The sequence below is a fragment of the Flavobacterium sp. genome (assembly GCF_043780635.1).
GTDB lineage: Bacteria > Bacteroidota > Bacteroidia > Flavobacteriales > Flavobacteriaceae > Flavobacterium.
Map to the genome: position 1 here is coordinate 1 of NZ_JAYWCK010000138.1, position 41,244 is coordinate 41,244.

The window sequence follows — 41,244 nt, forward strand, 5'->3', positions numbered from 1 at the left end:
AAATATTGAGTATTTAGAGCGAGAATGGGCATTAAATGACGTTTATAATTTTATGGATAAAGTAGATGATTTGTTAGTTTTGTTAACTAAGGAGAATCTAGTTTTTAAATCAACAAATTACAAATTTGTTTTTAAAGTTCCCGTTACCAAGCATATTAGCCTATTTTATAAAGTAGCTACAAATAAAGATATTGAATTATTACGCTTTTGGAATACCTACCAAAATCCTGAAAAAATTTCATTGTAACTTAATCGAAACATTTTTAACTGATTATCCTTTTATCTTTCTTGCTAAATGCCACTATTAGTCTCCATTATCGTTCCCTGTTACAACCAAGCCCAATACCTAGACGAATCCTTACAATCTCTATTGGATCAGACGTATACAGATTGGGAATGTTTTATCGTTAATGACGGTAGTCCAGACAATACAAAGGAAGTGGCGCAACAATGGGTAGCTAAAGACCCCCGTTTTATTTATTTATACAAGGAAAATGGAGGAGTGAGCAGTGCCAGAAATCTGGGGATTAAAAACTCAAAAGCTACATTCATTCTCACCTTAGATGCCGATGATAAATATGAAGCTACTTTTCTTGAAAAGGCTATGGCGGTGTTGGTTACTAATCCGGATATTGGAATAGTAAGCAGTTGGGGACGGTTTTTTAATACCGATAAACAATTGCATATATTTAAATCTACCGCCACATCGGTAACTGATTTTTTGTTTCATAATGGGGTAAATAATGGTTCATCCTTATTCAGGAAAGTATGTTGGGAGCAAGTGAATGGTTACGATGAAAATCCAGAAAATGGTTATGAAGATTGGGAATTTTATTTAAGGGTATGCAACTTAGGATGGAAAGTGCATATCATTGAGGAAGTATTGTTTTTTTACAGGCAAAATATAGGTTCCAGAAGTGCAGGAATGAACCAAAAACATAATACCACCCAAAAATACATTTACCTCAAAAATAAGGACATTTATTGTACGCATTATGAAGCTTTGATTGACCGATTTTTAACAGCTTCTGATTTAGAGAAAGCGGCCATTAATAAATTCAGAAATACCATTGATTATAAATTAGGCGCTGCACTATTGAAACCATTGCGAAGCATAAAGTGGTTTTTCTTGAAACTTTTAAAATAATGAGAATTTTAAACCAATTTCAAAAAACTTTAATGTCCTTAATTGCTTTATATTTTTTAAAAAAAGTTTACCAAACAAGACATATAAGTTTCATATAAGAAAAAAAATAAAATAACTTTGTGGCTTAGCCCCCTACCCCCTAAAGGGGGAAAAAGAAAGTTAATTGTTTAATCGATTAACCACATAACCGACAACAGATTGCCACGCTTCACTGCGTTGCGCTCGCAATGACAACATGAACAAAGACATCATCCTTAAAGCCGAAAACATCTCAATCGCCATGCCTGTCCATAAAACATAGATTTGATTACCTTTGTAACAATGAATAAAAATCTTTATATAATCGCAGGATGCAATGGAGCAGGTAAGACAACTGCCTCTTTCACTATATTGCCGGAAATATTAAATTGTAAAGAGTTTGTAAATGCTGATGAGATTGCAAAAGGATTATCCCCTTTTCAACCCGAAAGAGTTTCCTTTGAAGCCGGACGAATAATGATTAAGAGGATAAATGAACTTTTGGAAATCAACGAGAATTTTGCTTTTGAAACTACTTTAGCTACAAAAAGTTATAAATCAAAAGTAATTATTGCCCAAAAGAAAAAGTATACTGTAACACTGCTATTTTTTTGGTTACAAAATGTAGATTTAGCTATCGAAAGGGTTAAAACAAGAGTGATGGAAGGAGGGCATAATATTGAAACAGAAGTTATCAAAAGAAGATATGTAAACGGGATAAAAAACCTCTTTGACATTTATCTTTCGGTGGTTGATGAAGTGCTGATTTATGACAATTCCGGAGGAAAACCAGAATTAATCGCAGAAAAAACATTAGAGTCTGAAATTACTATTTTGAACGAACTAAAGTTCAATAAATTAAAAAATCAATACTATGAAAACCTATAAAAGAACTCCCAATCAAACTAAAATAATTGAAGGAATGGACAAAGTTTATGAAAAGCTGATTGAATTCAAAAAGAAAATGAATAGCGAATTAGTAATTCTTAAAGAAGACAAAATCGTCCGGGTCAAACCTTGAAGAAAAGTTTAAAATGGTTTAATCGGTTAACTGGTTAATCGTTTAATTGAGAAAAAAATAAATAAAAATAACAATTTCAATGGCAATATCAATTTCATAACCCAATAATCTACAACAGATTGCCACGCTTCACTGCGTTGCGCTCGCAATGACAATTATGAACAAAGACATTATTCTCAAAGCCGAAAACATCTCTAAGCAATACCGCCTTGGGCAGGTAGGAACCGGCACGCTGAGTCACGACCTGAATCGATGGTGGCATCAGGTGCGGGGCAAGGAAAACCCCTATCTCAAAATAGGCGATACCAACGACCGAAGCACCAAAGGAGAAAGCGATTATGTTTGGGCACTGCAAGACATTAATTTTGAAGTAGAGCGGGGCGAAGTTCTAGGTATTATAGGCAAAAACGGAGCGGGAAAATCTACGCTATTAAAAATATTATCCAAGGTTACCGCACCTACCACTGGCAGTATTAAATGTCGTGGGCGCATTGCTTCCTTATTAGAAGTAGGTACAGGATTTAATGGTGAAATGACGGGACGTGAAAACATTTTTTTGAATGGTGCCATTCTGGGAATGACCAAAAAAGAAATCGCCTCTAAGATTGACGAAATCATTGAGTTCTCGGGTTGTGAGCGCTACATTGACACGCCCGTAAAACGCTACTCCAGCGGAATGACGGTACGACTGGCTTTTGCCGTGGCAGCATTTCTCGAACCGGAGATTTTGGTGATTGATGAGGTACTGGCTGTGGGCGATGCCGAGTTCCAGAAAAAAGCTATTGGCAAGATGCAGGATATTTCGCGAAAAGGTGGTAGAACGGTTTTGTTTGTGAGCCATGATTTAAGTGCGATAAGTACTCTTGCAACAAGAACTATTGTTTTAGGGAATGGTAGTATTTTAGCAATTGAGGAAACAAATAAAGCAATTTCTATATATTCATCTATGCAAAATAGAGAAAGTGCTTTTGTTCAAAAGGAAGCCGTAGATAAGCCATCTATAACAAAAGTAGAAATTTTGACCTCTGAAGGTGGCACATTACAAGCTAATGGGAAATCACTTAAAGTCAATTTTGAGATTATTATGCCGTTTGATAATTATGAGAATTTATCATTTTCGTTTCAAGTATTTGATTATTTAAATAAAGCAGTTTTGTACGCCTATATTTTTGATAAGGATAGTCCTATTTGTCGAAAAAAAGGAATAAATAAGTTTTGTTTTGAGTTTGATGCATTACGTCTTTATAAGGGGAATTATTATTTGAGAATTCATGTTGCCAATTCTAAAACCAGAGAGAAATTTCAAGAGATTGATTGTTGCAATTTTGAAGTTGAGATGATTGGTCAAAAAGAACCAGAGTGGGGGTGGCAAAATAATGTTTGTCAGTATATAGATGAAGGTAATTGGTATATTTCTTAATAAAAAAATATAAATGACGCCAAAAGATTATAATGATGATTTTCACAAAGTCCATTTTCAGAATTCTATTAATTCTGCCAATGAGTTAATACCCTTATTTTTAAATTATTTCAAGCCAAAAAGTGTTTTAGATGTTGGCTGTGGACTTGGAACTTGGTTGAGTGTTTTTGAACAAAACCAATGCGAAGTTTTAGGAATTGATGGTGATTATGTTGAAATTAAGGATTTAGTTATTGATAAAAATAAATTTGTCTCTCACGATTTAAACACTTCATTCGATTTAGAAAGGAAATTTGATTTGGTAATTTCGTTAGAAGTTGCAGAGCATATTTTACCAGAAAATGCTGGAGTATTCATAGATTCGATGTGTTGTCATGGCGATGTTATATTGTTTTCGGCAGCAATACCTGGTCAGGAAGGGACTTTGCATTATAATGAACAATATAATAAATATTGGATTGATCTTTTTTCTCAAAATGGTTATCAATGCATAGATTTTTTAAGACACAAAATTTGGAAGGATCACAAAATCAGTTGGTGGTATAGACAAAATATTTTGATATTTATAAAAAAAACGGAAATAGAAAATTCTAAATTTGATTTAATAACTAGTGAGAAAGTAAATAATTTGAATTCATATGTTCACCCTGAGTTATTTGAATATAAGTGTCAAAAAGCAATTCAATCAGAGAAAAGAGTTAATGAATTAGAAAAGTTGGTAAATGATCCTTTTTCATTATTAAAATACTATTTAAGGAAAGTAAAAACGAAATTTATATGAGTAGAGAAGCTAATCTTTCTCGTTTGGAGAATGTAGAAAAAATAGACATTTCACATAGAGAATATTTAGTGTATCTTTCTTTTCATAAAGATTTATATACAGCTATTCAACAATATGCCAAAGGAAAATTATTAGACATAGGTTGTGGTAATAAACCTTATGAGATTTGGTCTGGAGGAAAAGTTTCAGAATATGTTGGCTGTGATATTGTACAATCTAGTTTGAATAAAGTTGATGTTTTGTGTGAAGCAAATAATATACCTCTTGAAAGTATGAGTTTTGATACGGTTTTATCAACTCAAGTTATAGAACATGTTGAAGATCATCAAGGCTTAGTTAATGAAGCATTCCGATTATTAAAACCAAATGGATATTTTATTTTATCAGGACCAATGTATTGGAACTTACATGAAGAACCCTATGATTTTTTTAGATTTACTAAACACGGGTTTAAATACATATTAGAAAAAGCAGGCTTTGAAGTTAGTGAAATAGTTTCTAATGGTGGAGCTTGGGCCACACTTGGACAAGTTATAAATCACACATTTGAATTTAGAAATACCAATGCTAATAAGGTTGCAAAAGGATTAAAATATTTATTTCGCAAATTGAGAATATATATATTAGTAAATAGAATTTTTGCTTATTTGGATAAAAAAGATTTTAATCCAATAAACACTATGAATTATGTAGTTGTTGCTAGAAAAAATTAATACATGAACCCAATTTTATCCATAATAATACCTTGTTATAATTCGGAATCTACCATAGAATCTACATTGGAATCCGTGATTAGTCAAGATTTTCAAGATTGGGAAGCCATAATAATCAATGATGGTTCAACTGATACAACAGAAGATATAGCTTTGAGATGGATTGAAAAAGACAGTAGATTTAAATATTTTGCCAAGCCTAATGAAGGTTTGGGTAAAACTAGAAATTATGGTATTGCCAAATCGAATGGTATATACATTTTGCCTTTGGATTCAGATAATCAATTGATAAAAGATTTTACTCTAGACGCAATTGCTGTTTTTGAAAAGAATCAAGATGTTGGAGTTATATATGGAGATGCTGAATATTTTGGCGAAAGAACTGGACTTTGGGAAGTTGCTGAATATGATTTTAATAAGATATTAGTAGATAATTATATTGATGCCTGTGCAATTTACAGGAAAAAGTTGTGGGCTGAAGTGGGAGGTTATGATGAAAATATGCCGCATCAAGGAAATGAGGACTGGGAATTTTGGGTAGCTTTAGGTATTTTGAATGTTAGATTTCAACATCTTAAAAAAATTGTTTTTAAATACTATGTTTCAAAGGATTCTATGATAAGATCGTTTAATGATGAAATGCATGAGTTGAATAATGATTATATTTTTAAAAAATATAGTAAACAATATCAAAAACATTATAGAGAGCTTTATTTGAAAAATCAGAATATAGAAGAAGAGCATTTGAAAATTCTTAAAAGCGAAAAATTTGTAATCGATTTATTTTGTACTACTTTTTTTGGTTTTTCAGTATTTGGATTGTATAAAATAAAATAAAAATGCTAGCGATAATAATTCCTTATTACAAACTTGCTTTTTTTGAAGAAACTTTGCAGTCGTTAGAAAATCAAACAGACCAGCGATTTAAAGTCTATATTGGAGATGATGCGAGTCCAGAAAATCCTGGAGAAGTATTAGAAAGGTATAAAGGAAAATTTGATTTTTTGTACCATAGATTTGATACAAATATAGGCGGTATTTCTTTAGTAAAACAATGGATGCGCTGTATTAATATGACAGGAGGTGAAGATTGGATCATGATTCTTGGCGATGATGATTATTTTGAAGAAACTGTTATTGAAAATTGGTATAAAAATTACGGTATTTTTAATGGGAAATCAAACCTGGTTCGATTTGCAAGTAAAGTTATAGACGAAAAATCTGGGACCATTTCAGAATCATTTCAGCACCCAGAATTTGAAAATGCCATGGATTCTTTGTTTAGGAAATTTATGGGAAAAACAAGAAGTTCGTTGTCCGAGCATGTGTTTTCAAGAGAATCTTATATCAAGCATGGTTTTGTCGATTTTCCATTGGCTTGGTATAGCGATGATATGGCTTGGTTAGATTTTTCAGACAATAAACCGATATATACCATAAATGAAAGTACTATTTTTGTTAGGATTTCAGAAGAAAGTATTTCTGGAATGAATGATAATTTAGTGCTTAAATATAAAGCTAAAGAGTTATTTTACAGAAATTTGGTCTTTGATAAACTGTCACGTTTTAATTCAATTCAAAAACGTTCATTACTACTGGAGTATGAAATTCTAGCAAAAGAACAAAATCGACTTAATCTTAAAAGCAGTATTTATATTGGTTTGCAATTAGCAAGAATAGGATCAGTCTATACTATGGCAAAATTTGTACGTCGGGTTTTTAAAGCAAAATTTTAATAATAGCAAAAAATGGTTTTTTCAGTCTCAGTTGTCATTCCAGTATATAACTGTCAACTTTATATAGCAAAAGCAATCGATTCGGTTTTACAACAACCGGAAGTTGCTGAAATAGTGGTTGTCAATGACGGAAGTACCGATGGGACTCAAGCCATTCTACAAGAACTACAATCACAAAATTCAAAACTAAAGGTTTATTATCATAAAAATAATTTGAATAAAGGGCGTTCTGCCAGTAGAAATTTGGGGATACAAAAAGCCACCGGGAATTACATTGCTTTTTTGGATGCCGATGATTATTTTTTGCCCAATCGGTTTGCAAACGATAAAGTTCTATTTCAAGAGAATGACAAGATTGATGGGGTTTATAATGCCATTGGAGCCCATTTTTATAGAGAGGCTACACTATTAGAGAAAGAAAGTCTTGAATTATATACGGTTAATCAAAAAATAAAAGCTGAGGAACTATTCGAAACATTATTTTCTGGTAAAAAGGGTCATTTTTCGATTGATGGATTAACAGTAAAGAAATCAGTATTTGATGCTATAGGGTTTTTTAACGAATCTTTGATGGTAGCAGAAGACACCGATATCATATGGAAAATGGCCTTAAAATGCCAATTGGAAACTGGTACAATAGATAGAGCAGTGGCGATACGGGGAGTTCATGAGGAAAATGTTTTTTATAGAGAAGAGTTGTATAGAAAAGATATAATAAAAAGATATCAATCGCTTGTTTTCTGGGGTTGTGAAAATCAAATTTCATTTAGTAAAATCGATGTTTTGTTAAAAGCTATTTGGATTATAAAGTATAAAGAAAAAAACAAATTGCATCAGGATATTGGGTATTGGGCAAAATCGTTTTTTCCGTATCCAAAACTTTTATTTTCAATTCTAAGCATAAAATATTTTCCAATCATTAGGCTTAGAAAAGTATTCTTTTCATTTTTGTATAGAACAAAAAATAAATAAAAGTAAAATGGATTTTTTAATATCTGTAATTATTCCTGCCTATAATGTAGAGCGATTTATACAATCTGCTGTTGTATCAGCATTAAAACAGCCCGAGGTAAATGAAGTTGTTGTAGTTGACGATGGCAGTACAGATACTACCTTGCGGATTATCAAAGACATGCAATTAACCAATGCTAAAATTAAAATTTACCATCATAAAAATTATGTAAACAAAGGTCGTTCTGCCACTAGAAATTTAGGTATAAAAAAAGCAAGTGGAAGATATTTAGCATTTCTGGATGCAGATGATTTTTACTTACCCAATCGGTTTTCTAATGATAAAAAAGTATTTCAAGAGGATGTAAAATGTGAGGGTGTTTACAATGCCGTTGGATTTCATTTTTATAGAGCAATTAATTCTTTTGAAGAAGCCAAATTTAAAATTAGTACAGTTTCACAAAAAATAAAATCCGAAGAACTTTTTGATTCAGTAATTTGCAGTAAATATGGTTATTTGCATTTAAATGGATTAACGGTCAAGAAATCAGTATTTGATGCTACAGGATTATTTAACGAATCTTTGATGGTTGCCGAAGATTCAGATATTATTTTTAAAATGGCTTTAAAATGTTGTTTAGAGACCGGTATAATAAATGAACCTTTAGCTCTAAGAGGAGTACATGAAGCTAATGTTTTTACAAGGGAAGACTTGTATAAAAAATATAATAGCAAGTTATACGAGTCAGTTATAACTTGGGCTTTAGAAAACCAAATTCCTATAAAAAAAATTGATGTTACTTTAAAATGGTTGTGGGTTGTCAGATTTAGAGAAAATAATAGTTTGTTTGAGGATACAGTATATTGGGCATCCCTATTTTTTAAGACCCCAAAACTTTTGTTTTCTTATCTTAGCATAAAATATTTTCCTGTTATCAGGCGAAGAAAATTACTGTTTCCGTTTTTATACAGAAAAAAATAAAAAAAATAAAAAATTAATTTAAAATTTTACACGCAGTAAAATAAATATATTATGAAAAAAAAATTAAAAATGTTTATTCGTTTTTTTGGCTATGAATTAAAAAATTTAAAAACGCCTAGAGACTCTAAAATATTGAATAATAGGCCGGTGGGGAGAATGGATACTTTTCTTGAAGATTTAAAAATACGAGGGTTAGAGTGTAAGACGATTCTAGATGTTGGTGCTAATTCTTCATCTTGGAGCAGAATAGCAAAAAAAATATTTCCTGAAGCCTATTTTTATTTGATTGAACCACAAGTTGAAATGGAAGAAAAATTAAAAGCATTTACTAATGAGTTCAGTAATTCAGCTTATTTACTACAGGGAGCAGGTGCCAAAAAGGAGATTTTGACATTGACAATTTGGGAGGATTTGGCTGGTTCTTCTTTACTACCAAGAGAAGAAGAAAAATTATTATCAAATGGTAAACAAAGAAAAATTGAAATAGTTGCAATTAATGATTTAATTGAGGGTGATAAAATCAGGATGCCTGAACTAATTAAGCTTGATATACAGGGTTTTGAATTAGAAGCCTTAAAAGGAGCTACTAAAACATTTGGACATACAGAAGTATATATTTTAGAAGTTTCACTTTTTCCTTTTTCGGATGGACTAGATATGCCAGTGATGTCGGATGTTATAAACTTTATGTTAGGTTATGATTATGTTGTTTATGATTTTGCTGGATTTTTGAGAAGACCTTTAGATGGTGCCTTGGGACAATGTGATATTTGTTTTGTGAAGAAAAATAGTTTTTTAAGAAAGTCCAATGAATGGCAATAATTTTTCTTAAAATATGCATAATATATTTAATCTTTAGTGTTTGTATTTAATTTTATAAAATTCATAAAAATTAGATAATTATATTATGTTTTTTATACTCAATAGGGCTTAAAAGTCTATATAGAACCATAGTTATAAATAGAATTCAAATTAATAAAGTCAACATTGAACCCAAAACTATCCATAATCACTGTCAACTTCAACAATTTCATAGGGTTGCAAAAAACCGTTGAGAGTGTTGCCAGTCAAACCTGGAAAGGGTTTGAGCATATCGTCATCGATGGTGGCTCAACAGATGGCAGTGTGGGGTATATTGAAAGTAAAAACGAATTATTTGAGTATTGGGTCACTGAACCTGACAGAGGTGTTTATCATGCCATGAACAAGGGTATAGCCAAAGCTTCAGGGGAGTATTTGCTTTTTTTGAACAGTGGGGATCATTTTTATAATAAGAAAGTATTAGAAAAAAATCAACATGTCATATTAGATTATGATCTAATTTATTTTAATATGTATGTGATTGGCGAGAATAAAAAATTTATTAAAGAGTATCCAGGTACATTATCATTTGCTTATTTTTTGAAAGATAATTTACCCCATCAAGCAATATTTATAAAGAAAAAATTATTCCAAACTGTCGGATTATTTAAAGATGATTTTAAAATTGTAGCGGATTGGAAGTTCTTTATTGATAGTGTTTGTAGGTATAGTGCCTCATATCTTCATGTCAACAATACAATGACAACATTTTATTTAGATGGAATAAGTTCATTGCCTGAAAATAGGGTAGTTATTAATGATGAAAAACAACATATCTTACAATCTGATTATTCGGCATATATGCAAGATTTAGAGGATGTGTTAAAATATATGACTATCGTTCATAGTCTAAGACGGTCAAGAATTATTAAGTGGCTAATTAGATTTGGGCTATTAAATAAAATTTAAAATGAATACTCTCGTATCAATCATTGTTCCCTGCTACAAACAAGCTCATTTTTTGAATGAATCCTTACAGTCCGTTATAGGTCAGACATATACACGTTGGGAATGTGTCATTGTAAATGATGGAAGTCCAGATAATGCCGAAAGTATCGCTCAACAATGGTGTGAAAAAGATAGTCGATTTAGCTATTTGTATAAAGAGAATGGGGGCTTGCCAAGTGCTCGTAATGCCGGGATTAAAAAATGCAAAGGAGAGTTTATAGTTGCATTAGATTCAGATGATATTTTGCATCGTGATTTTTTGATTCAACTGGTTCCACAATTACAATCAGATGATAATTTGGGTATTGTTTCCTGCTACCGTTATTTTTTTAGTAAAAACAAGGAAAATATTATAAACAAATATAAGGCTACAGGTTCAACATATCAAGATTTAATGTTTGAAAACAAATTAATGCCATCGTCGATATACAGGAAAAAATGTTGGGAAGAAGTTGGCGGTTATGATGAATCGATGGTAAAAGGTTTTGAAGATTGGGAGTTTTGGCTGAATATAACCAAAAGAGGTTGGAAGTTTAAATTTGTTGAAGCATTTTTGTTTTATTATAGAAAAGCAAAGAAATCGATGCTTGTAGATACATTAAATAATCATGCAGAATCAAATATGGAATATATGTTCAAAAAACATAAAGAACTTTACACCGCCTATTTTGATAATACTGCCGAAGTTCTTTTTTATTATATAAAAACACACAGGGTAGGCAAAATGGAAATAAAAAACTCTCGGGAGTATAAAATAGGAAAGTTAATTACAAAGCCTTTTAAAATTATTTCAAAATTGTTTTCTATCCAAAAATAAAAGTTCAATGATTTCAGTTGTTATCCGAAATAAAAATCAAGCGAAAGCATTATCTTTTTTGTTGAAAAATTTGACGGAAAGATATCACAATGATATTGCCGAGATTATTGTAGTCGATAATCTATCAATTGATAACAGCGAGGAAATCACGGAGAAATTTGGAGCTCGTTTTGTCACCATCAACAATTTTAGTTTTGGCGGTAGTGCTAATCTGTGTGCCAAGGAAGCCAAAAATCCTATAATTGTTATTTTTAGTGCCCATTCGTATCCCGTGAGTCATGATTTTTTTAAGATGATACAAACAAAGTTTGAAGCCAATCCTAATTTAGCTGGATTAAGGTGTGTGCATGGCCCCAATGATTATAAAAATTTCATCAATAAAATCCCGGCAACCATAGATCCCAACAAATCGGGATTGATTTTTTCAGGTTCAGCCTTTTCTAAAAAAGTATGGGAAAAACATCCGTTCAGGGAAGATGTAGCCACTTTTGAAGACAAAGAATGGACAACGAGGGTTCTGAAAGCAGGTCATGAAATAGATTTTGTTGAATCCATATTTTGTTATGAGGTGAAGCGAACCAGAAAACAACTGTTTTTCAGGTTCAAGAATGATATCGTTGGAAATTATCAATTGTGGCATCAAGACATTAGTTTATGGAGCGTTATAAAAGGATTTCTATTTTCGGTTTTCAATTTGATGAAATATTTTGCAATAGATTTGTGGTATGCAGTTTTGCAGTTTTTGTATCTAATTAAATTTATGGGCAACAAACCCAATAAATTTTAGGAAATAATAATAGTAATAATAAAATATTTGATTTATAAATAGAGACTAAATATTATTATGGTTTTTAACCTAATTAACAGCTTACATGAAACAAGCAATTTTGATTACTGCGTATAAAAATTATCATCATTTAGAAGATATTATTGCTTTTTTTGATGATGATTTCGAAATTTATATTCATATAGATAGAAAGAGCTCTATATCAAAAGAGGAGTTATTAAGATTAAAGAAATATGATATTGTAAAATTAATTTCTCAAAAATACAAAGTAAATTGGGGAGGGTTTAATCATTTAAGAAGTATTCTTTATTTGTCCGAAAAGGCACTTAAAAATCCTCAAAATTATTATTTTCATTTGATAAGTGGTAATGATTTTCCAATAAAGAAAGTATCCGATTTTAAATTTTTCTTTAAAAATACAGAAGATGTATATATAGATTGTTTTGATGTCCCTTTTTTAGGTTGGGATTTTAATGGAGGATTAGATAGGATTGAATATTATAATTTATATGATTTGTTTAATTGGAGAAATGACTTTCAAAAAAGAATAATAAAAAAAATTATTCATTGGCAAAAAAAAATAGGTTTCAAAAGAAAATTATCTTGTAAAATTCCAAAGATATATGGAGGTTCAACTTGGTGGAGCCTGTCACGAGAATGTTTGAACTTTGTTGTTGTGAATTCAAAAGAAAATAAAAATGTTTTTAAAAGATTTAAATATACATTTTGTTCTGAAGAATTTTATTTTCAGACAATTTTAATGAATTCCAGTTTTAAAGATAAAATGAATAAATTTAATTTAAGATATATTGATTGGACAAATAGAAATGGTAATAATCCAGTTATTTTAGACGAAAAAGATTATGAAAAAATATTAGAATCTGATTCTTTTTTTGCTCGTAAATTTGAATACCCAGTTTCAGAAATAATTATAAATAAAATTAAATTTATTTTGCATGAATGAGATGATTTTAATAATGAAAATATCATTTGGATTTTAATATTTAGTTGTGGGAAATGAATAAAAATAATTTTGATTTTCTAAGGTTTTTGTTTGCTCTTTTAGTTGTTATATCCCATTCCTATCCTTTATCTGGAGGGAATGAAAGCTCTCAATGGATTTATCAAATTACAAATGGGCAAATCGTTTTAGCTCAAATAGGATTAAGTGGTTTTTTTATTATTAGTGGTTACTTTATTTTTCAAAGTTTGGAGCGGAGCAAAAATATTTTTGATTATTTTAAAAAACGTTTTTTAAGACTTTTTCCGGCCTTATTTGTTGTTTTATTGCTTACAATTGTGTTAGCACCTTTGGTATATAAAAGCGCGATTCCTTTTTTTAAAAACAATGCAGTCTATACTTACGTACCCAATAATCTTAGTTTGTATTATTTTCAATCCAGCATAAAGGGAATATTCGATACCAATGCATACCATGCCATAAATGGCTCGTTATGGACTATACGGTATGAATTTAGCCTGTATGTCGCATTATCGCTACTCTTCTTATTTAGAAAACAAAAACAATTAGTCCTGCTATTACTTTCTGTCGTTTTTATTATTTTTTACTTCCTTTATAATTTTTATCTCGGCAGGTTTGAGGGTTCCTCCATACTAAAATTACAAGGACTACATATACTCAACTTAGGAACATTTTTTATTGTAGGCAGTTTATTGGCTTCCATACAGTTTGAGAAATTGAAATATAAGGGCGTGATTTTAGGTTTATCAGTTTTGATTATGGTGTTGTCGCTTTATTTTAATCATTATGATTTGGTTAAGCATATTATTTTTCCCATAGTTGTTGTACTAATAGGTTTTATACCTTTGCCTTTTTTGCATACTTTTGGTAAATATGGTGATATGTCATACGGGATTTATATATATAGTTTCCCCATACAGCAAACCTTGGTGTATTTTTTTAAGATGAATACCTATAATTTGATGCTAGCCTCAGTTCTACTTTCAATATTTTTTGGTTATTTATCATGGCATTTAATAGAAAAAAGAGCGTTGAAATATAAAAAGCGAAAATTATTTTAGAGATAATATGGAAAAAAAATGGACAGGCGAAAGATTAGAAACTTTTATAAACTCTAGAGAAACTATAGAGCATTTGCATCGTTATGCTTTAGCTTCTGAATATATTAAAGATAAAGTAGTCCTAGATATTGCCTGTGTGGAAGGATATGGTAGTAATTTGATGATTAAGAAGGCCTCTTATATTTATTCTGTTGATATAGATGAAGAAACTATGCAAGTAGCTAAACATAAATATAAAAAAAGTAATTTAGAGTTTTTGACTGGAAGTACAAGTTCAATTCCTTTAGCCAACAATAGCATTGATGTTGTTGTGAGTTTTGAAACTATCGAGCATCACGATGAACATGATGAAATGGTGAAGGAAATAAAGAGGGTTTTGAAGCCAAATGGGCTATTAATTATTTCGACTCCAGATAAATTATATGCTTCAGACAGTAATGAGCACCATAACGAGTTTCACATAAAAGAGTTGTACAAACATGAATTTAAAGATTTAATTTCTAAAAATTTTGATAATGTACAATTGATTTCTCAGACTTATTTTAGTGGGAGTTCTCTAATAGATAATGAGAGTGATAAAGACCAATTACAAATCTATTCTGGAAATTTTTTTGAAATAGAAAGTCACACAATTAATCCTTTGTACTTAATTGCAATAGCCTCGGATGATAATTTTTTGCTTCAAAATAAATCAATATTTGAGGGAAGCAAAATATTAAATATTCATATTGAAAATCAAATTAAGAGCATATATAATAGTAATTCATACAGATTGGGAAATTATATTTTACTTCCATTAAAATTTATAAAAAAATTAATGGGTTTATTTTTATATAATCGATTTTTAAGTAAAGATTTTATTAATTAACGAAAACATCTAATTAAAATGTTCAAGTGAGTGATATTACAGTAAGTATATTTATATTAACCTACAATCAGGAGCAATTTATTGCTCAAACTATTGAAGGGGTTCTGATGCAAAAAACCAACTTTAAGTATCAATTGGTAATTGGAGAAGATTGCAGTATAGATAAAACTAGAGTAATTTGCGAAAGCTATGCTAAAGAATATGGCGTAAAAATAAAACTATTGCCAAATCTACCAAACAATATAGGGTTAATATCCAATTATATGCGAACTATCAAGGAGTGCGATGGTAAATATATAGCGATTTGTGACGGAGATGATTATTGGATAGATGAAAATAAACTGCAAAAGCAAGTTGATTTTTTGGAGAATAACCCAGAATATTCAATTGTTTATACTGCAATAAAGTTACTTTATAGTGATGGAAATTTGAAGAATTGGAATCCTAATCCTAGAAATGCAGGTACTCAATTTGAACATTTAATTTTTGATAATCACATACCTTCTGTTTCGGTACTTTTTAAGAATATTCAAAATTCTGAAAATGAGCTACCAACTTGGGTTGCAAATTTTCCTTTTGGAGATTGGCCTACTTATTTATGGACAATTAGAAATGGTGGCAAGATTCATTTTTTAAAGGATATTACTGCGGTATACAGAATGGATACAGGGATTTCGACACAAATACGAAAAGTTAATAGTAATATTCTAAAAATAAATTTAGAAATTCTAAATTATATTTTTTCGGATATTAATTTTATTCACAAGAAAGATATTGTATACAAAGCTATACTTGAAAAAAAATTAAATTTGATGTCAAGTTATAATCGAGAAGGCAAATATTTTAAAGCATTTAGACAATATATAATTAATTTAAAACAAAGAGGTGTAAATTATAATGATGCAAAAATGTATTTATATTCAATTTATAAAAGTCTAGTATGATAACACTTGTCCTTACTAATCGTAATCGTGACTTAAGAATCGTAAAAAATTGCCTCAATTCTTTGACAGAGCAATCGTTAAAAGAATTCCAAGTAATTTTAGTAGATTACGGAAGTGATGTAGTTTATGTCAATGGTTTGCAAACTTTAGTTCAAGATTATTCTTTTATACAATTGATTACTTGTCCGGTTCAAGGACAATTATGGAACAAATCACGAGCCATAAATATTGCTTTACAACAAACGTCAACTCCTTATTTTTTGGTAGGAGATATCGATTTGATTTTTCATCCTGATTTTATAAAAATTGCTTTGCAATCTATTTCCATAAACAAAATAGTTTATTTTCAATATGGGTTTTTATCAAAAGAGGAATCTTTATTGTGCAAAAAATTCGAAGAATTTAAAGTAGCCTTTTTGGGGAATAATGAAATTACAGGAACGACACTTTTCCCCACGGATAAATTAAAAGAAGTAAATGGTTTTGATGAGTTTTATCACGGTTGGGGTGCCGAGGACACAGATATTCATATTCGATTAAGGAATATTGGCTTGGGAATAGTTTTTTATTCTGGGGAACTTTTAATAAAACACCAATGGCACCCAAAAGCCTATAGAAGCAAAGAAAGCAGTACTCCTTTTCATTCCAAATTAGAGCAAACAAACCATTCTTATATTCAATTTACCGCTAGTTCAAATCGAACAAAAGTAAATTTACAAACACAATGGGGCAAAATGCCATTAGAGTTGGACTATCGAAAGCTTGCAAACAACCCTAATCACAGTTTTCAATTGCTGCCTGAAGAGGTAAAATTATCAGCACTATTAGCACAATTTAAAAATTTCGAAAAAGAGTTGGTTAGCATTGTCATCAAGGAGGTTTCATCAATAGAAAAAGCAAAACAGTTTCTGAAGAAAGTAGTAGGCAAGAAATACAATTGTTATTTAGAAATGGAAGAAATGAACAACAGCATACTCGAGGAAATCATCATTAATTATAGAAACTTACCTTATTCATATAGCTTTGACAGGCAAAAGAAAGAGATTCAACTTTTAATTCAATTTTGAGATGAAAATTGTAATGGTTTCCATACCCAATCATCATTTTTTTCAGTGGGTCAACCAATTGAAGCGGTCGGGTCATGAAGTGTTTTGGTTCGATATTTCGGATAGTGGTAACAAATCGGAAAGGATACAATGGGTGCATCAAATACAGGGATGGAAACTAAAATACGATTATCCTTTAAGGCATTTTCTTAAAAATAATTTCCCTAGAATTTATAATTTTTTTCAAAAATACAACGAACGAAAGGTAGCAACAGTTTTTCGAAAATTGCTTGATGAAATACAACCAGATGTGGTCCATAGCTTTGCAATGCAACTTTCGTGCTTGCCCATTCTGGAAGTGATGCAGCAACACAATGCAACAAAATGGATTTACTCCTCTTGGGGAAGTGATATTTTTTTTCATACAGAATTAGGGATTCAATCAGTTCAATTCACCCAAATTTTGCAAAGAGTCAATTATTTAATTACTGACTGCCATAGAGATGCTATAATTGCTGAACAAAATGGTTTTAAAAATACTTTTTTAGGCGTTTATATGGGAAACGGAGGACTTGATATAGAAAAATCCTTTATCGAAAATCCTGACGACCGAAATGTAATAATTATTAAAGGATATGAAGATGGAATTGGCAAAGCTTTGAAAGTGATTGAAGCAATAGAACTATTGCCAATTTCATTGTTTGATGAATTCGAAATAATTATTTATAGTGCTGATTTAGAGGTTGTAAAAAGAGTTAAGAAATCGCCACATTTTTCTTTGCTAAAAGTGAAAATTTACAAAAGAGGGCAATTTATTGCTAATGCTGATTTATTGCAATTAATGGGTAAAAGCGTGGTGCATATTGCGAATAGTCTTTCAGATGGTTTGCCCACAAGTGCTGTAGAAGCCATGGCAATGGGTGCTTTTCCCATACAATCTAACCCTGGAAAAGTTTCCGAGGAAGTTATAACTCATGGACTGAATGGCTTTTTAATAGAAAATCCATTAGATAGTATTGAAATTGCGAAATGGATTGAAAGCGCAATAGTAAATCCCAAATTGAGAGCAAATGCGCAAAAATACAATGTTAATTTTGTAGATAAAAATTACAATAGGGAGCAACTTGAAAAAAAAATAGTAAAACTATATGAAAGCATTTCTTAAAAAAATATTCAATGTCTTGAATCAGAATAAGTCTTCTGATACAAAAATACTGAGGCGACAAACCGAAAATTTAATTTTAAGAGAAGGAAAAAAATCGGACACAAAGCGGTGGAAAAACAATGAAGAACTTTTGCAGAATTGGGATGAAAGGACTATTATTTTGGGTTCATTTATTATTCCATATTCAAATATAATTGAATTCGGAGCAGGTAATATGGTTTTAAAAGACACGTTGACAAATTATAAAAGTTATACACCATCTGATATTGTACCCAGATTCAAAGAAACCATTGTTTGTGATTTAAACCAAGCCATATCCTTTGATCTCACCAATTATGACGCAGCTGTTTTTAGTGGCGTTTTAGAATATGTGTATGATATTGAAAAGGTTATTGAGCAAATGAGAGCGGCTTCGGTAAATCAAATAGTTTTGTCTTATTCTTGTGCCGATATTGTAAAATTGTCTAGAGACAAAAACGGATGGTTGAGTGATTATACTAAAGAAGATTTGGCGAAAATTTTCAAAAAACGTGGATATGCAATTGATAATTATCAAGAATGGAGAAATCAATCACTTTATAATCTAATAAAAAAATAGAGCATGTCATCAATAGCTTCGAAAGGTCCTGAATTATCCAAAGGGTTTTGGAGGGTAATTGAAGTAATCAAACCACAGCAAAGATTTGTAATTATTCCGACGCAAATTTTGTGTGAAATTGCGCCAAATATACCTATTTATGGATTGTAAGAGTTTTTTATATTGAATTTTAATTATTTAAAAGGCAATCCTATTTCAATATAAAAAACTATTTTTGAAATAAATACCAAATATCATTAAATGAAAGCTATAGCTATTATTCCACTTCGTAAGGATTCCAAAGGTATTCCTGGAAAAAACAAAAAGAAAATGTTAGGCCGTCCTTTGTTTTCATGGGTACTCACCGAAGCCATTTTTTCCGATCTTGATACAGTATATGTTTTTACCGACGACATCGAAATTATTGATTATGTCAACAAAAATTATGCATGGACGGCAAAGGTGAAAACACTGCTGAGAAGTGACGAAAATGCTAGTGACACTGCATCTACAGAAAGCACAATGTTGGAATTTTCTGAGAAAATAAAACATGACTATGACCTATTGTGCCTGCTTCAGGCTACTTCTCCTTTAACCATGGCCGCCGATATCAATAAAGTATTGGAAAAAATCACTCAGGAATGCTGCGATGCTGCCTTAAGCGTGGTAAAAACGCATCGCTTCACCTGGAATAGTAATGGTACTCCCCAAAATTATGATGTGTTCAATAGACCCAGACGACAGGATTTTAATGGATTACTCATCGAAAATGGAGCAGTCTACTGTACTGCTAAAGAAGTGTTTTTGAACTCTAAAAACAGAGTGAGCGGAAAGATCGGATTGGTTGAAATGCCCGAGGAAACACTGTTGGAAATAGACAGTCTGTCAGACTGGCATTGTATAGAAAATCTATTGATGGAACGCCAGAAGTCGATGAAAAGAAATCAAAGGATTCAGTATTTGGTACTGGACGTAGATGGAGTTTTTACCGATGGGGGAATCTATTACAGCGCAGATGGAGAACTCACCAAAAAGTTTGATATGCGAGATGGCATGGGACTGGAGATTTTAAGGGAAAATAATGTCGAAGTCGTGGTGATGACTTCGGAAAACTCCGCATTGGTAGCCCAACGCATGAAAAAACTGCAGATAGAAAACACTTTTTTGGGAGTTAAGGATAAATTTTCCTTTTTGAAACACTTTCTCACTTCTAAAAACAGTAGTTTTGAGGCTGTGGTTTATGTGGGGGACGATGTCAATGATTTAACTAATTTGTGTAGCTGCGGATGGTCTTTCGCTCCAAAAGATGCTACAACGGCTGTGTTAAATCATGTAGATGTAGTGCTGAACCATGCCTCAGGGCAAGGAGCTGTCAGAGAAGTTTGTGAGTTTATTTTAAAATACAATAAAAGATATGAATAGTTATAAAACACCTTATGTTATTGCTGAAATTGGTTGCAACCACAAAGGTGAAATGGAAATTGCCAAAGAATTAATAAAAATTGCTAAAATATTTTGTAATGCTGATGCGGTAAAATTCCAAAAAAGGAACAATAAAGAATTACTTACCGAAGAACAATATCATACTCCCCATCCAAATCCAGTTAATTCGTATGGGGATACGTATGGAACACACAGGGAGTATTTGGAATTTGATATTTACCAACATGCAGAATTAAAAGCCTATTGCGAAGAAATTGGAATTGTATATTCAACTTCAGTTTGGGATACCACTTCAGCAAGGGAAATTGCTTCTTTGAATCCTGAATTTATAAAAATTCCTTCGGCCTGTAACAACAACTATGATATGTTGGGTTGGTTATGTGAAAACTATCAGGGTGAAATTCACATATCCACCGGAATGACAACCAAAGAGGAAACAGAGGATTTGGTGCGCTTCTTTACTTCAAAAGGGCGAAATAAAGATTTAGTATTATATAATTGTACTTCCGGTTATCCTGTTCCGTTTGAAGACGTTTGTTTGTTGGATGTCAATCTATTACTTGAAAAATACGGAGATATAGTAAAAACTATAGGTTTTTCAGGACATCATTTAGGAATTGCAGTTGACATCGCTGCGTATGCCTTAGGAGCTAATATCATTGAGCGTCATTATACCCTTGACAGAACATGGAAAGGGACTGATCATGCCGCTTCATTAGAACCCGAAGGGTTGCGTAAGTTATCACGTGATTTAAAAGCGGTTCATAAAGCATTGCAATTTAAAAGCCAGGATATTTTGCCTATTGAGCAAGTACAGCGTGACAAGTTGAAAAATAAGAAAATTTAGTATGTTTAAAAATACCATACGGCTATTTTGGTGGAATGAAAAAATTATCCAACGCAAATCCAAAGAAAATTACGGAGATTTTTTGGGTAAATATTTAGTAGAAAAAATATCAGGAAAAAAGGTGGTTTTTGCTTGGCCTAAAAAGTTTTACTTTTATGATTTTTTTGCCCCTATTTATGTAACTGTAGGTAGTATTTTAGCTAATGTAAATAATAAATGTATTGTTTGGGGAAGTGGAATTATCAACCAACAAGTTCTAATTAAAAAAGCAAAATTTTTAGCGGTGCGTGGACCTCAAACCAGAAAATACCTTATGGGATTAGGTTATGAAGTTCCGGAAGTGTATGGTGATCCTGCCTTATTGTTACCGCGCTATTTTGCTCCAAAAGTAGAAAAGAAATACAAATACGGAATTGTTCCTCATTATAACGATTATAAAGTAGTAGATAAATGGTTTGAAAACAGAACCGATATCCATCTAATCGATTTGATGACCAATGATATAGAATCTAAAACCATCGAATTTTTAGCGTGTGAGAAGATAATATCTTCTTCTTTACACGGAATCATCGTTGCACATGCCTATGGGATTCCGGCCATTTGGCAAAAGTTTTCAGATAAAGTTTTTGGAGACGATATCAAGTTTCAGGATTATATGGAGTCAGTTAAACTTGACTTTTACCTGCCAATTTGCAGACAAATCGAATTTACAGAAGTGGAATTGAAGCAGTTGTTCGAAAATTTGCCCAGTTTGCCCAAAAAACAAGATATGGAAGATTTACGAAATAGTTTAATGCAAGTATGTCCTTTTTAAATAGAAACAGAAAGAATTGACAATGAAAAAAAAAGTTTTTATTTTTTTGCCAGACGGAGTGGGACTGCGCAATTTTGCTTTTACGCAATTCAAGGGAATAGGGGAACAAAAAGGCTATGAAATTGTGTATTGGAATAATACCGTTTTTTCCTTAAAAGAAGAATTGAATTTTGAAGAAGTCAAGATTAAAAATCACAAACTTCATAAACTGACTTCGGTATTTACAAGAGCCAGAAAAAGAATGGAGCTCAATATTTTTGATAAAAAGTTTAAAGAAACGGTTTATGATACCTACAATTTTCCCCAGTCTTATAAAGGGTTCAATAATGCATTCAAAAGTGTACTAGTTGATTTATTAGTGTATTTCGGATCTAATGAAAAAGGATTATTATTCGTCAGGAAGCAGATAAAAAAACTAGAAAGAAAGAATTCTAAATACGAGTATTGTAAAGCACAATTAACAGAACATCAACCAGATTTTATTTTTTGTACCAATCAAAGACCTTCACAAGCCATTGCCCCACTTTTGGCAGCACAGGATTTGGGAATTCCCACGGCCACTTTTATTTTCTCCTGGGATAATTTGCCTAAAGCCACCACACTTGTCGAAACTGATTATTATATAGTTTGGAGTGACCACATGAAACGGGAATTACTTATGTATTGCCCTTATGTTAAACCAGAAACTATTTTTGTAACAGGAACCCCCCAGTTTGAGAGTCATTTTGACAAAAGTATTTTAAAAAGCAGGACTGCATTTTTCGAAGAGAATAACCTGGATATACAAAAACGCTATATCTGTTATTCCGGAGATGATATCGTTACTTCGCCACTAGACCAGTACTATCTTGAGGATTTAACAAAATCGGTAATAGAGTTAAATAATCAAGGATTTAATTTGGGTGTATTGTATAGAAAATGCCCAGTAGATTTTACCGATAGGTATGATGAAATTTTAGAAAAATATAAGGATGTAATTGCAGTTGTCAACCCTGTTTGGAGACCTATTGGAACCAATTGGAACGAGATTATGCCAACAAAGGAAGATTTTGTGATGCAAGCCAATGTGTGTGAACATACCGAGTTTGTTGCCAATATCGCTTCTTCAATGGTATTTGATTTTGTGGCACACCATAAATCTTGCTTGTTTTTTGATTATGAACAACCCCAATTAAAAAAAGGAATAAGGGATATTGGCCAGAATTATAAATATATCCATTTTCGTTCCATGCCTTCTAAAAATGCCGCTTTGTGGTCTTTTGACAAAAATCGCCTGACAGCAACAGTAAAAACGATTATTAACGCCAATGTTTCAAGTGTCGAAGAGGGACAACAATGGTTTGAAACGATTGTTGGTGAAAATCCTACAGAAGCATCAGGGAAAATTTGGGATGTTATTCATTTAATCCTTGGCAGGGATAATTAATGGAGAACAAGCTTTTTAAGTTAGCAATTTGCATTATAACAATTTTGGTTCTTGGAGTCTTTTCGAATTACAAACAATTTATATATTTTTAGTTTTAATAAATAAAATATGCACATCGCTTTCCTAACGCCGGAATATCCTCACGAAAAGATGCCCCATGCAGGTGGTCTAGGCACGAGCATAAAAAATTTGGCAGAAACCTTAACGAAAAATAAAATTGAAATTACGGTATTTGTTTACGGTCAACAAAACGCTGAAATTTTCACAGAAAAAAACATTCATTTTCATTTGATTCAAGATAAAAAATACGATGTTGCCAAATGGTTTTTGTATAGAAAACACATCCAGAATTATTGTAACAAGATAATTATGGAGCAAAAAATCGATATTTTGGAGGCCCCGGATTGGACCGGAATCACGGCCTTTATGAAATTCAGCATTCCATTGGTAATTCGTCTTCATGGCAGCGATACTTATTTTTGCCACCTTGAAGGGAGAAAGCAAAAACTGAAGAATTTTTGGTTTGAGAAATTGGCTATTCGAGGTGCCAAAGCCTTTATTGCTCCCACAACTTTTGCAGGGGATGTTTCCCGAAAGTTATTTGGCATTAAAAATAAAACCATTCAAACTATTCATTATGGATTGGAACTCGATAAATTTGAGAACCCCAATCCCGAAGAATATGAAAAAGGATTACTTTTATATATAGGAACGATTATCAGAAAAAAAGGAGTTTTTGAATTGCCTGAAATTTTTAATTTGGTTCTACAGCTACATCCTGAAGCGAGATTGGTCTTGATAGGCAGTGATTCATCTGATATTGCAACAGAATGCCAATCGACATGGCAGTTGTTGGAGCAAGGCTTTAAGGAAGAGGACTTCAAGAGAGTCTCCTATTTAGGCAAAATTCCCTATCAGGACGTGCAGGATTACATAAAAAAAGCCAACGTATGCGTGTTTCCTACTTTTGCCGAAACCTTGGGAATGGTGACTATTGAGTCAATGGCGATGCAAAAAGCGGTGGTTAACAGTAATATAGGCTGGGCAAAGGAATTGATTGTAGAAGGCGAAAGCGGGTTTTTAGTACATCCTAAAAATCATCTTGAATATGCTGCAAAAATTAATTCTATTTTAGAGAATAATCAGTTGGCTAAAAAAATAGGGGAAAATGCCCGTAAGCAAGTGGAATCTCTTTTTGATATTGAAAAGATTGCAAACGAAAACATAGAGTTTTATAAATCCATTATAAATTAAGTCATGATACTGATTTATCATAAAGACAATAAAGTAGTGGGGCTAAGCAATTCGTATCGTATCGATACATCCGATGCTTTAACCATCGCGGAATATCTAATGCTATTGGCCATAGAATTTCCTGATGAACTATTGATATGGTGTCATATTAATTTAAAAGAACAGTTAAATGTTTCAGTAATTGAGCAATTGTTTCATCATAAAAAACTATTGTTCTCGTATAATCCCTATGAGGGGGTGTATTTGGATAAAAGCATTGGCTATGTAGAGGAATCTCCTTTTATAAAAATAAATAAAAAGTCTACTTATCCCACCTGGCAAATGAGTAGTTGGGTTGGTGGGGTGCATTCAGAAGTGGTTTTAGCAATAAAAAACGATATCCCTTTCGAAAAGGATTTTGATTATTTTCTGGGTTCCTTAGCCAAGCTGGGAATGCGACAAGGATTATTGTGTTATTCTGAACCTCTTCTTTTAAAGCGGCAATTGGAATCTATACCAACAAATACAAGCCCATACACCCTTTTTCGTTTCGTGAAACAACATTATAAATCCCAGTGGGTGTTTTTGTTGCTCTTCAATTTGATGGTGTACGAAAGAAGATTTCCAGTTTTGCCTTTTCTTTTTTCGCTTTTTTATAAAAACAGAAGCAAGCTCAACATTAAGCTGGACGGCATTAAGGTGCAATCTACCAGAAAACTGGTGGATTCCACCGCCGTGGATGTCATCATCCCCACTATTGGTAGAAAGGATTATTTGCATAAAGTCTTGAAGGATTTTTCTAGACAAACTCTTTTGCCCCAAAAAATTATAATAGTGGAACAAAACCCGGTTGAAGGAAGCCAAACGGAACTGGACTATGTTAAGGGGGAGCAATGGCCCTTTGAAATCAAACATTTTTTCATACATCAAGCGGGAGCCTGCAACGCCAGGAATTTGGCTTTAGACCAAACCCAAAATGAATGGGTGTTCTTGGCGGATGACGACAATCGTTTTGAAGCCACTTTATTGTCGGATATTTTTAACAAGATCAAACAATATGGAAATCCAGCGGTAACCACATCGTATCCACAAAAAAATGAAATACTGACAAATACAAAAGTGATCCAATCTTCCACTTTTGGAGCGGGTAATAGTTTTGTGAGAAGAAATCTTTTGGATAAGGCAAGATTCAATAGGGCATTTGAATTTGGTTATGGAGAGGATGTCGATTTTGGAATGCAATTGCGCAATCAAGGGGAAGACATTTTGTATTTGCCCGAGCCCAGCATCCTGCATTTGAAAGCTCCCATCGGTGGTTTCAGGACTAAGCCCGTATTGCAATGGCAAAACGAAATTGTTCAACCTAAACCCTCCCCGACGATAATGTTGTGCCAAATTTTGCATAATACCGATGCACAAACCTTGGGGTATAAAACCATCCTGTTTTTTAAGTATTATAGGTTCCAGAAGATTAAAAACCCGATTAGTTATTATTGTAATTTTCAGAAACAATGGGATAAAAGTGTATTTTGGGCTAATGAATTGAAAAAAGAATAATGAAACTTTCACTAATATTGCATAAATTAATTTCAAAGTCTGAATGAATACTACCATAAAGAAACTATCCATCGTGATTCCTGCCTATAATGAAGGTCCCACAATTCATAAAATTCTAGATAAAATTAAAGATGTTGATCTACTGAATGACATCCAAAAAGAAATTATTGTAATCAATGATTTTAGCACAGACAATACTTCTGAAAACATTAAGAATTATATTGGCAACAATACGAATCTGAATATTTTGTATTTAGAACAAAGTGAAAACAGGGGTAAAGGAGCCGCCTTGCATAGAGGTATCCAAAATGCAACTGGTGATATAATCGTGATTCAAGATGCCGATCTAGAATATGATCCGAATGAATATAATTTGCTGTTAAAACCTTTTCTTTCAGGATATGCAGATGTTGTTTATGGCAGCCGATTTATGGGAGGAAATCCCCATCGAATTTTATTTTTTTGGCATAGTGTAGGAAATAAAATATTGACATTTTTGAGTAATATGGCTACAAATCTAAATTTGACAGATATGGAAACCTGCTATAAAATGTTTAGATCCGACATCATAAAATCATTGGATTTAAAAGAAAACAGATTTGGTTTTGAACCAGAGGTAACAGCAAAAGTATCCAGAATTCCGGGTATTAGAATATACGAGGTAGGAATAAGTTATTATGGCAGGACATTTGAAGAGGGAAAAAAAATTGGATGGAAAGATGGTTTTAGAGCTTTGTATTGTATCGTTAAATATAAAATTTTTAAATAATAGATGAAAAATTTGATAAATATAAAGGGGGTTATGCTGTTAATTATCATCAGTTTAATTTCTGTTAAATTTTATTATCTGTATATAACAAATTTAAGCGCCGCTTATTCAAATGAAATTGCCTATAATAATGGTGATTCAAGCCATTATTTGAAAATTGGCAAAAACATTTCTGATTTTAATGTGTATTCGGATACTAATTCAAAAATTAATTCAGAATCGGCAACTTGGAGACCCCCTTTTTGGCCTTTTATACTGTCAGTTTTATTTAAATTCACGAATAATCCATTGGTTTTAATAGTTTTAAAATCCATTTTGGAAGTGTTTATTATTGGATTGATTTTGTTTAGATTCAAGAATGAAGCGAATTTAAAATTCATTTACCTCCTTCCTTTTCTTATCGTTTTTATTGAACCTCAATATTTAAAATATTCAATAAATTTTTTATCAGAAAGTTTGTCGGCTATTTTAATTTTAGGACTCACTATTTTTTTTGCTTCGCTAAATAAAACTAAAAGGTATCACATAGCCATACCTATTATAGCTTCAATGATCATTTTATGCCATCCTGTTTCTATTTTCTTTGTGATTTCGTTGTTCATCATATATCTGGTATTTATCCTAAAGTCTAATTTTGTTGTTGCCTTAGTGCATGGACTACTATTTTCAATACTTGTTCTCGCTTGGCCCTACAGAAATTATGTGACATTTGACAAAGGGTTTTATCTGACTGCATCACAAGGAGCCACGTTTTCAAAGGGATGGAATGAGAAAGTGGCAACCCAATTTACCAATGTTGATGGTGATTTAGCAGACGAAAATTTAAATTTGAAGTTTGTGGACAGCAGCTTGTTGTCCCAGTCAGAAAATAGTGTTCTAGCGATGAGTAAATTATACACTATAGGAACTAAAAAATTCATTAATGAAATACCTTTTCAAGAAAAAATTAATATTGGCCTTAAAAAATTAATATCAAACTTCAATCCTTTTCCTGAAAAACCAAAGCCGGGATTTCTGGAAACGTTGTCCATTTTCTTTAGAATTTTATATTTAGTTACTTTTGTTCAAATGATTTTTAGATTTTTCAGAAAAGAAAAAATAGATTTCAATTGCATGAAAGACCGAATTTATTTAGTTGTCTTGGCTGTTTTTATCGGGCAGACAGTAATGTCGGTTTATGTATACACAGGATTACGATTTAATTCTATATATTCGTTGACCCTGCTTTTTTGTTTTGTCTACATAAACAATGAATTTTTGAGAAAGAGTCTTAAAAAAAGGATGCCATTTACAATTCAAAAGCGAATTAATTGACCATGAAATTTTCCCTCATCATCTGTACTTATATGCGACCCATACCTTTGCTCCGTTTATTGCAGTCGGTGCAATTACAATCGAAGTATCCAGATGAAATCCTGATTATTGATGGTTCCACCAATACTGAAACAGAGAGACTCTTCCAAGAAAACAAATTTGCCAACTTACATTATTTCATGGTGCCAGAGGAACATCGTGGCTTGACCAGACAGAGAAATTATGGAATTGAAAGAGTAGCAGATGATGTAGAAGTGGTTTGTTTCCTAGATGATGACACAGTTCTGGAACAGGATTATTTTGAGCAATTATTGAAAACCTACGAAATCCGTCCGGAGGCATTGGGAGTAGGTGGTTATATTGTCAATGAATCCGAATGTGAATATGTTGGCAATAATTACCAAGCCAAGCCCGACGAGTATTACTTTGATGGTTGGAAACGAAAAGATGGTAACCGCTTCATCCTTAGAAAAAAGCTGGGCTTGGACAGTGATTGTCCCCCGGGATTTTCGCCCGCTTTTTCGCATAGCCGAAGTGTAGGCTTTTTGCCGCCCTCCGGCAAAATATATTCCGTGGAGCAATTTATGGGAGGCGTTTCGTCGTTTAGAAAAACGATTTTTCGAATCCTGCAATTCTCCACTTATTTTGAAGGCTATGGCTTGTATGAAGATGCCGACTTTAGCTTGCGAGTATCCAAAACGGGTATGTTGTACGTGAATACGGCAGCTCGACTGAACCACTATCATGCTGTTTCAGGAAGACCCAACCAATACCGATACGGCAAAATGGTGGTGAGAAACGGCTGGTATATTTGGAGAATCAAGAACCCTAAACCCATAGTAAAAGATATCCTAAAATGGCATTCTATCACGATACTCTTGGCATTCATAAGATTTTCCAATACATTTACCACGGCCAAAAGAAAACAATCCTTTACTGAAGCTATGGGAAGAACAGTAGGGTGGTGGAGTTTGTGGGTGAATAAACCCAAAATAAAAAATTAAAGATGATCAATGTAACAAAGACTTTTTTTCCTCCAATTGAAGACTATCATTTTCAAGTGGAAAGGATTTGGAAGAATCAATGGCTTACGAATCGAGGGGAACTCGTTCTCGAACTGGAAGAAAAACTGAAGATCTTTTTGCAAACTAGTTCTATATTGATTACCAATAATGGGACTGTTCCATTGCAAATAGCCTTGAAATTGTTGGGCAATGGTGGCGAAATTATCACCACGCCTTTCAGTTATGTTGCCACTACGGCTTCCATCGTTTGGGAAAACTGTACCCCTGTTTTTGTGGACATTCATCCAGAGTATTTAACCATTGACGAAACCAAAATTGAAGCGGCGATAACTGATAAAACAACAGCCATTTTAGCGACACACGTTTTTGGAAATCCTTGTAATGTTGGCGTTATCGAGGCTATTGTCAAAAAATACGATTTAAAAGTTATTTATGATGCGGCGCATTGTTTTGGAGTGAACTATAATGGCCAATCTATTTTTGAATATGGCGACGTGAGTACTTGCAGTTTTCATGCCACCAAACTTTTTCATACCGGCGAAGGCGGCGCTCTTTTTTGTAACGACAATGCATTGATGGATCAGCTTTTTTACAGTCATAATTTTGGGCACAATGGCCCATTAGCCTTTCACGGATTGGGAATTAACGGAAAAATATCCGAACTGCAGGCTGCCATGGGATTAGCAGTTTTGCCGTATATGCCCCAAATTGTGAAAGAACGAGTAAAAGTGGTGAATTACTATAACACACATTTGAATTTTACTCATTTAAAAAATATGAAGTTGAGGGAGGGGACGGAATGGAATTACAGTTATTATCCCCTTATTTTTGAAAATGAAAGGCAGTTGCTAAAAATTCAGAAAGCATTAAATGAGGCTTCCATTTTTCCGAGAAGGTATTTTTATCCTTCTTTGAATACCATTGATTATGTAAAAGGGCAATCGATGCCTGTTTCTGAGAGTATTGCTGAAAGAATTTTATGTTTGCCTCTATATCTGGGTTTAGAAAAAGAGGATTTGTCCACTATTTGTAAAATAATAAATCAAACGCTATGCTAATTATTGGGGCCAAAGGTTTTGCGAAAGAAGTTTTGGAAGTGTTACATCAATTAAATCAGTTGGATAATTTAGTTTTTTATGATGATGTTAATAATGATGTACCCAATAAATTATTTGGACGATTTCCAGTTTTAAATAATGCTCAAGAAGCATCCGCATTTTTTAAAACTATTGATGACAGGTTCACAATTGGTATTGGAAACCCTATTTTAAGAAAAAAATTATACCATAAATTTACTGATTTGGGAGGAGTATTTTGTTCTGTCATTAGTCCTTTAGCAACAATTGGGTACTATGGGAATCATTTTGAAATGGGGTGTAATATCATGTCGGGAACAGTAATTACAAGTGATATCTATATAAAAAAAGGGACTTTAATTAATTTGAATTGTACAATAGGGCATGATTCGATAATTGGAGAGTTTGTTGAACTGTCTCCTGGGGTACATATTTCTGGGAATTGTGCAATTGGTAATTATTCAGTTCTTGGTACAAATGCCTCAGTTTTGCCTAAATTAACAATTGGTAAAAATGTCATCATTGGTGCCGGCTCGGTTGTGACCAAAGATATTCCTGATAATTCAGTGGCTGTTGGAATTCCTGCCAAAGTAATAAAGAATTTAGAACCTTTAAGCGATATGTTGCTATGAAAATATCTTTTGTAATTCCGGTATTTAGAAATGCGGGTTCCATTATTCCAACTCATGAAAAATTGGTTACTTTGTTAACAACCTTGCAATTGGAACATGAATTTATTTTTGTGAATGATGGTTCCGATGACAATTCCATAGAAGAATTATTACAATTGCATAAAACAGCTTCCAATGTGAAAGTGATTTCATTTTCCAGAAACTTCGGTCAAGTAGCCGCAATAATTGCTGGACTCAAGGAAGTGGGTGGAGACGCAGTCGTGATTATGTCGGCCGATTTGCAGGAACCCATAGCACTTATTGGTGAAATGATTGCTAAATGGAAGTCAGGCAACGAAATAGTGATAGGACACAGAATAGACAGGGAAGATGGTTTTATTGCCAACACAGCATCAACTATTTTCTATAAATTGATGCGTCAGGTCAATCCCAAAATGCCAAAAGGAGGATTTGATTTTATGCTCATCGATAAAATAGCCTTAAACGTATTAAATCAAATTGATGAAAGAAACCGCTTTTTTCAAGGTGATATATTGTGGCTGGGCTTCAACACAGCTTTTATTCCCTACACCCGCTTAAAGAGAACCATCGGAAAATCGCAATGGACTCTGGCAAAAAAATTGAAATATTTTATCGATGGATTACTTAATACATCCTACGTTCCCATCCGGTTGATGTCGTTGTTGGGGATTTGTTTTTCTTTCTTCGGATTTCTTTACGCCATCGTTATTGCCTACAATAGATTTATAAATAACACACCATTTACTGGTTGGGCACCCATAATGATTCTCATACTAATCATTGGAGGATTGATTATGTTGATGCTTGGAATCATTGGCGAATATGTCTGGAGAACGTATGACGAAACCCGAAAAAGACCCCTTTACATCATTAAGGACAAATTTATAAAAGAGGATGAAGCGAATAATTGATTTTGTCGTGAAACATCCTGTTGCCATTACGGCCTTAACATGTTTCTTGTTTTATTTTCTGCCTTTCAAGCCAAAACCCTTTGGCGATGGAGAATACCACGAAGGAACCATTCAGCTAATTCAGTATGTTTTGAATGGATTTCAAGGAGATGTTAGGGTCGACAAAGGTTTGTTTACCTTGTTTTATTACTTTATCCCTTATGCAGCTGTTTTTTATTTCAAAAAACAAATGCTGTTTTATTTAAGTGGAGTGGTTTTTAATAGTATGATGATTTGTTTGGCAGTTAACTATTTATTCAAGTCATTTGAGGTGTTGCATTTCTCCAATAAATCAAAATTTTGGACATTGATGATTTTGAATTTGTTCCCGATACATGTTTATTACGCCATGGGGATTTTGGCGGAAGCGGGTTCTTTTTTTGCGGTTTGTATGATGGTTTATTTTTGGGTTAAAATTGCAACGACAAAATTGTCTTCATTTGTTGATTTTATATTTTTAGCGACTGCCGTTGTGATGCTCATGGGCTTTAGACCCAATTTGTTGCCCTTTGCCTTGTTATTCCTGATTTATTTCGTGTTTATCAAAATCAACATAAAGTACAAGTTCCTTTTTGGGGGTACTTTCATTTTCCTGATGGCTTTGCTGACCATTGCAGAGCAGTCGTTGAGCACTACTGATGGAGAATTCAAAAAAGAAGTGTTTAGAAAGCAACTGCTGTGGTCCCGGTTTGAATTGCGGGACGAACCTTTCAACTGGTTGCCACAACACGGAGAGAAGGATGTCGCTTCTTCTGATTATCTTAATAGTTTAGCAAAAAGAGCAGAATTAGATTCGATTTGTGATTTCAATAAGTTCGATAAGACTGCCTATTACATCAATTGGGTAAAGAATGATATTATTGAGCATCCCCTGCTTACCCTGCGTCAATATGGCTTGAAATTTTTTCAGTCACAAAGTTTTATTATTTCACCACTGATTCGATCCGACAAGAGTGATGCGATTAAATATGGAGTGCATATTTATATCAACAGCATCAATTACATCTTGATTTACTTTTCAATAATGGCAACTGTTATTTTGATAAGGAAGAAAAAATATCAAGTGATAATACCCTTTTTGTTACTATGGGGTTGGAGTTTGATTTATATATTTGTTTTTCATTCTGAGCAACGGTATCTATTTCCCGTGCGACCTGTAGTGGTGTTTTTGTTTGCCTATTATGTCAATTACTATTTTGATAAAAAGTCTTTAAATAAAGGAATAGCCGTGAATTAAAACTTTTATGCAGAACGGTGTTTATAGAAAAAGTGTAAGGATATTGATAGTAAATGGGAATGTATCTCGGATTGGTTAAGAAATAATGTAGTAAAATGAAAAACTGAAATTAAATGAATAAAAAGTACCTTTTTGCACTTCTCTTTTTTGGTTTAGCAATAGTTGCCCTAATCAATTATAGAACGCCTTTTTTGAGACAAGACGGGGGAGGATGGTCTATAGGCTATGGGGCAGCTACCAGTTATCCGGACAGTATGGAGATGGACAAAAATGCGGTTTATTCCATTGAAATGCTCAAAGTACAAAACGACAGTACCGTTTTTCTGGCCGATCCCTTTTTTGTGAAAGAGAAGGATACTTTTTATGTTTTTTTTGAACATAAAAAAACAAAACAAATGCGGATGTTGGTCTACTTACCTCGGTTGACGGCAAAAACTACCAGTATCGAGGAACGGTTTTAACCCAAAAATTTCATTTGTCCTACCCCCAGGTTTTTAAATATAAGGGAGAATTTTATATGGTACCGGAGTCCAAGCAGGCCAATGCGGTCTTGTTGTATAAAGCCCATCGGTTCCCTTTTGATTGGAGGGTCTGTGATACTTTGATACCTAATGTCCATCTCGTGGACCCGTCCATTTATTTGTCGGATTCATTGAATATCATGGTGGCCAGCGATTATGCCAAAAATTTGTATGTATATCAGGCAGACTCCCTGTTCGGGAAATGGCAATTGCACCATAAACCCATTGCTTTAATAGGAACTGAATCCAGGGCAGGAGGGCGTTTTTTTGCCGACCAGAAAGGATTGATTTTGCCGGTGCAAAATTTCACGAAGGGCTATGGATATGGGGTATCTCTGTACCGTTTTTCATTCAAGGACGCGGCTATATTATAAAAAGGGAAAAACCATTTTTTTTAATGGCCAACAAAAACATAAAAGAATTCAATGCAGGGATGCATCAATTAGACCTACAACGCTTGGATGCCAACCACTATTATTACGTGTATGACGGGAATCGATTGAACAGTGATTCAAAAAGCCTCAATCTTTGGGGTCCCTTGAAATGGAATTATTTGGATTTAAAAAATTGGATGTTATTGAACATAAAATATTAAATTTTCAAATAGTTAAAATGCCCTAAAATGGTTTGGTTTTTTACACTAATTTTTTTTTGTATGGTAGTTTATTATTTATTAACCAAAATGAAACTAAAAAGATATTCTAATAGCTATTTGTATTTAAAACAGGTAGTAAAGATTTCTATTAAGAAATACTATATTTACAGCAAAAAACATCAAATTCAACATACGATTTATTAAATATCTACATTGTCCATTATGCAGGAATACATCATACATCCCGATACGCATTCCAGATTGGTATCAATAGCCAACGACTTTCTTTTATTTGAAGATGAATCAAGGTTGCCGATTCACAATGGAACGCCTATATTGTTTGGTGTCGATTCCCTTTTCAATTCGGAAGACATCATCAATTCCAAAAAAACAACACAGGACAGGGAACATCTGGATACTTCCAACATCAAGAATTTTATCCGCAGGAAATTGCTACCCGCGCTTTGTGAAGATTTTACCATCGAGAAAAGATATGATGTTTTGTCCCAATTGTTGCCTGCCGAAAGCAAGGTGTTAATTATTGGAACAGGAGAGAAAACAGCTTATTACAAAAATAAATTTCCCCATTGCAAAGTCATTACTTCCGATGTGCACAATGAGTTTCAACCGGATTATATCTTTGACGGTCATTTCATTCCTTTTGCAGAACACTGTTTTGACTTGGTTTTGGCGGCGCAGGTTATTGAACATACCATTAATCCGTGGCAATTTTGTAAAGAAATGCAAAGGGTGACTAAAGTGGGTGGGTTGCTGCAAATAGAAGCGCCGCAAACTTTTCCGTATCATGCAGAACCCTATGATTTTTTCCGATTTACCTTTACCGGAATGCGCAGCTTGTTTACTCAATGCGAAGTCCTGAAATCCGAAATCACCGAAGGCAATGCAGCTATGGTGGCAGTCACGATTTCCAATTATTTGATTAATACCAGTTCTATTGGAATAATCCGTAGCAGTTGGTTATTGATAACCCGACTATTGCTGGGGTGGATAAAATATTTGGACCGACTGCAACCGGTATTGAATCGACGAACGGTTTCGATGCCCAAAGGCTATGCTTTTACTTTCAAAAAGGATGAATTGCAACGCAAATCAGTTGAATTGCTGAACGAGTTTTATGAATTAAAACGATGATTTAATAATGGAATCCATATGTTATAAAACAGCAGAGGGTTTAAAAAATAGTATAAATGAATAAAGAAGACTTGAAATATCTCAATTTAATCCTCTTCCATGCCGGGATTGGGTTTTTGGTCTATTTAGTTCCTTTTGTGGCTAAACTGTACGGCTATGCTATTTTTATAATAGGTGCCTATTATATCATCAAAACACAAAATAGGCGCAACGAAGCACTGGTTGTTGCTGCCTATGTGGTGGGAAGTGAAGTTTTTCTGAGGATGACTCAAGGCAATCCCCTGTATGAAATTTCCAAATATGGGGTAATGGTTTTTATTTTTATGGGGATGTATTTTAGTGGGTTTTCCAAAAGTGCTACTCCTTATTGGATTTTTCTGCTGCTGCTAGTGCCCAGTGTGATACTTACCACCTTTGTGCTCAATTTTGACACCAACATGAAGAATGCCATCGCCTTTAATATCTCAGGCCCCGTCTGTTTGGGGGTGGCCTCTATCTATACCTACAGGCGAAAGATTCCCTTGGAACAGATGAATTCCATTTTGCTCAGTATAGGACTGCCCATTGTGACTTGTATGGTGTATCTGACATTCTATACCCCTAACATAAGAGATATAGTAACCTCAACCCAATCCAATTCTGAAACTTCAGGCGGCTTTGGTCCCAACCAGGTGGCTACTGTCTTGGGGCTGGGGATGTTTATCTTTTTCTCCAGAATCATTTTGGAGTCCAGAACAAAATTCATGTTGGTCCTCAACATCTTTATTGCCGTGAATATGAGTTATCGGGGAATAGTGACCTTCTCCCGGGGAGGAATGGTTACAGGATTTTTAATGATCCTCTTGTTGTTGCTATTTCTCTATACCAAATCCAACTATACGGGAAGGGTGAAACTCAATTATATCATTGTGTTTATCGCTGTGGCTATGGTCGCCACCTGGAGCTATACTTCTTTTCAAACCGGAGGGCTCATCGACAAAAGGTATGCGAACCAGGATGCTGCAGGAAGAGTAAAGGAATCTAAGTTTACCGGAAGGGAGGATGTCGCAAAGGGCGAAATCAAAGCTTTCCTGAATAATCCCGTTTTTGGTGTAGGGGTGGGCAAAGGAGTAGAAGTACGCCAGGCCGAGACCGGCGATGGGACTTTATCTCATGACGAAATTACGCGTATGCTGGCGGAACACGGTTCCCTGGGTATTATGGGTCTGCTGATCCTGTTTTTTACCCCTTTATTTTTATATGTCGAGAACAAATTTAATATGTTCCTGCTGTGTTTTGTGGTTTTCTGGTTTTTAACCATCAATCATGCCGCCATGCGCACCGCCGCACCAGCCTTTGTGTATTCGTTGTCGTTGCTTAATGTTTATTTTGAGGAGAATAGTCGGGTAGCAGATGGCAGGTAGCAGGTTGCAGGTTGCAGGTAGCAGGTAGCAGGTTGCAGATGGCAGGTAGCAGGTTGCAGGTTGCAGGTAGCAGATGGCAGGTAGCAGGTAGCAGTGGTCAGGTAGCAGGTAGCAGATGGCAGGTGGCAGGTTTCAGATGGCAGGTGGCAGGTTGCAGATGGCAGATTGCAGGTAGCAGGTAGCAGAGGGCAGGTAGCAGAGAGCAGTGGTCAGCAGATTGCAGGTAGCAGGTTGCAGGTAGCAGGTGGCAGATGGCAGGTGGCAGATGGCAGGTTGCAGGTAGCAGGTAGCAGTGGTCAGGTAGCAGGTAGCAGAGGGCAGGTTGCAGAGGGCAGGTAGCAGGTTGCAGATGGCAGATAGGTTTTTGTGCTAATTGGATCATTGATCATTTATAAATCAGCCATCTGTTTTCTGTTTAGTTAAACGATTAAGCAGTTGACCCCTTACTCATCGGTATTCCTTATTTTTTTATATATTTGCATAATATAATAATATACGCACAACACAATATAATAATAAACACACAACGCAATATAATAATAAACTCACAACGCGATACAATAACAAACACCCCTTTTTAACTCTTCCATTTCAATGGCCACACCAGGAGAAAAATTAGCAGCCTCTTTAGAGGTACTTCAAAGACTACAAGACAAAAAAATAATTGCTATTAAAGCAACCGATTTGAGTAGGGTGCATAAAGAACGGTTACTTAAGCAAGGTTTTATCCGAGAGGTATTTAAAGGCTGGTATCTATCTGTTCCTCCTGATGAAAAAAAAGGAGATAGTACCTCTTGGTACACCTCTTATTGGGATTTTTGTTCCCGCTATTTACAAGACCGCTATGACGAAGATTATTGGATTAGTGCTGACCAATCCTTATTGATACACGCCGGAAATGATGCAGTACCCCATCAGATGATGATTCGCTCTACTAAAGGGAATAATAGCTTGACTTCTTTACTTTTTGGAACTTCTTTATTTACCATGAAATCAGAGCTATCTGAATTAGAAACTGTTGAAATTCATAAAGGACTTCGCATATTAAATTTGACATCGGCTATCGTATATTGTTCCCCTTCTTTATTTACAAGTAATCCAATAGAAGTGCGAACCGCTTTTAGTTTAATCCATGATGCTTCGCCATTGTTAGCACTATTACTTGATGGTGGGCATGCCTTAAAAGCGGGTCGAATTGTAGGTGCTTTTAGAAATATTGGTCAAGTTAAGGTAGCAGATACTATTTTAAAAACAATGAAAACTGCTGGTTATGATGTAAGAGAAGTCGATCCTTTTGAAGAGAAAACAGGAATTTCATTATCTTCCAGAGAACATTCCCCTTATGTGAACAGGATCCGATTGATGTGGCAGGAAATGCGAAAGACCGTTATTGCTGTTTTTCCAAAAGCTGCAGGATTACCCATAGATAAAATAACCTATTTAAAACAGATTGAAGAAATTTACACGACTGACGCTTATCATTCCTTGTCTATTGAAAAATATCGTGTTTCACCCGAACTTATTGAACGTGTTAGAAGCGGAGAGTGGAACATTCAAGAAAATGAAGCCGATAAAAAACAACGTGATGCCATGGCAGCAAGGGGCTATTGGCAGGCTTTTAATTCGGTAAAAGAAAGTGTAATTCGAATAGTAGCAGGAGAAAATGCCGGAAAAGTTGCCGATGATACCCATGGCGATTGGTATCGAGAATTGTTTGCACCGAGTGTAGTTGTAGGATTATTAAAACCTTCGGATTTAGCGGGTTACCGAAATCATCAGGTGTATATTGGTCAGTCCAAACACGTTCCTATAAACAAAGAGGCTATTAGCGACGTTATGCCTGTACTTTTTCAATTATTGGAGGAAGAAGAAGAGGCATCAGTTCGAGCGGTTTTGGGTCATTTTATATTTGTATATATTCATCCTTATATGGATGGAAATGGAAGAATTGGACGTTTTTTGATGAATGTAATGTTATCTTCAGGAGGCTATCCCTGGACCGTAATTCCTGTTGAAGACCGAGCGACTTATATGAATACACTTGAACAAGCCAGCGTTGGACACAATATAGCACCATTTGCTAAATTTATAGGCTATCTGGTGGAAGCTTCCATAAATGGAAATCCAATAGCTAGGATATGAATTATTTATGACTGGTAGGCTATCGATTGTCGGTTGTCTGTTATTAGGATTTTGTGCTAATCGAATCATTGAGCATTGATAAATCTGCTCGCGATAGCTATCGGGACTGTAATCTGCCACCTGCCACCTGCCTTCTGTTCAACAACACACATAAACAAGATCCCCAACCCTCTTTTACTGGGAAACGCAAAAAGGCCTGAATAGCTTTATAATGGAAAATATTTGTAGTAAATACCATTTTACTGGAAATTAATAGCTATTTTTGAGGTTTAAAAGCAGTATTAATGGAAAATAATATACCAATTCACCTTCAGGAAGTAATTTTAGCTTCAAGCGATTCGGCAATAAGCAGACAATTCCGAAAACTGGAAGAAACAGGGCAAATAAAAAAAATTGCTCCTCGTATCTATACTTCAAATTTCAAGGATCCTTCCCCCGTAATTATTAGAAGAAATATTTTTACCATTCTAGGAAAACTATATCCTGGTGCCGTATTAAGTCATCGTTCCGCTCTAGAATTCAAACCAACAACGGCAAATCAACTATTTGTAACTTATACCTATACCAAGAAAATTGAACTGCCGGGAATAACCATTCGCTTTATGGAAGGACTACCGGCAATAGAAGGAGACAATCCATTTTCGGGAGAATTATTTGTATCGCAACAAGAAAGAGCTTTCTTAGAAAACCTACAATCTTCACGCCAAATTGGACCAACGTCCAAAACGATTACTTTACCGGAAATTGAAAATAAATTAGAACAAATAGCACAAGTAAAAGGAGAAGAGGGGCTAAACCAGTTTCGTGACAAAGCTAGAGAAATTGCCAACAAATTAGAGATGCAAACTGAATTTGGCAAACTCAACAAACTAATAAGTGCCTTACTATCAACAAAACCTTCTAAAATACTCACCTCACCATTGGCAGTAGCCAGAGCTTTGGGAAACCCTTACGACAAACACCGTATAGAATTATTCGAAAAATTGTTTATAGAGCTACAACAGCAACCCTATAAAGAGAGCCAAGACAGAAACAAAGAAACCAATGCCTTTCGAAATTTTGCTTTCTTTGAAGCCTATTTTTCCAACTACATCGAAGGAACTATTTTTGAAATAGAAGAAGCTAAAAGCATCATTCAAACCGAAACAGCAATTCCAAATCGTGACGAAGATTCACACGACATTTTAGGAACCTACAGACTAGTAAGCAATCAAATGGAAATGAGTACAACACCTTCAAATCCAGATGAATTACTGTATATATTACAATACAGGCATCAAATACTTTTGGGAGCAAGAACCTCAAAAAAACCAGGTCAATTCAAAGACAAAAACAACCGCGCAGGCGAAACGCACTTTGTCGATCATAACTTGGTTAGAGGGACACTAATAAAAGGATTTGATTACTACCAAGCACTGCAAGAACCATTCGCAAAAGCAGCCTACATTACGTTTATGATAAGCGAAATACACCCATTCTTGGATGGAAATGGCAGAATTGCAAGGGTAATGATGAATGCCGAATTAGTAAAAGCAAACCAAACTCGAATCATCATTCCAACAGTGTATCGCGATGATTATTTAGGAGCATTAAGACGACTAACAAGAAACGATGAACCGGCGGCATATATCAGAATGTTGCAAAGAGCACAAGAATTTAGCGCTTCACTTATTGCAAATGATATGCAAGCTTTAGAAAATCATTTATCACTAAGTAATGCCTTCAAAGAACACGACGACGCAAAACTGAAAATCATTCCATTACAATAAAAGCAAAATAATAAAACCACTCTTTGTGTATTCGTTGTCGTTGCTTACTGTTTATTTTGAGGAGAATGTTAAGAAGGAGTTGTCGGTTGGTGGTTGACGGTTGTTGGTTTGCTTCGCCGGTTCGAGCGGAGCTCTCGGGTTGGGTTGTCGGTTGTGGGTTGTCTGTTATCGGTGTTCAGGGATCAGATTAATGTTATTTTAGGACGAGTCAAAATATACCAATACTACGAACCAGCTGTCTGCATCCTTTTCCTTTACTTTAATCAGCATTACAATCCTACGATACTAAATCTTAGATCACTTTCTTCTTAAATGATCTTATATTTCTTATCTGGTGAAAAAGCATGGATTTAGTTTATATATAAAATAAGGTTTTTTTCTCTTCAAACCATTAAAAAATTAAGGTTCATTAAGGCTAAAAACTTAATTTCCTTAATCTCTTAATGGTTAAAAAAAACAGGATACAATTTTGGTCTGATTATGGGACAGTCTT

43 protein-coding genes are annotated in these 41,244 nt (G+C 33.8%); all 43 read left to right on the top strand.

Annotated elements, in window-relative coordinates; genetic code table 11:
* Window positions 1-247, top strand: a 247-nt coding sequence (locus ACH2BV_RS12535; RefSeq protein WP_395051071.1) for a type II toxin-antitoxin system RelE/ParE family toxin, incomplete at its 5' end; no start/stop codon positions are given.
* A 48-nt stretch (window positions 248-295) separates the two neighbouring features.
* Entirely contained in the window at window positions 296-1,147 is an 852-nt protein-coding gene (locus ACH2BV_RS12540; protein ID WP_395051072.1) for a glycosyltransferase family 2 protein, read from the top strand.
* 321 nt (window positions 1,148-1,468) lie between these two features.
* Window positions 1,469-2,053, top strand: coding sequence for a zeta toxin family protein (locus ACH2BV_RS12545; protein WP_395051073.1), 585 nt, complete (start codon window positions 1,469-1,471; stop codon window positions 2,051-2,053).
* Window positions 2,040-2,186 carry a hypothetical protein gene (locus tag ACH2BV_RS12550; RefSeq protein WP_395051074.1) on the top strand — a complete coding sequence of 49 codons (147 nt, stop codon included), beginning with the start codon at window positions 2,040-2,042 and terminating at the stop codon, window positions 2,184-2,186. Before ACH2BV_RS12545 ends, ACH2BV_RS12550 begins: the two co-directional genes overlap by 14 nt.
* Before the next feature lie 157 nt (window positions 2,187-2,343).
* Window positions 2,344-3,606 (top strand): ABC transporter ATP-binding protein, encoded by a 1,263-nt coding sequence (locus ACH2BV_RS12555; protein ID WP_395051075.1) that lies wholly within the window; start codon window positions 2,344-2,346, stop codon window positions 3,604-3,606.
* Window positions 3,607-3,619: 13 nt separating this feature from the next.
* A complete protein-coding gene (locus tag ACH2BV_RS12560) occupies window positions 3,620-4,387 on the top strand; it encodes a class I SAM-dependent methyltransferase (RefSeq protein WP_395051076.1) in 768 nt (255 codons plus the stop codon).
* Complete coding sequence (locus tag ACH2BV_RS12565; RefSeq protein WP_395051077.1) at window positions 4,384-5,100, top strand: class I SAM-dependent methyltransferase; 717 nt, start codon at window positions 4,384-4,386, stop codon at window positions 5,098-5,100. The genes ACH2BV_RS12560 and ACH2BV_RS12565 overlap by 4 nt, the downstream gene beginning before the upstream one ends.
* A gap of 3 nt (window positions 5,101-5,103) precedes the next feature.
* Window positions 5,104-5,937, top strand: a complete 834-nt coding sequence (locus tag ACH2BV_RS12570; RefSeq protein WP_395051078.1) for a glycosyltransferase — start codon at window positions 5,104-5,106, stop codon at window positions 5,935-5,937.
* Between the two features lie 2 nt (window positions 5,938-5,939).
* Window positions 5,940-6,836 (top strand): glycosyltransferase family 2 protein, encoded by an 897-nt coding sequence (locus ACH2BV_RS12575; protein ID WP_395051079.1) that lies wholly within the window; start codon window positions 5,940-5,942, stop codon window positions 6,834-6,836.
* 12 nt (window positions 6,837-6,848) lie between these two features.
* Window positions 6,849-7,808 carry a glycosyltransferase family 2 protein gene (locus tag ACH2BV_RS12580; RefSeq protein WP_395051080.1) on the top strand — a complete coding sequence of 320 codons (960 nt, stop codon included), beginning with the start codon at window positions 6,849-6,851 and terminating at the stop codon, window positions 7,806-7,808.
* A gap of 7 nt (window positions 7,809-7,815) precedes the next feature.
* A complete protein-coding gene (locus ACH2BV_RS12585) occupies window positions 7,816-8,769 on the top strand; it encodes a glycosyltransferase family 2 protein (RefSeq protein ID WP_395051081.1) in 954 nt (317 codons plus the stop codon).
* 51 nt (window positions 8,770-8,820) lie between these two features.
* Complete coding sequence (locus ACH2BV_RS12590; RefSeq protein ID WP_395051082.1) at window positions 8,821-9,591, top strand: FkbM family methyltransferase; 771 nt, start codon at window positions 8,821-8,823, stop codon at window positions 9,589-9,591.
* A gap of 165 nt (window positions 9,592-9,756) precedes the next feature.
* Window positions 9,757-10,539, top strand: coding sequence for a glycosyltransferase family 2 protein (locus tag ACH2BV_RS12595; RefSeq protein ID WP_395051083.1), 783 nt, complete (start codon window positions 9,757-9,759; stop codon window positions 10,537-10,539).
* Window position 10,540: 1 nt separating this feature from the next.
* Window positions 10,541-11,395, top strand: a complete 855-nt coding sequence (locus ACH2BV_RS12600) for a glycosyltransferase family 2 protein (protein WP_395051084.1) — start codon at window positions 10,541-10,543, stop codon at window positions 11,393-11,395.
* A gap of 7 nt (window positions 11,396-11,402) precedes the next feature.
* Window positions 11,403-12,182, top strand: coding sequence for a glycosyltransferase (locus ACH2BV_RS12605; RefSeq protein WP_395051085.1), 780 nt, complete (start codon window positions 11,403-11,405; stop codon window positions 12,180-12,182).
* Between the two features lie 85 nt (window positions 12,183-12,267).
* Window positions 12,268-13,146 (top strand): beta-1,6-N-acetylglucosaminyltransferase, encoded by an 879-nt coding sequence (locus tag ACH2BV_RS12610; RefSeq protein ID WP_395051086.1) that lies wholly within the window; start codon window positions 12,268-12,270, stop codon window positions 13,144-13,146.
* Between the two features lie 53 nt (window positions 13,147-13,199).
* The gene (locus ACH2BV_RS12615) at window positions 13,200-14,225 is read left to right on the top strand and encodes an acyltransferase family protein (RefSeq protein WP_395051087.1); all 1,026 of its coding nucleotides are present in this window, start codon (window positions 13,200-13,202) and stop codon (window positions 14,223-14,225) included.
* Between the two features lie 7 nt (window positions 14,226-14,232).
* Window positions 14,233-15,093, top strand: a complete 861-nt coding sequence (locus ACH2BV_RS12620) for a class I SAM-dependent methyltransferase (protein WP_395051088.1) — start codon at window positions 14,233-14,235, stop codon at window positions 15,091-15,093.
* Between the two features lie 26 nt (window positions 15,094-15,119).
* Window positions 15,120-16,037, top strand: coding sequence for a glycosyltransferase (locus tag ACH2BV_RS12625; protein WP_395051089.1), 918 nt, complete (start codon window positions 15,120-15,122; stop codon window positions 16,035-16,037).
* Complete coding sequence (locus ACH2BV_RS12630) at window positions 16,034-17,104, top strand: glycosyltransferase family 2 protein (RefSeq protein ID WP_395051090.1); 1,071 nt, start codon at window positions 16,034-16,036, stop codon at window positions 17,102-17,104. Before ACH2BV_RS12625 ends, ACH2BV_RS12630 begins: the two co-directional genes overlap by 4 nt.
* A gap of 1 nt (window position 17,105) precedes the next feature.
* Window positions 17,106-18,248, top strand: a complete 1,143-nt coding sequence (locus tag ACH2BV_RS12635; protein WP_395051091.1) for a glycosyltransferase family 4 protein — start codon at window positions 17,106-17,108, stop codon at window positions 18,246-18,248.
* The gene (locus ACH2BV_RS12640) at window positions 18,232-18,846 is read left to right on the top strand and encodes a hypothetical protein (RefSeq protein ID WP_395051092.1); all 615 of its coding nucleotides are present in this window, start codon (window positions 18,232-18,234) and stop codon (window positions 18,844-18,846) included. Before ACH2BV_RS12635 ends, ACH2BV_RS12640 begins: the two co-directional genes overlap by 17 nt.
* Before the next feature lie 3 nt (window positions 18,847-18,849).
* Window positions 18,850-18,996: a hypothetical protein gene (locus ACH2BV_RS12645; protein WP_395051093.1), complete on the top strand. Its 147-nt coding sequence runs from the start codon at window positions 18,850-18,852 to the stop codon at window positions 18,994-18,996.
* A gap of 90 nt (window positions 18,997-19,086) precedes the next feature.
* Window positions 19,087-20,247 (top strand): cytidylyltransferase domain-containing protein, encoded by a 1,161-nt coding sequence (locus ACH2BV_RS12650; protein ID WP_395051094.1) that lies wholly within the window; start codon window positions 19,087-19,089, stop codon window positions 20,245-20,247.
* Entirely contained in the window at window positions 20,240-21,115 is an 876-nt protein-coding gene (locus ACH2BV_RS12655) for an N-acetylneuraminate synthase family protein (RefSeq protein WP_395051095.1), read from the top strand. Before ACH2BV_RS12650 ends, ACH2BV_RS12655 begins: the two co-directional genes overlap by 8 nt.
* A 1-nt stretch (window position 21,116) precedes the next feature.
* Entirely contained in the window at window positions 21,117-21,929 is an 813-nt protein-coding gene (locus tag ACH2BV_RS12660; protein WP_395051096.1) for a polysaccharide pyruvyl transferase family protein, read from the top strand.
* A 22-nt stretch (window positions 21,930-21,951) separates the two neighbouring features.
* Window positions 21,952-23,355 (top strand): UDP-glycosyltransferase, encoded by a 1,404-nt coding sequence (locus ACH2BV_RS12665; protein ID WP_395051097.1) that lies wholly within the window; start codon window positions 21,952-21,954, stop codon window positions 23,353-23,355.
* A 108-nt stretch (window positions 23,356-23,463) separates the two neighbouring features.
* Window positions 23,464-24,609, top strand: a complete 1,146-nt coding sequence (locus ACH2BV_RS12670) for a glycosyltransferase family 4 protein (protein WP_395051098.1) — start codon at window positions 23,464-23,466, stop codon at window positions 24,607-24,609.
* A gap of 3 nt (window positions 24,610-24,612) precedes the next feature.
* Entirely contained in the window at window positions 24,613-26,145 is a 1,533-nt protein-coding gene (locus ACH2BV_RS12675) for a glycosyltransferase family 2 protein (RefSeq protein ID WP_395051099.1), read from the top strand.
* A gap of 43 nt (window positions 26,146-26,188) precedes the next feature.
* Window positions 26,189-26,914, top strand: coding sequence for a glycosyltransferase family 2 protein (locus ACH2BV_RS12680; protein WP_395051100.1), 726 nt, complete (start codon window positions 26,189-26,191; stop codon window positions 26,912-26,914).
* Between the two features lie 33 nt (window positions 26,915-26,947).
* Window positions 26,948-28,228 carry a hypothetical protein gene (locus ACH2BV_RS12685; RefSeq protein WP_395051101.1) on the top strand — a complete coding sequence of 427 codons (1,281 nt, stop codon included), beginning with the start codon at window positions 26,948-26,950 and terminating at the stop codon, window positions 28,226-28,228.
* A gap of 2 nt (window positions 28,229-28,230) precedes the next feature.
* Window positions 28,231-29,232: a glycosyltransferase family 2 protein gene (locus ACH2BV_RS12690; RefSeq protein ID WP_395051102.1), complete on the top strand. Its 1,002-nt coding sequence runs from the start codon at window positions 28,231-28,233 to the stop codon at window positions 29,230-29,232.
* A 2-nt stretch (window positions 29,233-29,234) separates the two neighbouring features.
* Window positions 29,235-30,311 carry a DegT/DnrJ/EryC1/StrS family aminotransferase gene (locus ACH2BV_RS12695; protein WP_395051103.1) on the top strand — a complete coding sequence of 359 codons (1,077 nt, stop codon included), beginning with the start codon at window positions 29,235-29,237 and terminating at the stop codon, window positions 30,309-30,311.
* The gene (locus tag ACH2BV_RS12700; RefSeq protein ID WP_395051104.1) at window positions 30,305-30,961 is read left to right on the top strand and encodes an acetyltransferase; all 657 of its coding nucleotides are present in this window, start codon (window positions 30,305-30,307) and stop codon (window positions 30,959-30,961) included. The genes ACH2BV_RS12695 and ACH2BV_RS12700 overlap by 7 nt, the downstream gene beginning before the upstream one ends.
* A complete protein-coding gene (locus ACH2BV_RS12705; protein WP_395051105.1) occupies window positions 30,958-31,893 on the top strand; it encodes a glycosyltransferase family 2 protein in 936 nt (311 codons plus the stop codon). Before ACH2BV_RS12700 ends, ACH2BV_RS12705 begins: the two co-directional genes overlap by 4 nt.
* Window positions 31,877-33,169 (top strand): hypothetical protein, encoded by a 1,293-nt coding sequence (locus ACH2BV_RS12710; protein ID WP_395051106.1) that lies wholly within the window; start codon window positions 31,877-31,879, stop codon window positions 33,167-33,169. The genes ACH2BV_RS12705 and ACH2BV_RS12710 overlap by 17 nt, the downstream gene beginning before the upstream one ends.
* Before the next feature lie 113 nt (window positions 33,170-33,282).
* Window positions 33,283-33,630 carry a hypothetical protein gene (locus ACH2BV_RS12715; protein ID WP_395051107.1) on the top strand — a complete coding sequence of 116 codons (348 nt, stop codon included), beginning with the start codon at window positions 33,283-33,285 and terminating at the stop codon, window positions 33,628-33,630.
* A gap of 161 nt (window positions 33,631-33,791) precedes the next feature.
* Complete coding sequence (locus ACH2BV_RS12720; RefSeq protein WP_395051108.1) at window positions 33,792-34,064, top strand: hypothetical protein; 273 nt, start codon at window positions 33,792-33,794, stop codon at window positions 34,062-34,064.
* A 23-nt stretch (window positions 34,065-34,087) separates the two neighbouring features.
* The gene (locus ACH2BV_RS12725) at window positions 34,088-34,285 is read left to right on the top strand and encodes a hypothetical protein (protein WP_395051109.1); all 198 of its coding nucleotides are present in this window, start codon (window positions 34,088-34,090) and stop codon (window positions 34,283-34,285) included.
* Window positions 34,286-34,507: 222 nt separating this feature from the next.
* A complete protein-coding gene (locus ACH2BV_RS12730; RefSeq protein WP_395051110.1) occupies window positions 34,508-35,437 on the top strand; it encodes a methyltransferase domain-containing protein in 930 nt (309 codons plus the stop codon).
* A 56-nt stretch (window positions 35,438-35,493) separates the two neighbouring features.
* Window positions 35,494-36,840, top strand: a complete 1,347-nt coding sequence (locus tag ACH2BV_RS12735; protein WP_395051111.1) for an O-antigen ligase family protein — start codon at window positions 35,494-35,496, stop codon at window positions 36,838-36,840.
* A gap of 594 nt (window positions 36,841-37,434) precedes the next feature.
* Window positions 37,435-38,982, top strand: coding sequence for a Fic family protein (locus tag ACH2BV_RS12740; RefSeq protein WP_395051112.1), 1,548 nt, complete (start codon window positions 37,435-37,437; stop codon window positions 38,980-38,982).
* Between the two features lie 284 nt (window positions 38,983-39,266).
* The gene (locus ACH2BV_RS12745; protein ID WP_395051113.1) at window positions 39,267-40,751 is read left to right on the top strand and encodes a Fic family protein; all 1,485 of its coding nucleotides are present in this window, start codon (window positions 39,267-39,269) and stop codon (window positions 40,749-40,751) included.
* Window positions 40,752-41,244: the final 493 nt, after the last annotated feature.

Bases quoted from the DNA above. Each gene is read 5' to 3' on its own strand.
- ACH2BV_RS12540 (WP_395051072.1), top strand. From the start codon at position 296: ATGCCACTATTAGTCTCCATTATCGTTCCCTGTTACAACCAAGCCCAA.
- ACH2BV_RS12545 (WP_395051073.1), top strand. From the start codon at position 1,469: ATGAATAAAAATCTTTATATAATCGCAGGATGCAATGGAGCAGGTAAG.
- ACH2BV_RS12550 (WP_395051074.1), top strand. From the start codon at position 2,040: ATGAAAACCTATAAAAGAACTCCCAATCAAACTAAAATAATTGAAGGA.
- ACH2BV_RS12555 (WP_395051075.1), top strand. From the start codon at position 2,344: ATGAACAAAGACATTATTCTCAAAGCCGAAAACATCTCTAAGCAATAC.
- ACH2BV_RS12560 (WP_395051076.1), top strand. From the start codon at position 3,620: ATGACGCCAAAAGATTATAATGATGATTTTCACAAAGTCCATTTTCAG.
- ACH2BV_RS12565 (WP_395051077.1), top strand. From the start codon at position 4,384: ATGAGTAGAGAAGCTAATCTTTCTCGTTTGGAGAATGTAGAAAAAATA.
- ACH2BV_RS12570 (WP_395051078.1), top strand. From the start codon at position 5,104: ATGAACCCAATTTTATCCATAATAATACCTTGTTATAATTCGGAATCT.
- ACH2BV_RS12575 (WP_395051079.1), top strand. From the start codon at position 5,940: ATGCTAGCGATAATAATTCCTTATTACAAACTTGCTTTTTTTGAAGAA.
- ACH2BV_RS12580 (WP_395051080.1), top strand. From the start codon at position 6,849: ATGGTTTTTTCAGTCTCAGTTGTCATTCCAGTATATAACTGTCAACTT.
- ACH2BV_RS12585 (WP_395051081.1), top strand. From the start codon at position 7,816: ATGGATTTTTTAATATCTGTAATTATTCCTGCCTATAATGTAGAGCGA.
- ACH2BV_RS12590 (WP_395051082.1), top strand. From the start codon at position 8,821: ATGAAAAAAAAATTAAAAATGTTTATTCGTTTTTTTGGCTATGAATTA.
- ACH2BV_RS12600 (WP_395051084.1), top strand. From the start codon at position 10,541: ATGAATACTCTCGTATCAATCATTGTTCCCTGCTACAAACAAGCTCAT.
- ACH2BV_RS12605 (WP_395051085.1), top strand. From the start codon at position 11,403: ATGATTTCAGTTGTTATCCGAAATAAAAATCAAGCGAAAGCATTATCT.
- ACH2BV_RS12610 (WP_395051086.1), top strand. From the start codon at position 12,268: ATGAAACAAGCAATTTTGATTACTGCGTATAAAAATTATCATCATTTA.
- ACH2BV_RS12615 (WP_395051087.1), top strand. From the start codon at position 13,200: ATGAATAAAAATAATTTTGATTTTCTAAGGTTTTTGTTTGCTCTTTTA.
- ACH2BV_RS12620 (WP_395051088.1), top strand. From the start codon at position 14,233: ATGGAAAAAAAATGGACAGGCGAAAGATTAGAAACTTTTATAAACTCT.
- ACH2BV_RS12630 (WP_395051090.1), top strand. From the start codon at position 16,034: ATGATAACACTTGTCCTTACTAATCGTAATCGTGACTTAAGAATCGTA.
- ACH2BV_RS12635 (WP_395051091.1), top strand. From the start codon at position 17,106: ATGAAAATTGTAATGGTTTCCATACCCAATCATCATTTTTTTCAGTGG.
- ACH2BV_RS12640 (WP_395051092.1), top strand. From the start codon at position 18,232: ATGAAAGCATTTCTTAAAAAAATATTCAATGTCTTGAATCAGAATAAG.
- ACH2BV_RS12645 (WP_395051093.1), top strand. From the start codon at position 18,850: ATGTCATCAATAGCTTCGAAAGGTCCTGAATTATCCAAAGGGTTTTGG.
- ACH2BV_RS12650 (WP_395051094.1), top strand. From the start codon at position 19,087: ATGAAAGCTATAGCTATTATTCCACTTCGTAAGGATTCCAAAGGTATT.
- ACH2BV_RS12655 (WP_395051095.1), top strand. From the start codon at position 20,240: ATGAATAGTTATAAAACACCTTATGTTATTGCTGAAATTGGTTGCAAC.
- ACH2BV_RS12660 (WP_395051096.1), top strand. From the start codon at position 21,117: ATGTTTAAAAATACCATACGGCTATTTTGGTGGAATGAAAAAATTATC.
- ACH2BV_RS12665 (WP_395051097.1), top strand. From the start codon at position 21,952: ATGAAAAAAAAAGTTTTTATTTTTTTGCCAGACGGAGTGGGACTGCGC.
- ACH2BV_RS12670 (WP_395051098.1), top strand. From the start codon at position 23,464: ATGCACATCGCTTTCCTAACGCCGGAATATCCTCACGAAAAGATGCCC.
- ACH2BV_RS12675 (WP_395051099.1), top strand. From the start codon at position 24,613: ATGATACTGATTTATCATAAAGACAATAAAGTAGTGGGGCTAAGCAAT.
- ACH2BV_RS12680 (WP_395051100.1), top strand. From the start codon at position 26,189: ATGAATACTACCATAAAGAAACTATCCATCGTGATTCCTGCCTATAAT.
- ACH2BV_RS12685 (WP_395051101.1), top strand. From the start codon at position 26,948: ATGCTGTTAATTATCATCAGTTTAATTTCTGTTAAATTTTATTATCTG.
- ACH2BV_RS12690 (WP_395051102.1), top strand. From the start codon at position 28,231: ATGAAATTTTCCCTCATCATCTGTACTTATATGCGACCCATACCTTTG.
- ACH2BV_RS12695 (WP_395051103.1), top strand. From the start codon at position 29,235: ATGATCAATGTAACAAAGACTTTTTTTCCTCCAATTGAAGACTATCAT.
- ACH2BV_RS12700 (WP_395051104.1), top strand. From the start codon at position 30,305: ATGCTAATTATTGGGGCCAAAGGTTTTGCGAAAGAAGTTTTGGAAGTG.
- ACH2BV_RS12705 (WP_395051105.1), top strand. From the start codon at position 30,958: ATGAAAATATCTTTTGTAATTCCGGTATTTAGAAATGCGGGTTCCATT.
- ACH2BV_RS12710 (WP_395051106.1), top strand. From the start codon at position 31,877: ATGAAGCGAATAATTGATTTTGTCGTGAAACATCCTGTTGCCATTACG.
- ACH2BV_RS12715 (WP_395051107.1), top strand. From the start codon at position 33,283: ATGAATAAAAAGTACCTTTTTGCACTTCTCTTTTTTGGTTTAGCAATA.
- ACH2BV_RS12725 (WP_395051109.1), top strand. From the start codon at position 34,088: ATGGCCAACAAAAACATAAAAGAATTCAATGCAGGGATGCATCAATTA.
- ACH2BV_RS12730 (WP_395051110.1), top strand. From the start codon at position 34,508: ATGCAGGAATACATCATACATCCCGATACGCATTCCAGATTGGTATCA.
- ACH2BV_RS12735 (WP_395051111.1), top strand. From the start codon at position 35,494: ATGAATAAAGAAGACTTGAAATATCTCAATTTAATCCTCTTCCATGCC.
- ACH2BV_RS12740 (WP_395051112.1), top strand. From the start codon at position 37,435: ATGGCCACACCAGGAGAAAAATTAGCAGCCTCTTTAGAGGTACTTCAA.
- ACH2BV_RS12745 (WP_395051113.1), top strand. From the start codon at position 39,267: ATGGAAAATAATATACCAATTCACCTTCAGGAAGTAATTTTAGCTTCA.